Source organism: Paraburkholderia sp. RAU2J (assembly GCF_003634845.1).
Lineage (GTDB): Bacteria > Pseudomonadota > Gammaproteobacteria > Burkholderiales > Burkholderiaceae > Paraburkholderia > Paraburkholderia fynbosensis.
On the sequence record NZ_RBXG01000003.1, the window covers coordinates 633,882 to 691,552 of the forward strand.

Consider the following 57,671-nt stretch of genomic DNA (forward strand, 5'->3'; position numbering starts at 1 on the left):
AGCACGATCTTGTCGGCCAATGCCATGGCTTCGATCTGGTCATGCGTGACGTAAACCGCGCTCGCCCGGCGGAATTCGCGATGCAGACGCGCGATCTCGATACGGGTCTGCACGCGCAGCGCTGCGTCGAGATTCGACAGCGGCTCGTCGAACAGGAACACGCCCGGCTCGCGCACGATCGCGCGGCCGATCGCCACGCGCTGCCGCTGTCCACCGGACAATGCAGCAGGCTTGCGTTCCAGCAGCGCATCGAGCTGCAGCGTGGCAGCCGTGCTACGCACCTTGCTGTCGATCGTCGCCTTGTCGATCTTCGCCTGACGCAGCCCGAACGCCATGTTTTCGTAGACGTTCATGTGCGGATACAACGCGTAGTTCTGGAACACCATGGCGACACGGCGCTCCGCCGGCGACACGTTGTTCATCAGCTTGCCGTCGATGCGCAGCTCGCCGTCGGTGATCGATTCGAGACCGGCGATCATGCGCAGCAGCGTGGACTTGCCGCAGCCCGACGGTCCGAGGAACACGCAGAATTCGTTGTTGCCGACTTCGAGGTTGGCGTCGCGGATCACCGCGTTGCCGCTCGCGTAGGACTTCTGTACGTTGGTGAGGGAAATGCTTGCCATATCGTTTTATGCAAAGTTCGGTGTGCAGGCCACTTTAGCCCGCACGATTGGAGGCGGTATGCGATACGGATCAGCCCTTGAGCGAGCCGGCCATCATCCCCTTGATCACGCGCTCCTGACCGAACGCGTAAGCAACAATCAGCGGCAACGACGTGAGCACGAGGACAGCCAGCATCGAAGGAATATTCGACGCGTATTGCCCCATGAAGTCCCAGATCGCGAGCGGCAGCGTACGGTGCTCGGACGTCGACGTGAGCATGTACGCGAAGATGAACTCATTCCAGAGGCCAATGCCGTTGAAGATCGCCACAGTGGCGAGCCCCGGTCCCGAAAGCGGGAAGAAAATACGCCAGAAGATGGTGAACGGACCGCAGCCGTCGAGCTGTGCGGCTTCTTCGAGCTCGCGCGGAATCTGGCGCATGAACTCGGTCAGGATGAAGATCGACACCGGCAGACTGAGGGCCACATAAGGACCCAGTAGCGCGAACGCCGTATCGTAAAGACCGAGATTGCGCGTGAGCAGATAGATCGGCACGAGCGTTGCATGCAGCGGCACGATCATGCCGGCGATCACGAGACCGAAGAGCAGCTTGTTCAGCGCGAAGCGCATGCGCGCGAACACGTAGGCTGCCATCGCACTGATGATGACGATCAGCAGCACCGACACGCCCACCGTGAACACACTGTTACGGAAATACGTGAAGAACGGCCCCTTCAGCACAGCCGTGTAATTGCCCCAATACAGGTGGCTTGGCGGCGCCCACACGGACGTCGTGAAGGTCTCTTCCTGGCTCTTGAAGCTGGACACGACCATGAAGATAAACGGGATTGTCGTGACACCCAGCCAGATCAATGCCAGCAGGGGAATCCCGACGCGTGGGAAGCGTAGTTTGTTGTTCATGGTTCAGACCTCGGTTGCAAAACGGCGGGTGAAGTACATCGATACCGCCGCCACCGTGATGACGATAAGGAACATCGCCGAGCCGATGGTGCTGCCGTACCCGAGTTGGAACGAACTAAACACCGTGCGATACATGTAGGTGGCCATCACCTCGGACGAGCCTTCGGGGCCGCCACCGGTCATGACGAAGACGAGATCGAAGTAGCGCAGCGAGCCGAGCACGGACAGCAGCACGGCCGTGCGCAGCGTGCCTTGCAGGTGCGGCAGCTTGATGCGCCAGAAGATGGTCCACTCGGAAGCACCGTCGAGGAGGGCAGCCTCGTTGACCTCGGCCGGCATCGACGAGAGACCGGCGAGGAACAGAATCATGTAGAAAGGCGCGTTCTGCCAGATGATCACGGCGATGGTCGCACCCAGCGAAAAATGCGGGTCGCCCAGCCAGTCCTTCGCGAGGCCATCAAGCCCGAATGCCTGCAGCGCGACGTTGAGCGGACCGAAATTCGGATCGTAGATCTGCTTGAACAGCACGCCGATCGCCACGCTCGACATGAGCAGCGGCAGGAAATAGAGAACCTTGAGCACGCGGGAGCCACGGCCGGCCTTTTCCAGCAGCACGGCGAGCACGAGCGCGATCGGAAGCTGGATGACGATCGACGCGACCGCAAGAATCACGTTGTTCCTGAGCGATTGCCAGAACACCGCGTCGTGGGCGAGTCGCCCCCAGTTCGCGAGCCCGACGAAGCGGGCAGTGTTACCGAGGCCATTCCAGTCGACCAGCGACAGCCGCAGACTGGAGACGAGCGGATAGAGCAGGAATACGGCCAGCAGCAGCAGCGTCGGCGCAAGAAACACGGCCGTGACGAGCGTTTGCGATGAGATTCGCAGCCGGCGTTCGGGGGTAGCGGAAAGTGCGATATTCACGAGCTTGTATGCCGGTCGGCGCCTGACGGTGCCGACCGGACTTCCCTTGGGACTGAAGATTAACCGCCCTTCTTCGAAGCGGCTTCCATTTGCTGCGCAGCAGCCTCAGGCGTCAGCGACAGACCGAACAGCTGCTGCGTCGTGTCCTTGTGCAGTTCGCCGAGAGCCGGCGGGAGTGCCTGGTCGTACCAGAGCTGCACGCTCGGAGCGGCGGCAAGCAGTTTCTGCAGACGCTGCGTGAACGGATCGTCGATCTTGACGTTATTGACCGGCGGGAGCTTGTGGTCATCCGACGCACGAGCCTGCATCGCCTGGTCGTCGGTCATTGCCTGGATCAGCTTGAACGCTACGTCGGGCGTCTTGCACTCGGTCGAGATGCTCAGGAAGCCATCGCCCACCGTGCCGATCAGGTCGCGCGGATCACCCTTGCCGCCCGGCACGCTCGGGAACGGGAAGAAGTCGAGATCCTTCGAGAACGTCGGATTTTCGTTCGCGATCGTCGAAGCTTCCCACGCGCCCATCAGCTCCATAGCAGCCTTGCCCGAGTACAGCAGACGGCGCGAAGCACCCGAGTCGTAATCCAGACCGTTGATGCCCGGCGCGAACGCGCCAGCCTTCACGAGTTCCTGGATACGCTTGCCGGCTTCGACGAACGCCGGATCTTCGAAGCCCTTGCCCTTGCCTTCGATCGCGTCCTTCACGACTTGCGGACCACCGATACGGTCGACGAGGTACATGTAGTACATCGAGCCGGTCCACTTGTTCTTGTTCGCGAGCGAGAACGCTGCGACGTTGTGCGACTTCAGCACGGCAACGACGTGCATCAGTTCGTCCCACGTTTTCGGCGGTGTGATGCCGTACTTCGCGAAGACGTCCTTGTTATAGAAGATCACTGCGGCCGCTGCATTTTCGGCAGCGACACCATAGGTCTTGCCGTCGTACGTCGTGACGTTCCAGGACGATTGCATGAAGCGGTTACGATACGCCGGGTCCTTGTTCAGGTACGGCGTGAGGTCGACGATCTGGCCGGATTTCACGTATTCGTGCAGGCCGCCACCACCCCAGTTCTCGAACACGCACGGCGGCTGGTTCGCGCCGAACGCGACCTTCAGCTTCGTCTTGTATGCTTCGTTCAGGATGTGCGAATTCTCGACCTTGTAGCCTGGAGCCGCCTTTTCGAAACGATCCGACGCGTCGCGAATGATCTTGCTCGACGACGTATTGGTCTGCTGATCCCACGCGGTGATCGTCGATTGTGCGAATGCAGCTGTCGAAATGACTGCGGACAGCGAAAATGCGAGCGCCGTGGCGCCGACAATTGACCGTACTTTAGAAAAAGCCGGGTACGCCATGTTTTGTGTCCCCTCTATGGATATTAGAATGCCAACCGAAACGTGTAACGTTAGCCTTAACGTTAACGAATGTTAGGCCGACGCGTGAACTACCGCTATGCGGGATTTTACCTGGTCACCTCCCGCGCGGCTTGCATACTACAAGAAGACGGACTGCCGAAGGGTCGGCGCGCGCAACCTATTCTGGTAGAATAGTTAGAATATAAACGGTATCGCTAACGTTAAAAGCGAGTCCAATTCGACATGACCTCTCGTACGCCCTCATCACGCATGGCAAGGCAGACCCCGACGCTCGAGCATGTCGCCAAGCTCGCCGGCGTCTCGCAGATGACCGCTTCGCGCGCGCTCAACGGCCGCCCTGGCGTGTCGCGCGAAACTCGCGACGAAGTGCTGCGAATCGCGTCGGATATCGGTTACGTCGTCAACCGCACTGCGCAGAAACTCTCGGGTGGCCGCAACGGCATCATCGGCATCATCACGCCGACACTGGACACCCAGTTCTCCAGCGAGCTGATTCTCGGCGCGGGGCGCGCGGCGCGCGGCGCGGGTTGCGAGATGCTGGTCTACACGGTATTCGACGAAGACCGCGATACGCATCACGACCTGCTCGGCCTGATCCAGCAATTCTCGGATGGGATTCTCGCCATCCTGCCGCGCGAATCGCTCTGTCTCGAAGCGCTCGCTACCGCCAAGGTGCCGGTCGTCGTCGTCGATCAGCGCGGCACGCTGACCGGTTTTCCATCGGTGTCGGTCGATAACTATGGCGGCGCCTGTCTTGCGGTCGAGCATCTCGCGGAACTCGGTCACAAGCGGATCGCGTTCCTCGCCGGCGACGAAACGATCGAAGGGGTGCGCGACCGTCAGCGCGGCTATCACGACACGCTGGCCCGGCTCGGGCTGCCGCGTGAGGACGCCCTGGTCGCCGCCGGTGATCTGTCGCAAATGATGGCATTCGATGTCACGTTCGATCTGCTCAATCTCGCCGATCCGCCCACCGCCATCTTCACCGCGAACGATCAAAGCGCGTTTGGCGTGATCGCCGCGATCAGGGAAGCGGGCTTGCGCGTGCCGGACGACATTTCGGTGATCGGCTTCGACGACATCCCGATGTCGGAGCAATTTCATCCGGCACTCACGACGATCCGTCAACCTTTCCAGCAGATGGCGCGCTCGGCGGTCAATACGCTGCTCGCGCGGATTGCCGGTATCGATGCAGCCTCGCAGCGCATCACGCTGCCGGCGGAACTGGTCGTGCGCGACTCCACCGGACCAGTCCGCACGAAGCCGCGCCGCCGCGCACGTCACCAGATGGTTTCCACGTAAGTCGAGGCGCGCACCTTCGCGTCCGACGTGACGAGCGCGCCGCCGAACGTGCGGGCAGTGGCGACGATCAGGCGCTGATGGGACGTGAGCGCGGACGACAGCCGCGCCGCGCGCAAGGCGATTTCGGTGTCCACCGGAACCATCCGCACACCTTCCATCGAGACGAACGTCGACAGCCAGCAGCGCGCGTCCATCGACAACCCGAGCCGGCCGTCGTTGACGAATTCCGCGATTTCGAGCGCACTGATCGCCGAAATCAGGATTTCACCGCCGTCCAGTTCGCGATCGATCGCGTCGTGTGCTGCCTGACTCAATGCCTTCTGTCTGCTCAGCCAGCACACCAGTGCAAGCGTATCGAGCGTGATCATCGATCTTCCTGCTCCGCCGTGACAGGAAGGGGCAAGTGCTTCATGTTGAAATGCACGATCGAAGCACGCAACAGTTCGAGCGGGTTCTCCTGCTTGTTGCGATAGGGCCTGATTTCGATGGTGGGCTGCCCACGGTCCGTGACGACAACGGTCTCCCCCAGCATTTCCACCTGCCTGAACAGTTCACAGGCCCTCGACTTGAAAATGGCCTTCGATACTCTCTTTTCCATTGCGCTCTCCACCCAGATAATTCAACCAGCTATTTTTTGGATCGGGCCGCAACGATTGCGGGTGGCGGCCAGATATTCGTTATCGATTTTCAACCTGCTACAAGGAAGCTCTCTCCGGCCTCCCTATTTCCAACAACGCACGTGCAACGGTCTGGCAACATGTCGTCGCACGTGCGGAGCGGCGCTCCGATCAGGCCGATAGCCGCCTTTGTCGTGATAGTGGAACAGGTATAGATTTAACGTTATCCCTAACGTTAGATTATGTTAATAGCACCATGGTGCGACCGCCATGCGGAGTTTACCTGGTCTCGTGGGGCGGCTCCGGAGATTCGCCTACAACGCCGCGCGGCGCCTTTCGACAGGTGAAAGCATGTTGCAAGGTGGCGGTTAATGCACGGCGAACGGGCGACCGTTATCGCTAACGTTACAGATACCCAGCGCGCGCCCAAATAGCTGCTGGTTCCCGCGGCAGCATCGAGCCTATTCACTGCTCTTCCTCTATCGGGTCCGGCTGCGACGCCTGCGTAGCATGGAAATGAACGATCGATGCGCGCAACAGTTCAAGCGGATTGTCGAGCTTGCTGCGATAGGGGCGAATCTCGATGGTCGGTTGCCCACGATCCGTGACCACCACGGTTTCCCCTGCGACTCGACCTGCCGGAACAGTTCGCATGCCCTGGACTTGAATATGGCTTTCGATACTCTCTTTTCCATTGCGCTCTCGACCCGACCGGTTGTTGGTTATCGACGCGGTCAAATCATCGCGTGGACGTGCCCTTCGACTTCGCTACGCTCAAACGGCACCGCAACGCCGTCCGCATCGAACAGCGTGACCGCCGACGCCGCCACCTTGATGCCGACGCGCGCGCCGACCGCATGCTGCGCATCCTTCTTGTCGAGCTTCAGTGAAATCGCCTGCCCCGCGCCGTCGAGGTGCGCATGCAGCAGCGATACGTCGCCCAGATGCTCGACCAGTTCGACGCGCGCGCCGAGTCCTTCGCCCGCCGCGCCGATGCCGAGATGCTCGGCCCGCACCCCGAGTGTCAGCTTGCCGCCGAGCGGCCGGCCCGGACGGCCAGGCAACACGATCTGTTCAGTCGCGCCGGCAAGCGTGATGACGGTTTGAGTTTCGCCTTGCAAGACGAGCGTGGCGGGCAGCATGTTCATCTGCGGCGAGCCGAGAAAGCCGCCGACGAAACGGTTGGCCGGCCGGTCGTACAGATCGAGCGGCGCGCCGATCTGCTCGATATGTCCTTTGTTGAAGACGACGATTTTCTCGCCCAGCGTCATGGCTTCGACCTGGTCGTGCGTGACGTAGATCATCGTCGTGCCGAGTTCGCGATGCAGCTTCGCGAGCTCGATGCGCATCTGCACGCGCAGCGCCGCGTCGAGATTTGATAGCGGTTCATCGAACAGGAACACGCGCGGCTTGCGCACGATCGCCCGTCCTATCGCGACGCGTTGCCGCTGACCACCCGAGAGCGCCTTCGGCTTACGTTCGAGCAGATGGCTGATCTGCAGAATCTCTGCCGCCCGTCCGACCGCCTCACGGACTTCCTGCTTCGACTTGCCCGACAGTTTCAGCGAAAAGCCCATGTTTTCCGCGACCGTCATGTGCGGGTAGAGCGCGTAGCTCTGAAACACCATCGAGATGCCACGGTCTGCGGGCTGCAGGTCGTTGACCCGTACGCCGTCGATCAGAATGTCGCCGCCGCTCACCGATTCGAGCCCGGCGATCATGCGCAGCATGGTTGACTTCCCGCACCCGGACGGCCCGACGAAAACCGTGAACTGACCATCCGGAATGTGAAGATCAATGCCCTGAATGACCTGTGGCCCTTCACCATACGTCTTCGCGACGCTGCGCAATACGAGTTCGCCCATGTCTAGCTTCTCCTGAATCCGTAACCTTGCTCTCCCGCGCGACACCGCCCGTGGGGCGCGTCACGCGGGTTGTGATGCCGGTGCCTTCGCTTTAGCGGGGCAACGCCGCGCCGGCGTGCTGCGCGATCACGTCGCGATACCAGTGCGCGCTGTCCTTCGGCGTGCGCTGCTGGCTTGCGTAGTCGACGTACACCATGCCGAAGCGCTTGTCGTAGCCGGACGCCCATTCGAAGTTGTCCATCAGGCTCCACGCGAAATAGCCGGCCACGTCGACACCTTTTTGCGCGGCATCTGATAATGCGGCCAGATGCAGGTCGTAGAACTCGATGCGGTCGGTGTCGCGCACGCGCCCGTTGTCCAGCACGTCCCTGGCCGCGCAGCCGTTTTCGGTGATGTAGATGGGCGGCAGCTTGTAGTTCGCGTTCAGGCCGCTCAGCAATTCGGTCAGCCCTTGCGGATAGACTTCCCAGTCCATGTCCGTGAAGCCGAGTGCGCCCGGCGGCCGCTTTTCACCGGATGCGCTCGCGAAAATGCGCGTGTAGTAGTTGATGCCCAGAAAGTCCATAGGCGTGCCAATGATGTCGAAGTCGCCCTCGCGAATCACTTCTTGCGGGCCGTTCTCGCCGTACCATTGCAGCGCCTCGGCCGGATATTCGCCCTTGAACAGCGGGTCCATATACCAGCTGACGAACTTCGAATATTCGAGCGATGCGGCGGCCTGGTCCGCGGGCGAATCGGTCGCGCCGTGCGCCGGCGACTGATTCAGCACGATGCCCAGCGGCGCCTTCACGCCGTCGGCGCGCAGTGCCTGCAATGCGAGGCCGTGCGAGAGCAGCAGATGGTGCGAGACGTTCGCGGCTTTTTTCAGGTCTGCGTTGCCCGGCGCGAAATAGCCGGTCGCGTTGCCGAGCCACGCGGTACACCACGGCTCGTTGTGAGTCGCGATCGACGCCACCCGGTCGCCGAGTACGCTGCCGATCTTGCGGGCGTAGTCGGCGAAGCGATAGGCGGTGTCGCGGTTTTCCCAGCCGTTTTGCGTTTCCTGCAACGCGAGCGGCAAGTCCCAGTGATACAGCGTCGCGAACGGCTGAATGCCACGCTTGAGCAAGCCGTCGACGAGACGCTCATAGAAGCCGAGACCTTTCTCGTTGAACGCGCCACGGCCGTCCGGCTGCACGCGCGGCCATGCGATCGAGAAGCGATAAGCTTGCATGCCGAGTTCGGCCATCAGGTCGAGATCCTGCTCGAGACGATGGTAGTGATCGCACGCGACATCGCCGTTCTCGCCGTTCACGACCTTGCCCGGCACGCTGCAGAACGCGTCCCAGATCGACGGGCCGCGGCCGTCTTCATGCGCTGCGCCTTCAATCTGATAGGAACTGGTGGCGACGCCCCAAACGAAGTCTTCCTTGAACCGATATGTCGACATAAATAGTGTTGTCCTGGATAGTCATGCCCCGGTGAGGGCTCGAAGTAGTCGGATGAACCAGATCAGGCCTTGACCGCGCCGGTCGTCAGACCGTCGATCAACCGGCGCGAAGTGAACGCGAACAGCACGAGGAGCGGCAGCACCGCAACCGCCGAACCCGCCATTACCGCGCCCCAATCCGAATTGGTCGGGCTCTGCAGAATGCGCAGCGCGAGCGGCAGCGTGTACATCGACGGCGAGCGCAGCACGACGAGCGCCGACAGGAAGTTATTCCATGCCTGGATGAAGCTGATGAGCCCAAGCGTGCCCAATGCCGGTCCCAGCAGCGGCAGCACCACGCTCCAGTAAATGCGGAATTCGCCGCAACCGTCGATGCGCGCCGCCTCGATGAGTTCGGACGGAATCGCGGACGCAACGTACTGGCGCATCAGGAACACGCCGAGCGCGGCGGCCGCGCCGGGCACGTACAGCGCGCGAGGCTCGTTGATCCAGCCGAGCAGGTTCATCGTCATGAAGGTCGGAATCATGCCGAGGAACGGCGGCACCAGCATCGCCGTCAGCGCGAGCGCGAACAGCGCCTTCTTGAAGCGGAACTCATACATCGCGAACGCGTAGCCCGCCATCGACGTGACGAGCAGCGTCAGCAGGGTCTGCATGGTGGCTGTATAGAAGCTCCAGCCGAGGTTGCGCCAGAACGGGATGTGCCGCATCAGCGAGGCCATGTTGTCCAGAAAGGCGCTGCCGAACCACAACGGCGGCGGCATCGAAAAGATTTCGGAGCTGGTGTGCGTCGCGAATACGAACATGACATAGAACGGCGAGAACATCAGCAGCGCGCCCGCCAGCACGATTGCGTAGCCGGTATAGCGGGCCTTGTTATTCGACAGTTGCGACAGTTTCATCGCTGGTTCTCCTCGTTCATGCCGCTGCGGTGAAAGATGCGCGTGTTGAGCCACATCAGTGCGGCGATGGTGATGAACAGCAGCCACGCAATCGAGCTCGCGGTGCCGAAATCGCCGTCGTGGAAAGCCGTGCGGTACATGTAGACGGCCGTGGTCAAACCCGATTGACTCGTGCCCATACCTTCGTTCGGCAGCAGGATGAACGGCTCTTCGAACAGTTGCAGACCGCCGATGATGGACAGCGTCACCGCGAAGAAAATCATCGGCTTGATGAGCGGGATCGTGATGCGCGTGAATTGCTGCCAGCCGTTCGCGCCGTCGATCTTCGCGGCTTCGTACAGATCCTTTGGAATGGTTTGCAGCGCCGACAGATAAAGCACCGTATTCCAGCCGACATAACGCCAGAAAATCACCACCGACACTGCCGGCTTGACACTGGCCGGCTTATACAGCCATTCCATAGGATGAGCCGGCACGATCCAGTGCAGGCCCGGCAAATTGCCAATCTCGGCGATCGCGAGATTGATCATGCCGAAGTCCGTCGAGTACAGCGACGAGAAGATCAATGCGATCGCCACGCTCGACGTGATGAACGGCAGGAAGTACAGACCGACGACGAAATTGCGCCAGCGGCGAAACGCGGTCTGCAGGAAAAACGCGAGCGGCAGCGCAATCAGATGTTGCGGCAAGCCGGACATGATGGCCATCGATGCCGTGTTGTAGAGCGACTTCCAGTACCACGGGTCGGTCAGCGTGAACGTGAAGTTCGACAGGCCCACCCACTTCATGCTGGCGAGTCCCGCCGTCGCGTCCCAACTCTGGAACGACAGATACAGCGAGAACAGCAGCGGAAAAGCGATGAACAACGCGAACAGCGCGAAAAAGGGCGTGAGAAACAGGTAAGGCGCGATCTTCACCGGATCGATCAGCGACTTCTTGCGCGGCGCGCTCAGCGGCAGGCGCGCGTCGGCGATGCGCCTGTCAGGGGCGGCCGGTTCGGGTGTGGGCAGCGAAAGGCTCATCGGTAGTTCCGTCCATCCAGTCTGGCGCAGCGGGCGAGCGACGCCGGCCACGCTATTGCAAACTCGGCACGGCGCGCGCGAGCGCCGTGCCGCTTCCTCAACGCCGGACGCGATGTGCGATCTGGTCCTGCGCTTCCTTCAGTGCCGTGCCAATGTCTTCGTTGCTGTCGACGACCTTGTCGAGCGCCGAGTGCACCGCTTCTTCGGCCACCTGGTCATACTTGCTGCGCTGGATCGACGGAATATGTCCGGCCGCATCGCGCCAGATCAGGCGCGCCTTTTCGTTGCCCAGGAACGCGACCGGCTCGGCGAAGAAGCCGTCGTTCTGCGCGGCGAGCAGCGCCGGGAATGCGTCGATCGAACGGAACGATGCGAGTTGCGTGTCCTGGCGCGTCGTCAGGAACTTGATGAATTCCCACGACATCGGCTTCTGGGTCGCCTTCACCGGAATCGCGTAGAACGTGCCGCCAAACGACGCGTACGCGTTGTTCGGCAGATTGGCCGCGCGCCATAGACCCTTCGTGTCTGGCGCGATCCACGACGACAGGTGGCCGCCGAGCCACGCGCCCATCATCTGCGTGGCGACGGTGCCGCGCTTGAAGCTTTCGGCCCATTCGTTCGACCACGGCGTGATCTTGGCGTCGAGGCCGAGATCGCGCGCCTTCTTCGCGAGCTTGAATGCGTTGACGAAGCGCTCGGACGTGACGACAGGATTGCCGGCCTTGTCGAAGTACACGCCGTCGCCTTCCTTCAGGTCGGCGCGAATGTAGATATCCTCGATATCGCGCGACGACGCCATCAGGTACGCGCCGGTGGCCTTCTTGATCTTCTGCCCCGCAGCGAGATACGAGTCCCACGACTTGTTCAGATCGGCTTCGGTGACGCCCGCCTTGTCGAGAATGTCCTTGCGATAGAACAGCGTGCCCGGGCCGATGTCGGCCGGCATGCCGACGATCGCGCCATCCTGCGTGGTGGCCTGCGCGAACGTGTAGCGGATGAACTGGTTCCTGTACTGGCCCGCGTTGTAGGGCGCCTTCGACAGGTCTTCCAGGCCCCCGCCCGCCGCGAACCGGCCGATGAAGCCGACTTCGACCGCCATCACGTCGGGCAGATCGGAACTGGTCGCGAGCGCGGTGGTCATCGCGTTGTGGTGGTCAGCGATCGCCAGCGACGACACCTTGATATCGACGTCTGGATGGAGCTTCTTCCATGCGGGCAGCGCGTCCTTGATCTCCTGATCCAGCTTCGGAAAGACCGCGACCGTCAACGTGGTGTTGGCTTGCGCGCCGGCTGCCGCAAGGCTGAGCAGCACGGCGGCGGCAGGACCTGAAAAGCGAAATTTCATTACTCGTCTCCTTGTGAACCGTTTTGTTGATTGCATTCGGTTGCTCGTTGCTTCTTCTTTTGCTTCGTTTGCTTCTTTGTGCCTGCTTCCGGTTTGCCTATGAATTGTTAGCGGTAACTTAAAAACTCGGCATATTTGAAAGCGCTTTCACGGCGCCGCAAAAAAAACCCCTCGGGGTGCTGCAGCCTTATGGCTGCGGGATGGCTAACTTCGCGCCGCTTTTCGCCTAGATGGAGGCGCGATCCGGCAAGTGGTTTCCCGCGTCACGAGCGTGAGCGGAATCGGGTTCAGCGCAATGGGTTGCTTGCGGATCATCTGCACGATGCCCTGAGCCGCGAGGCGCCCGATTTCATAGGTGGGCTGGCGGACCGTCGTCAACGGTGGCGTCATGTACGACGAGGTAGGCAAATCGTCGAAGCCGACCAGCGAGATATCTTCCGGCACGCGCAGACCACGATGAAAAATCGTGAGACGCGCGCCGTAGGCAGTCTGGTCGTTCGCGCAGAAGACCGCGCTGAACACGGGGGCGCGCTCGAACAATCGCGCCATCGCCGCCACGCCGCCCGTCTCGAGATAGTCGCCCTGCTCGACGAGTTCGGCGTCAAAGCCGATGCCCGCTTCTTCGAGCGCCATCCGGTAACCGTCGAGGCGCTCGATCGCATCCTCGTGATTGGACGGCCCCGCGATGAACGCGATCCTGCGATGGCCCTGCTCGATCAGATGCCTGGTTGCGTCGCGCGCGCCCTGCACGTTGTCGAGCGGCAAGCTCGCGAGCGTCGCGCTGTTTCTCAGCGACCGCCCCAGTACAAGTAAGGGCGCATGCCTGGAATATTCGTTTAGCGAGGACTCGTCGAGTTGGGCGTGCAGCAGAATCATTCCGTCGACGCGGCGCGCGATGAATTGCTCGAGGCGCGCCATCTCGTCCTTGACGTTCCAGCGACTGCTGACGAAGAGCGCGGTGAAGCCCGTCTCCGACAAACCGTCTTCGATACCGCGCAGCCACTCCGCATAAAACGGACTGGACACGGTTTGCGTGAGCACGCCGATCGTGTCGGTCCTGCCGCTCGCGAGGCTGCGCGCCAGCACGTTGGGCCGGTAATTAAATCGCGCGATAGCCTGCTCCACCGCCTTCTGCTTGGCCGGCAATACGCGCGCCGTGCCGTTCAGGATGCGCGACACCGTGCTGGGGGAAACGCCGGCTGCCCGAGCGATTTCCTCAAGTGTCACATTGGGTGGATTAGGGCTGTCGTCGATCATGTCCGCAGCATACGGTTTTTTGAAAGCGCTTTCAAACGTGAGTAAACCCTACCCGATACCGCATAGACGCAGGAGGTGATCCCAAAAAAACAGCCAGCGCGACGAGGGTGGAGGATTACGTCGCACCGGCCTCTCTAGTGAAGAGATATAAGCAGTACTTTAAAACCCGGAGATCACTACACTACTTGCCCGTTAAGGCAGGTCCAGCTTAGAACGTCGTCATGATGCCCGCGAACACGCCGGTCTGGCTCTGACCGTAGTTCGGGTTGCTGTTGGACGAGGTGTTGGTCGCCGCATCGAAGTTGTTGTTGCCGTACGGCCCGTTGCCGAGGTTCAGGTTCGACGTCGAGCTGTTGTGGACGTAGCCGGCTTCCGTATAGAGGAAGGTGCGCTTGGACAGGGCGTACGTCGCGGCGAGCGTGAACAGCGTCGCGTTGCCGTTGCCGTTGTTCGCGTTCGCGTGGAACACCGCGCCGGTGATCGCCGTGGCCGTGGTCACCTGCCACGCTGCGCCGACCCATTCGTGGTTGACGCTGGTCGGTGCGCTCACGCCGATCGGCTGCGAAGCGTCGCTCACGCCCATGCTCGAATTGGTTGCGTCGGGTGCGCTCAGGTGCTGGTAGCCAGCGTACAGCTTCACCGGGCCGAAGACATACGTACCGCCCGCGAGGATGGAACGCGAAGCCGAGTAGACGTTGTTGAACGAACCGTTCGCGCCGCGGACTTCGTCGTAAATCACGCGGAAGTCGCCGCTGCCGAACGTGTAGATACCTTCGACGGCGTTGGTGCGGCCTTGACCGGTCGGAACACCTTGCGCGTTATTCGGCGCCGAGTTCCAGCTCGTGTTGTTGGTCAGCGAATACTGTCCTTTGAGGACGAGGCCGCCAAGCAGCACCGGCGAGTTGTATTCCGCGCCGTTGCTGGTGCTTGCCCAGTTACGGCCGCGCACCAAAGTCGAGATAGCGTAGCGCTGCATCAGCTGCGGGTCAGTGCCCCAGCTGTCCTGCGACAGTTCGCCGGCGCCGAGGTTACCCATCTTGAACAGACCGAAACGGTCATTCGTGAAGCCGACCGTAGCGTGGCGGCCGAACAGATTGCCCGCGGACGCGCCGGTCATCGTGTTGAGCTGACCTTCCAACTGGAAGACCGCCTTGGTGCCGCCGCCCAGATCTTCGGCGCCTTCCAGGCCGAACCACGAGCAGCCCCAGTTACCGCTCTGAGCGGCCCATGCGTGACCACCCGGCAGGCCGGTCTCGTATTGAATACCGTTGTCGATACGGCCATACAGCGTGACGCTGCTCTGCGCGTGGGCCACCGTCGCAGCTGCCATCATGGACAAAGCAAGAACTTCTTTTTTCATTAGATATCCTATATACATTTGGGCGTCTCCAAGCCGCTCAGGATGTGCTGATTCATCGCACTCCCCGCTTTGCTGAAATGTCCGATACACATTTCGAGGCGATTATAGGTAGCGCCAATGCGCGGCGTATCGATCTTCCGTGTCAGGGAAAACGCTGTTGCACATAGCTGTTGCGTGCAATTCAATGACGAAGTAGCACGCGCTTCGTGACCATGCGGCCGTGGTCATGTGCCTGGCAAATCCGTTTGAATCCGTGCAGTGAAAAGCCGCCCAAACGACGCGCGCTGCGTGCCCGGCGATTCGCGGGACGCGAGCAAGCGTTCGAACACGCACGTGCGCCGATCTTGATGTTGTGCAAATGCAACGACAAACTGCGCGCCGCTTGTCGAAATCGAGGTACCGGTAACAAGGAATGTGGCTCTCGCCCCTTCGCACGACCGGCAGTGATACGCGAATCACCTGGCCGAGGGACCTTCGGATCGCCGCTCTGGCCGTCGTCAGCAGGCGCCGGGATTCGGGGCTATGATCAACAGATACGACGCTGGGCCACGACTCGTGCTTCGCGTTGGCAGATCGCGAAGTGCGATCTCGTCGACGCATCAACGATGGTTCGCCGCTCCAGGCGGAAGTGGTTCAAGGGGCATTCACCACGGTGCCCCGGCGGCTTGACCTCGTGGCCGTCAATCCAACGCCGCGTTCCCCACGATGAACGCGCAAGTTATTCGCCGGGCGAGAACAAAACTCCCAACCGTCCCGACAGAGAAACCCCCTGATCGCGCCATCCATAGAGGCAGGCATGGTGCGCACAGGGACGTTTGTCATCCCCTTCCGCGGCCCCTCCCGTAGTGGACCGGAAGACTTGCTGCCGGAGTTCGCCGGCACAGTTGCCTCTCGTTAAGGAGCTATCGTGAAAATAGCCATTGCTTCCACTCTCGCATTGTTGATTTCCAGCGCCATCGCACCCGCAGTCCACGCCGAAGGCGATTCGTCGGCCACCGACCGGCAACTCGCCCATAACGTCCGCGTCAGCTTTGCGCATAGCGGCGTCAGCCTGTCTCACGTATTCGTCTTTGCGCGATCGGGACAGGTCACGCTGGTCGGATGGGTGCCCGAGGGCACGCAGGTCGCGCTAGCGGAGCAAAGCGCCCGCACGGTTGACGGTGTCACCTCGGTGAACAATCTGCTTTCGCGATCGGGGGGAAGATTGAATTGACGTTGAAGTCAAACGATATCGCTGCGCGGACGACAGCCAAACCGTCCGCGCGCTCAATATCGGTCTGCTTCGGCAGTTTTGATCGCCTGGGAAATGGACCTGCGCTGGAATACCTGAACAACAGCGAGGTCATGCCAGTGACTACATCAATCGGTCAACTTAAGCGGCAGCGCCCGCGGTGAGCACGGCGTCCGCAAGCGTTGCGGGGAACGTCACTTCCTGATGCGCAACGCCCGGCTCGACACGATAGAGCCATCAAACGCGTACCGTCACCTCGCCCTCGCCCATCGGCAAAGCGATGCTCACGCCCGGTTCCCCGCCTGCAACGGCAACGCTCCCGCATCCCGAACGCTATGCCTCTGACGCAGCACCAGAGCCAACGGAGCTTGCACGCCTTCATGCCGCACCCGCAGCATGTTGCCCTGACGGGTCACGCTCACATGCGTCACCGCCGTACCATCCAGATCGCGCAGCGTCACAGTGGCCGTTGCACCATCGCCCAGTTCGTACAGGTGTATTTCGCCACGTCTCGCATGATATTTCTCAGTTTGCATCTGCTGACCTCTGAAGGTCCTTCGCACCGCTTTCCACCAATAATCGCCTCGACTCGAGCGGCTCGACAACTAGCTACTGCCAAGGCGCCGAGTGTCGACTCCAGCCATCTTCAACGTTGCGTCAATCAACTTCAACTCGTGCCCAAAGTCAAGTGCCCATTCCTCGCCGTCGCACCTCACGGTCATACCGTTGTGCATCGAAATCAGGGAACGCGCCTTGTACAGCGCATCGACAAGCTTCGTTTCCCGTTCGGCCTCTCTGACCCATTCATCCGCTCTCATGATGGAATCTCCTCTCAATGAAGCAAGCACGTCGAGATGCCTGTGCTCATGCCAGGGCATCGCCTGTTGCTCAAGTCACGAATTCGACCAACACGGCGGCGCTGCGACCGACCGTGTGCGCCTGGCCGCGTAAGCGGTGACCGCACTCAGTACGCCACCGCTTCCTTGAACGTGTCAGCCTTGGCCAGCCTAGCTCTCGGGAACCGGCCCCCCGATGCGAAGCCGTGTAGCGAATGGCCTCAATTAAAAGTGACAGTTCACAGCCGCGAAATCGCATATACGATACTGTATAAATATACAGGTTTTTGATGGTGCATGGCCGGCGCTGCAGCCACCGTCGAAGAGATACATCTGCCACATCCCGCTTGTGGCACCGGGTCACGTCGGCATGCACGTGCGCTCCCGCAAGCCGCTGCGCGACGCCCGAATCCATGGCGCCTCGCTGGCGTCCGGGTTTCACCCTACACGGTCGTGTTGATGCGATATGTGTATCCTCCCAAGGTTGCCTTGTGGGGGAACCGCCTGTGAAATATCCACTTATTCTCGGATTCGGTATCGTCGCTATCGACGTCATCGTGTGGCGTTTCCGACTTCCTGCTCACGAATTCTCGCGACTCCTGCTACGGCTTGCGCTTTTTTCCGTGCTGAGTTGGGTACTCTTTCAGTCCGGCCTGAGTCCATTCACACAGGCACCCGACCTGAACGCGGTCGAACAGCACTGGTTGGGCCAGGTGCTGGAAATAATCTGGTGGTTGATGGCGGCGCGGCTGCTCACTCTCTCTCTTGATACGCTGTTACTGCCGAGTGCATGGCGACGGCAGCGGTTGTTCTCGGACGTTTTCGGTGCTGTCGTATTTCTTGCCGCGGTCGTGGCAGCTCTTGGTTTCGTGCTTGAGTTGCCGGTGCGTGGGCTCGTCGCCACATCGGGCGCCCTCGCTATCGTACTTGGCCTGGCAATCCAGAGCACACTCAGCGATGTCTTCGCAGGCATCGTGCTTAACACCACTGAACCTTACTCAGTTGGCGACTGGGTGATGATTGATGACGTTGAAGGCAAGGTGGTCGAGATGAACTGGCGCGCCACGCATTTGCTCACCGGTCAGGGAAACACCCTTATTGTTCCCAATGCCGTCGCCGCGAAGGCAAAGATTTCTAACAACAGCAGGCCGGCGAATGTTCATGGCCTGTCGTTGGTCCTGGAGATTGAGCCAGAGGCACGGCCTAAGACGGTGCTCGATGCGTTAGGCCAGGCGCTGACCGGTTGCAACGCCATCCTTGCCGCCCCTGCTCCCTCGGCCCGCATGAAGCGTACTACGCTGAACTCGGTGCAATACGAGGTGGTTGGTTTCGTCGACGATATGAACAAAAAGCTCAATGCATCCAACGAGCTTTTCGACCTCTGCTATCGGCATCTCGCCGCATCAGGCGTAGCACTGCGTGCCCTGGGGATGCCCGCGCCAACCCCTACCGCGCATGACGCCAGGGAAGCACTTCTAAAACGGGTGAGCCTGTTCGAAAGCCTGACAAGCGACGAAATCACACGGCTTGCAGCGCGGCTTTCGAGACACGAATACCAGGCCAATCAACAAATTCTGGCGTCTGAAGCAGTCCCAGATAGTCTTTCAATTGTCCACTCCGGCGTACTTGCCGTTACCTATGCCGAATCGTCCGGCAGCCGTGAGATTGCTCGTATCGGGCCGGACGAAACATTTGGCGAAACCGGGCTGCTCGCCGGACTTCCCATGCATGTTTCCATAGCGACTCTTACCCCTTGCCTGCTATATCAAGTAAGCAAGGACGATATGACCTCGTTCCTGAAAGAGCATCCCCAAGTGGCGAAGCAGATGTGCCAATTGCTGGCCTATCGTCAGGATGCGATTGGTAAACTAATGACCGCTATTCCTGCAGCGAAGGACACAGACCATTCGGTTTTCCAGTGGCTGTTCGACAAAGTTCGGCAGCTGCACTCCCTGCGCGATGATTCGTGAATTGCTGGCGGATGCGCACGCTTGTTGTGCTTCTCCGCAGGCAGCAACCCGCACGATGACCAGGTCATGATGGTGCGATGCCCGCCACCACGTCTTTATTATTGCGGTCCGATTTCATGAATCTTTGATGCTTCGGTACCCAAGAGGCAGAGCTGCAGAAACGTTTTGAATTCGCCGGACGCACATGCAGCTCGAACCGATGGCTTGCTGAGTGCGTCATGTTTCGGGCGCGGGTTGTCACTTTCAGTTTTGGGGAGAGAACCCATCGTTCATGGCGTAGTCTTACTTGTCAACGGTGGAGTGTTTCGCCGGAAACCAATCTAAATCAGGCCCCGATGCGCGCGACATTCACCAAATGGTTGTTCATCGTCTACCTTCTCGGTAGCGGGACGCTGTATTCGATGGTCATATTGCTCCTGTTTCCTTTCGTCGGCCGGGCTGGACGATACTGGCTGGCAAAACAATGGTGCCGGGCACTGGTGATTGTGATGCGTGTGCTGCCGGGAGTGTCCTGTTCGGTAGACGGGCTTGAACATATTCCCGAAGGACCAGCGATACTACTGTGCCGTCACGAATCGACGTGGGAGACCCTCGCGTTTCTCGCGCTTTTTCCACGGCGTATCAGTTTCGTTTTCAAGGAAGAGCTTCTTCGTATTCCTTTTTTTGGATGGGTGCTACGTGGCCTTGATATGGTTAGCCTGAACCGCGGCTCCGCTCGACAGGCACACCAGGCTGTAACGCAAGAAAGCGCTGATCGACTGGCGAAGGGAGACGTCGTTGTCATTTTTCCGGAGGGTACACGGGTGCCACATGACGCCCCGTTGAGGATGACATCGGGAGGCGTGCGATTGGCTTGCGCGACTGGCGCACCTGCTGTCCCGGTGGTTCTCAACGCGGGCAAAGTCTGGCCGGCGAAAGGCTGGCCCAGCGGCCGTGGACGAATTCGTGTGGTTGTCGGTCCGGCATTCTCCCCTCGGGACCTGTCACAGCAGGAACTGGGTAGAGCCGTCCACGAGTGGATGACAAAAGAACTGATGCGGCTTTGATACGTTTAAATCGGAATGGATTTCGACGGTGCGCACGGTCGATAGCACACGACTTCTGTCAACTTGAATGGCGTCGACACCTGCGTGCGGGAGGCGGTCGCCCCCTGCACAAGTAATTCGCCGGATCGTTCAGCCTCTATGCGTGGGACGTGGTCAATGAAGTCATCAGCGACGATCCGCATCAGGTCTATCGCGAAGACAGTCCGTGGTATTCTGCGCTCGGCAAGGACTACATTGCGATTGCGTTCCGTGCGGCGCGGGCGGCCGATCCGAACGTCAAGCTCTATATCAACGACTACAACACCGACGACACAGCCAAGCGCGCGAAACTGCTCTCGGTGATTCGCGAGTTGCGCGCCGAGGGAGCGCCGATCGACGGCGTCGGGCATCAGATGCACATCAGCGTCAACTGTCCGCCACTGCCGAACATCAAGCAGGCTATTGACGACGTCGCCGCGCTCGGACTCGAAAACCAGGTGACGGAGCTCGACGTGAGCCTCTATACCGACTCCGGCGAATGCTGGAGCAACCCGCATGCGTGTCTGCCCGACCTCGGCCGTCCGGTGCCGAACGACGTGATGCGCGCCCAAGCTCAGCGCTATCGCGCCGTGTTCGACCTGTTCGAACAGGAGGCGAGCATCAAGGCGGTGACACTGTGGGGTTATACCGACAAGCACACATGGCTGACATCGACGCCGGTGCCGCGCAACAATCTGCCGCTGCTGTTCGCGGCCAACCTGCAGCCGAAAGCGGCGTTCTGGACGATCGTCGATCCGTCCTATCAGCCGTAATTTTCGCTTGATTCGAGAGACTGCGATGCGCGGGCGCAGTCTCTCGTGGATGGTCGACTATCGCGGCATCGGCTTGTCACGGCTCATAAGACCCGACCTCGTTAAGCTCCGGTAGCTCGTCCGCCGTTTCGTCCGGTTGCCCCGCCGCGGTTTCGTGAGAACGTTCGGGCGACTTGACCACCTGATTCGGCAGCTTGCCGATGCCCTCGTCAATGCGCTCCAGCAGATAGGGGAAGAACGGATTCGATGCGATCCGGAACATGGAGTCGAGCGTCAGAATCAACGTACCGCGTTCGCCTCGCGGGGCGAGCGTGCCCAGATTCTCGTTGAAATTTTCCTCGTCGTTCGGAGCGATGCCATAGAGCGCGTCCGTCACCGGGAACGGAATCGCGACGTGCGACAACGAAAAAATATCCTGTGGATACTCGATGTCCAAAGGCGTGACATGCGTCTCCACTTGGCCCGCATCGACACTGCGCGCGACGGTATGGCTCGAATCCGGCGACGCGTTTGCGATGACCGTGGTGCGATAGTTTTGCGGCCCTGTGCGCAGCAATCGTGAGAGCGCGGTGTACGACGCCACGCGCAGAAAGGTCCTGAATCTCACGCTGCGATTCACGTCGAACAACACGACTTCACTGCCGTTCTCGGGAAGCTGATCGTAGAGCGACGACATCACCGCCGGCGTGCTGACGGTGAAATCGGTCACGGACTGGAACGTCAGCACCGGCGGCAAGGCAACCAGCCTGTTCTCACGATGCAGCCGGTTGATCTGATCCTGAATCGTACTCGTGAGCAGGTAGGATTGACGCGCGCCGTTGACCGGAAACGAGTTGTATTTGAACGGATTGAACTCCGGCACGATGCCGAGCCAGGCGGCCCGCGCGAATGCCGGGAACACCGCAGGCAAGCCGGCCAGTCCGGCAAAGCGGGCATAACGGGTCACGCCGATCATCGGTGAGATCAGCACGACGCGCGTCGGACGCGAGAGCGCAGGATTCTCGATGGAGTCCAGCGCATATTGCAGCGCCAGCGCGCCGCCGTTCGAGAAGCCGACCAATTCGAGCGGCTTGTCCGGACCGATACGCCGGCGCGCTTCGCGCACCGCGAGCCGCGTCGCGGCGGCCCATTCACGCCATTCGACGCGCGTCAGCCCGGCCGGCACCGTACCGTGTCCCGGCAGACGAATGCCGATTGCGACAAAGCCCCGGTCCCGGTAGCGGCGCGCGATATGGCGCAAGCTGAAAGGCGAATCCGTGAGGCCATGCAGCAATACCACCGCGCCCACGGGCGGCCCCGACGGTTCAAGTATGTACGAGCGGTTCCAGTTCTCCGCGAACTGCTCCGGATAGATCGGCGAGCCTTTGTAGTAGCGGTTCGACGGCACGCGCTCGGCCGGTCTCAGTTTCTCGACGACATTGACGCGCACGTCGTTAAAAATCCGCGCCTCTGCCTTCATATAGGCGTTCCAGTCGCCGGCGTCCATTTCCTCGATCGTCATTTCGCGCGGCACATAGGTATGCCAGACCGACAAGTCCGGAGCACGCTGCGCGTACCATGCACGCATCCCTAGCGCGGCGATGATCAGCAGAACCAGAATCAATGCACTTATCTTTATTACCTTCAGCGACGTGCGTAGCATTCGTGCTCTCTTAGTGAGGATTGCACACTCTCGCAGGCTTGGCGCCTGCGTCTTGTGCTTATGCCGCTACCTCGACGGCGTTCAAGGGCTCGAGCGCCAGGCCTCGGCTTACGGTGTCCGTGGTCCGTGGTCCGATCATACGCGCCGGTCGGGCCTTGCAGCGGCCTGCAAGGCGAACGTCGTTCATCGAGCGGACGGAACGACACTATGAAAGAGCGCCGCGATGGCTTTCCCGGTTTGGCTGCGATCACGGCGCGCGTTCGTCGCCTGTTCCCGCCTGGATATCCTAAGGTCTTTTATCCATCCGTTCAAACTCTTGTACCGACCGGTGAATCGCTTCGGCGCTCGCAATGAACTTTTGACATTTGCATAGGAGGCCATGAAGTGCGATGAACTGAGCTGCGAAGGGCGCAGGCGCCGCGATGGGCGGTGCTCGAATGATGAATGGGGTGACCGGTAGCACCGCGCCTTGAATGCAAAACGCGACGTGACGACAGGGGAACGCTTTCACATGGCGTCGCCTTGCGGCAAATCGCTCTCGACCCGCAGAATCGGATAGCTGTTTGTAATGCGGCAGCAGACACTCAAGCCCATGCCGTCAGATGGCCGGACGCCGGACGACTCGATAGCCAACCCGCCCGGCTTGATGCAAAGCGCGTCGGCACGCGCCGCGAACGCGGACGGGGCGTGATGCACAGACCACGGCGTGCCCCGTCCGGATGTCTTACTGTCGCCCCCCCCTGATATTGCCGGCCACCCCACCCGCCGCACCGCCGATGAGTGCGCCGGTCCATGCGTCACCGCCCGAGATCGCCGCAATGCCCGCGCCGCCGGCCGCGCCGATCGCCGCGCCGCTCATCGTTCCCTGTTGTCGCGCGCTCATGTCCGTACATCCGACGACGACCGCGAAAACGCCAATGCCCATGATCCATCCAAGTCGTTTCATGATCGTCTTCCTCATTGGTTTTTCTTCAGGCCGGGCACGACCATTTCAAACCACAGGGTCTCAATCACCGGGTGCTGGATTCTCGTCGGATTCGCGGCGTACCAGTTGTCGAGCCCCTGGCGCACGCTGTCGAGAGATTGACCTTGCATGCCTTTCGCGAAGCGCGGCGCGATATCGTTGCTATGGGCGGCCGCGTTGCCGGCGTAGGCGCGCTCGATTTCGAGCATATTGGCGACGCCGACGAGATACGCCTTCTTGGCCTCCGGCGACGACGCGACCCACTGCTCGCCTGTCACAATCGGAATGCTTTCTGCGCGGGCGACGTTGCCCATCAGGGCGAACGACAGACAACCGAGAGATAACAGCGTTCGCCATTGTGGTTTAGTTGCCATCACGTACTCCATGGAAGTTATGTTCTCCAGCAGCTTGCTGCCGACCGTCTCCGGCGGCGCCGATCGAGTTGTGTCGAGGAATGGTCTGGGGTCTGTTGGGGTCTCCTTTTTCAGACTCGACTCACGCAGTGAAGTCATTCGCTCCGGCGTTACCGGACTGCTATTCCCAACGACGCCAGAATGACAGATGTTCACATGGATAACTGGCATTGATGGCGGATACGACCGGTCGGCCGGCATAGTCAGTCAACCCGAACAACCGGCGCGATATAGAGTCTAGGGCCGTTTTCTATAATTTCCAAGGTCATTTCCACGCGGTCGAAACCACAGAGGACCGTGTTTGCCTCGTGTCACAATTAATACAATTTGGTCCGGAAGGAAAGCGGCGCCGGTCAATTGGGGAAACAAGAAACTGTCACTCGTCCATACCGCGTTGAATTCAGTTCCAGTAGTAGCGAAAGCCGCTGATGACAGAATATCTATAAAGCTGTAAGAACTCCGATTGCGGGTTGCCGACGTTCCATTGGCCGAATGCAAACAACTCGGCGAAGGGACCCAATTTGTAGGTAAGTGACAATGCCAGGTTTCCTCCAAACGGCATATCGAATGCCTGGATATAACGCAGTGTCAGATCGAGTCTATTGAACAGGTCCGTGCGGCCCAGTTGTACCAATGCATAGCGCTGTCCGAGCAAGCTCTGCTGCGGGTTCAACGCCTGGCCCAACAAACCGGCGGCCGCCGCGTCGCCCATAGCAAGCGCGGTGTTGCCAGAGCGGATCGCATTCTGATACGCACGTCTCTCGCCGCTCGTGTAGCCGTCGCCGTTATAGAGCAGTTCCAGCGTCTGGGTCCATCCGGACAGCAGCGTGTAGCTTGCGCCCAGCAGCGCACTGACGCGCCATGCGCTGTCGCGTGTCTGATTCTGCGAGAGCGTCCAGCCCGCTGGCGCCGTTGCCTGTTGCTCGGCGAATAGCGCATTGCGCCCCTGCCCCACCGACGCATCTCCGTACAGCAACAGCGCATCCGACACCGTCCACGTGCCGTATGCGCCGAGCCGGTCCACGTCATTGTCGCGATGCGACACGAGCGCGCTTGCCGACACCGAGTCGCCGGTCCAGTTGACCTTGATCGCCGTGACCGGGGAGAAGTAGGCCTTCGTTGCATCGCGCGTATCGACGTGAAAGTTGCTGATGCCTTCGACACTCCACGACGGGGTGATCTGCGCGCTCGCACGCACCATATCACGGCCGAGTTGCTCCCTGACAGGGTCGGTCCTGCCCGTTTCCGCAAAGAACGGATTGCTCGGCGACAGTAGTATCGCGCTGCCCCATAGCAGCACGCCGCGGCCCACTTCCAGGTTCACGTTGCCGGGCATCTGGCATGACAGCCGCCCTTCGTTCAGGTAAGCATCGGTCGACGCGCGGGCGCCCGTGCCCGGCGTGCTGCCTTGCCAGACGAAGAACCCGCGCGGCTTGAGTTGCAGATAGCACGGATCGACCTTGAGCGTCAGATCCACACGAGGATCGATTTCACCTTGGGTTTCCGGCAGCTTCGCTATCTGGTTATCCGGATTGGCCAGCGAGCGCCGGTTTAACACGGCGCCCGTCCCAAAGCCGACAATCTGCGTGTGATGCTGAAAAGCAATGCCGCCGAACGCGCCGTCGTCCTGCCCATCGGCCGCCGATGCCGGCCCCGAGATGCCGGTGCAAGCCAATGCGAATGCACGAAACAGGCCGAGCAGGATCCGCCGCCTCCTGCGCGGCTCGCAACGTAGCCGCCCCCCGGCGCGTTTCAGCTTCATCACTTCGACAACCTGCGATCAGGGACGATTCAGTGAACCGAGATTGAACGTGTCGGCACCGAATTGCTTCGTCCGCACTTCGCTGTACTGCAATAGCGAGAAGTTCGACTTTTCAATCGTGTCCTGAATGCTCATCTTGCTAACGAACGGCTGTGCTTTGCCGTCGATGTCCAACCGGTTGTTCATTTCGAACACGGCCGTCTTGAAGAGCTTTCCCGAAACGGTATAAAACTCGGCCTTCAACGGCACGAGATGCGACACGGAAACGTAGTAGACGATCCGGTCGTAGGTGACGAATTTGTTCTTTGCGAGCAGGTTGAGGACGTAGGCGTCTTCGCCGTTCACCTGCTCGGTACGCAGCACGGTTGCGTCGTAATCCTTCGCGTAGTTGGTCGAAGCGATATCGCCGTTCGACGCGGGACCGACCATCTTCTGGCGCGTCGAAATGGACACGGGCTTGGTCAGCGTCGGCTTGCCGAACCACATGCTGCGGCCATTCTGCAACAGGCGGCTACCCGCTTCCCGCGGAGGATACGTGGCCTGCGCAAGGCTGTCTTCGCCGCTCGCGCGGACCATGTAAGTCCTTCTGTCGATCGGGCCGCCGGAATCCTGGCCCGTGATATCGATGGTCCATTGCACACCGCTCAGCCCACCGCCGCGCGCGCGGTCACTTGCCGCGACGATCTGCGCGGCGTCCAGGGTTTCCGTTGCCGATGCGCCGACTGCAAAGGGCGCGCTCGCCACAAGCAATGAAGCCAGCAGAAGAATGGTTTTTTTATAACACTGCATATTCGCGATGGTTCATTAATCAACAATAAAGCGGGCCGCGCCGTCACACGAAGCTCAGTGCGTCGACGACTTCGATACGGGTTGCGCGATAGGCCGGATAAGCCGCGCACAGCACGGCGAAAAAACTCACCGCGAGGGCGATCGCGCCCATGCGCAGCCAGTCGAGATCGATCTGCAGCAACACGCGATCGGACGAATTGGGCGGGGTATAGCCGATCCCGGATGCGTTAATCGCACACGCGGTGGCTAGCGTGACGACGAGACCGAGCAGACAGCCCAGCAGCGCAATCCAGAGTCCCTCGAACGCGAATAGCCGAATCACACCCGCATTGGTCAACCCCAGTGCGCGCAAGGTGCCGATTTCGCGTGTGCGCTCCACCACCGCCATCGACATCGTGTTCGCCACGCTCATTGCAGAGATGACCAGCACGATGCTCGCAATGAACGAGAAGATCATGTCGAACAGCCCCTTCACCTGCGTATAGAAGCTCGACATTTCCTGCCATGTTCTGATCTCGATGTCGAAACCTCTGGCGCGCAGTCGATGGAGAAGGTCCAGCTTCGCCCTCTGCGTCAATGCCGCGTTGTCGAGCAGCACGATGAAGCGTTCCACAGAGTCGGTATTCATGAGCGACTGCGCGAGTCCGAGACTGGTCAGCACATACTTGTCATTGGTGCCCGCGCTACCCGTGTTGAAGATATCGACGACGTCCGCATCCACTGCATTCGCCTGGCCGTCGATGGTCGATGCGAGCAGGCTGAACGTCTCGCCTTTGCGAAGATTGAGCAGCCTGGCGAGATCCGACGACACCGCCACGCCTTCTTGACGGTGCCGGTCGAGCCGGCCGCCGGCGTCGCCCTCGTCGGCCGCGCCGAGCATGTCGTTATGTTCGGCGACGATGCCTTCGCCGATGAACACGGTCGACGCCTCACCGTTCGAAATCAGGCCGTTCAGACTCAGGCGCGGCGACACCAGCCTCGCACCGGGTTCGCGCATGACGATCGCCTCCAGTTTGCGGGCTTCTTCCGGCGTGAATAGATAGCGCTTCGGCTGCAGCTTGCCTTCCAGCAGGAAGCCACGTTTGAAGATAGTCAGATGCCCGAGCCGCTCGCCCATCACGGCCTGTTGCTCGAGGCCCGCGTACACATTCGCGATGTAGCCGCTAAACAGATTGATCGCGGCGAGGCCGAGCGCGATCGCCGCGAGCGTGACAACACTCCGGCGACGGTGGCGGAAAGCGTTCTTCAGCGCAAGAACCAGCGAATGCATCAACGTTTGTCTCCATCACGCGCGCGCCCGTCGCACAGGCGTATCGAGCGGGTCATATAGCTCAGCGCGCGCTCATCGTGGGTCGAGAACACAAAGGTCACGCCATGTGTGCGGTTCAGCCGCTGGAACAATTGCATCGCAGCGTGCACGTTGCGGCCGTCGAGACTGGCCGTCGGCTCGTCGGCAATCACGAGCGACGGCTTCGCGATCAGCGCGCGTGCAATCGCCACGCGCTGCCGTTGTCCGCCGCTCATGCGGTCCGGGCGCTTGTGGTGGTGCCCGTCGAGTCCCACCTCATCGAGCAGTTCGCGCGCTTGTGCGGTCTGCGCGGCACTCGTGCGTCCGCCAAGCCGCAGCGGCAAGAGCACGTTGTCGAGCGCATCAAGCACGGGGATCAGGTTGTAGCTCTGGAACACGAAGCCGATCGACGACTGACGACGTCGCGCGTACCCGGCTGCACTCAGGCAGGCGGTCGGCTCGCCCAGCACTTCGATCGCTCCGGTCGACGGCTTGTCGAGCAGGCCGATCAGATTGAGCAAGGTGGTCTTGCCGCTGCCGGACGGGCCGACGATCGCCAGCATCTCGCCGGCCTGAACATCCAGATGGATATCGGCAAGCGCGTGGATCTGGCCATACGTCTTGCCGACGCCCTTCAGACGTACGACCGGCGCCGCACAGCTCGCGGCCGACGCGATGTCCGCGCCGGGCAGCCCGGCTTCATGCGGTTCGAGTTTCACGAGTGTCCCGAATGTTTTTGCAAAGTCGAACCGGAAGCGTTGAGGGCCGCCACCGCGCGCGGGCTTGCGGCGGCGCTGCCGATCGAATCGACGGAGCCGCCTGGGACAAACGACCCGATAGGCCCATTCGGCAGCAGATAAACCTTGCCGCGGCGCCCAGGCTCGTCGACGTGACGCAGCGCTTTGCCAACGGCTTCGAGCGGATAGGTCGCGGCCACTTCCGCATGCAGCACGCCCGCGCGCAGCAGCAGGACAGCTTCCGCCATCAGTGCGTCGCGCTGCACGAGCGTCATGCGCGACAGACGCTGCGTCAGCCAGAAGCCCTTGAGGACGATGTCCCTGAAGATCAGCGCGTCGCTATCGAGTTGAATCGGCTTACCGGACAACATCCCGTAGTTCACGATCGTGCCGCCGCGTTGGAGCAGCGGTGCGAGCCGCGCGACACCATCGCCGCCGACCGCGTCGAGCGCGAGCACCATCGGCGCACCGCCTGTCACGGCCTTGGCCGCCTGCACCAGCTCGGGACCGTCCACGATGGCGGCATCGCCACCGGCCGCGCGAACCTGCGCGATCGCATCGGCGCGTCGCACGATGTTCACCGTGCGCAAGCCATCGTGACGCGCGATCTGCATTACCGCGCGCCCGACGCCCGACAGCGGCGCCGTCTGTACGATCCACGCGCCGCGCTCCAATGCCGCGTGACGGCGCACCAGTTCGAGTGCCGTGCACGCGTTTACTTTGAGCGCGGCGAGTTGCAGCGGATCGAGATCCGCCGCGACCTTGAACACTTGCGACGCGGCGAGCCGTTTCTGCTGACACCAGTTGTCGTTGCCGACCAGGATGACCCGGTCCCCGATCGCCAACTCGTGCACCGATGCCCCGCAATCGACGACCCGCCCCACGGCTTCCAGGCCAACGCTGGCGGGTAACCTCGGTAATTCGCCGTAGCGGCCGGCGAGCCGTGCGAGGTCGGCGGAATTCACCGCGCAAACCTCGACGTCGACCAGTACCTCCCACGCCGACGGCGCGCCGGGAGCCGCGATTTCACAGCAGCGCGCCACCTGCGACGGCACGCCGAACCTGTCGAAACGAATCTGTTTCAAAAGAGCCCCTTGCTGATCGGCGCGACGGACTTCAGTTCGACCAGCAGGCGAACCGTGCGGTCGATCTGTTCGCGCGTGTGAGCGGTGTTGACGAAGAAGCGCAGGCGCGCGGCGTTGCGCGGCACGACCGGAAAGATCATCGGGAACGTGAAGATGTTGTTCTCGAACATGCGCGCGGCCATCCATAGCGCCAGCTCGGCGTCGGGCAGCATCACCGGGATCACAGCCGAGCCTTCGCTGCGCCCGACATTCAAGCCCGCGAGCCGCGCCTGCGCGCGGAAATAGCCGGCGTTCTCCACCACGCGCCGCGCGCGTTGCGGTTCGTCGCGCATGATTCGCAGCGCCGCCAGTCCGGCCGCGGCGTTGGCCGGCATCGGCGACGCAATGTAGAGCCCGAGGCCCGGTGCGTAGTACTTGAGCATCGTGATCAGCTCGCGGCGCCCGGCGACATAGCCGCCGATCGTCGCGAAGGCCTTGCTCATCGACGCGTAGTGAATGTCGATGTCCGCGCCGTTCAGCCCGAAGTGATCGACGACGCCGAACCCGCGCGCACCGATCACGCCCATCGAATGCGCTTCGTCGACCATCAGCAGCGCACGGTGGCGCTTCTTGATTTCGATCAGCCGCGGGATATCGGGGATATCGCCATCCATGCTGAACACGCCTTCGGTCAGGATCAGCACCCGCTCGAAGTTGCTGCGATGCTCGACCAGCAGCCGCTCGAGCGCGTCACAATCGTTGTGCGCGAACGCGAAGCGGCGCGCGCCGCTCAATTTCGCACCGACCAGCATGCTGTTATGGACCAGTTCGTCGTACAGCACCAGGTCCTGCTTGCGCGCGAGGTAGCCGATCGTCGCGACGTTGGTGCCGTAGCCGCTGACGCCAAGCACCGCGTCTTCGACGCCGAGTGCGTCGGCCAGCTCCCTCTCGAACTCGGCGAAAAGAGGAATCTCGCCCATGATGATGCGGCCGGACCCGGTCGAAGTTCCGTAGTCGTCGATTGCCTGTTTCGCGGCAGCCTGCACACGCGGGTCCCCTGACAGGTCCAGATAGTTGTACGACGAAAAATTGATCATCCGCCGACCGGCCACGTCGACCTCGGCACTGGTCACGCCGGCGTGCTCGCGGAACATGTTCCACTCGTAGCCCTGCTTGTCGTAGTACCAGCGCGTGTTCGCGTACTCGCGCAACTCCGGGAACTGCGCGAAGTCGTAGTGCTCCGGACCGGTTGCGACCTTCGGCGCCACCGCGCGCGCGGCCTGCGCCTCACGGTCCACCAGCGCGCCCCCCTGTTTGCCGAGCAATCTGGCGCGCAGGCGCTCGACGTGAATGTCAGAACTCATCTTCAACTCTCTTTGATATTGCCCGGGCAAGCCCCGATCGCTGCAACGTCATGCGGCCTGGGCTGCCGGCGCGACGGCGTCGCCCGTGTCGCCCCAGCCGAAAGCGTTGAGCGCCTTGTCGACGATCGCGCGAATCGTCAGGTCGTCCAGAATCTCGAGCACCGACACGCTGATGCCGAGATCACGGCTGAGCAACAACTGGATTTCGGTGGCCATCAGCGAATCGACGCCGAGATCGAGGATCGGACGGTCGACCGGAATCGCCTCCGGAGCGGTTTCCAGCTCGTCGGCGATCAGCGACGCGATGAGACTCGCCAGTACCGTGAAGCGGTCGGCAGCCGGCAGCTCCGCCAGTTCGGCGCACAACACGGCGGCGGGATCGGCGTCCGGGCTCGCGTCGGCGGCAATCAGTTCGGCGTAGCGGGGCGACTGCGCGCCGAGCGTTTCGTAGCGTCCCCACTCGCTCCAGTTCGTGATCAGCGTGACGCCGAGCTGCGTGAGCTCACGCGACATCGCCCTTTCGAGCCAGTGCAAAGCCTCGGCCGACTCCATGCCGCGCAGCCCCATATAGCGCATGAACTGTTCAAGCTTTTCGTCACGCGTTACTACGCCGACATCGGCAATCGCCCCCCAGTTGATGCTGGTCGCGGGCAGCCCGAGCGCGCGGCGGTGCCATGCGAGGCCGTCGAGAAAGCCGTTCGCGCTGACATAGCTGGCTTGCCGGCTATTGCCGACAAGATTGGCGATCGACGAATAGAGAACGAAGTGATCGAGCGTCATCTCGCGGGTCAGCTCGTGCAGCAACCGCGCGCTCTCGGCCTTCGCGTTCATTACCGCAACAAGGTCCTGCGCGACCAGCTCTCCGATCGGCTGGTCGATGATCACTGCCGCCGCATGGAACACGCCGCGCAGCGCAGGCGCCTCGGACCCGATCGTGGCGAACAGGTCGCGAACCTGACCTTCGTGCGCGAGATCGCACTTCACGCAGACGACGTTCGCACCACGCTCACGCAGTTCGTCGAGGAAAGCGCTCCGCTCGGGCGTGTTCGCGCCACTGCGCCCGGCCAGCACGAGGTGGCGCGCGCCACGCTCCACCATCCAGCGCGCGGTCTTCTGACCGAAGCCGCCGAGGCCGCCCGTGACGAGGTAAGTCGCATCGGGCCTGAAAGTCATCGCTTCGAGCACGTGCACCGGCAACGCGGTGAACGCATCGTCGAAACTCACGATCAGTGGCATGTCGGAATCGGGCAGCGCGAACTTCCTCGTGGCGAGATCGACAATCGACACCGACAGGCTTTCGGCCAGTGCGAATTCGCCACTACGCGCGCGCTCGACGGCCTTGTGCAGCGCCGAGGCAAAACGCCCGGCACGCTGCGTCAGCACGGACAGATCGGCACGCACGATCGATGATGCCGAATTGGGCACCGTGAATGCATTTGCACGCGGTGCGGTGTCGATCAGCACGCCGCCGGGGGCAAGTGCGCGCCAGCCGAAGGTATCGGCCCACGCGGCGAGTGGACCGACAATCGCGTCGAAGCCCTTGCCGTTCGTGCTGCCGGCGACCGCCGCTTCGAGCCCGGCATGAGTGCCGGCGATCGGCGTGCAGCCGGCCACCTGCTGCACGTTCGCGGTGTCCGGGCGCGCGAGCAGCGTCGTATGGATGCCGCGCCGGCGCAGCGCAGCGTGCACCGACACGCCCAGTTCGTCCGCTTCGACGAGCACGCGAGCGTGCTCGTCGAGATCGGCCTGTTCGACCACGCGTTCGGACACGGCCTCACGCACCGTTGCCCGCAACAACGACGCCGCGGCGACGTCGTCGGGCACCTCGACCAGATGGAAGGCTGAGCGCGCGCCGCGAATGTGACTGGCGAATTCGGCAGGCGCGAGACCGTAGACCCGTTGCCCGGCGTGCAGGTCGGCCACTTGCGCGCCGATGCTCTGGACCGTTGCCACGACTTCCACGAAATCCAGATCGAGCGAGTCGCCGTTCGAGTCGCGCAACGCGCGCATCGTCAACGCGACGCAATCGACCTTCAGTTCGATTTCGTCGTCGCGCAGCGGCAGGCGAGCGATCTCGATCAGTTTGACGCTGCCTGCGCTTTCTTCATGCTCGCCGACATGACGAACCTGGACTGCGCGCTCGGCGCCCAGCGACATCGGCTCGATGCGCGGCTGCGCGAGCACCGGACTTACCGCGAGTCGGCTGAAATAGCGGCGACCGCGGCGGATCGCAACTTCGTCTTCCGGCGCGTCGCACAGCAATTCGAGGATCGCCGCATCGAGATCGTCGTCAGTGGCGGACGCCGGAATGTCGACAGTGCTGAAGCGCATGCCTTCCAGTTCGTTGAAGGCGACGCGAGCGAAACCATTCAGCGCGCACTGCGCGGGTTGCACCGGCGCATCATGCTCGGTGACGCTGAACGCATCACGCGTGAGCACATAGGCGCGCGGCCGTTGCGCCACCGGCAAGCCTGCCAGCTGCCGCGTGACCGCGTGCATGAAAAGCAGCGCCTGCGTGCCGGTTGGATCAGCACCGTCGAGCTTCGCATTCGCGCCGTGGACGAACACCACGCCATGCAGCGTGTCGGCGGCTTCCAGTGCGCGGGCGATGTCGTCGGCCGAGTCGGAGCGCGCGGTCATTCGCACACCCTCGATGTCGAACGATGAACCCGCGCTGAGCCGCGCGCAGATGCGCGCGCCGAACGCTTCCAGGCCGCCCGCCAGGCGCTCGGCCAGCGCTGCCGTATCACGCGCTTGCACGATCAGCCAGTGACCGAGACGCCTTGGCTCGGACAGGCGCCCGGCATCGGTCCATTCATAGCGCGGCATCTGCAGCTTCACCGGATCGCCGTGCGCGTCGGTACGCTCCACCTTCGCCGACGACGCGCTCACGCGCAGCCCGCGAATCACCGCCAGCACGCGGCCCGTGTCGTCGACGATCGTCAGGTCGGCGTCGACGTGATGCGGCGTGGCGTTGACCTGCACCGCATCGCACCAGTAACGATCCGGCAATGCAGGCGCGAGCAGGCGCAATTCCTTGAAGCCGGTTGGCAGGAAAGTCGATTCGTTGTCGTTGAGCATGCTGACGAGCACCTGGAAGCACGCGTCGAGTATCGCCGGCTGCGCGCAATAGCCGGTGCTGACCAGATCGGGGCCGCGCTCGATCAGCGCGAGCACGCGTCCGCCTTGCGGGGCGATACGCAGTGACCGCACCGACTGGAAGTGCGGTCCATATTGCAAACCGATGCGTGAGAGCTCGCGGTAGAACACCGCCGGGTCCTGTTCGACACATAGCGCTGCCTTCAGCGATGCCAGATCGACGTCACGGACTTCCGCCGACTGCAATGCTCCGACGCTGCCAGTGAGATGCAATTGCCCATCGCCGATCTTGCCGCTTTCAATGCTGCGAATCGCCACGCGGCGCGTGTTGCGCTCGTAGCTGGATACGTAGTCGATCGCACGGTCCCCGGAGATCACCAGCGGCGCGCGGATTTCCACATCGTTGACGCGCCAACCCGGCGCGTCTGGATGCAGCAACGCGGCGATTTCGAGCAACGTTTCGACATAACCCGCGGCCGGCATGATCGACGTACCCATGACGATGTGGTCTTTCAGATAGGCGAGGCCCTGATGCTCGAGATCGTTGACCCACACGTCGGGCGCGGGGTATTGCTCGCAGCCGAGCAGCGGGCGCTCGGTCGAGCCGACGCGCTGATGGACCGCGCGCTCGGTTTCGACCCACGCGCGTTCGCGTTGCCACGGATAGTTCGGCAGGGCGACGGCTTGGCCCAACCCATTGAGCGGCGTCCAGTCGATCTCGCAGCCACTCGCGAACACGTGCGCCACGGCGCGATGCAGGCGCACGCGCTCCGCTTCGTTGCGGCGCAGTGTCTCCACAAGATGGATCTGTTTCGCGCACGCTTTTGCACAATCACGCAGCGCGCCCGACAGCACCGGGTGCGGTCCGATTTCGACAAAGGTGGTGAAGCCATCGTCGAGCAGAGACTGGACCGCGCCGGCAAAGGCAACCGGCCGGCGCACGTTTTGCGGCCAGTAGGTTGCGCCGAAGGACGGGCCTTCCACACGGCCGCCGGTGACCGTCGAATACAGCGGAACCGCCGGCTCGCAGGCGACGATCGCGTGCAACGACGACGCGAGTTCGTCGAGGATCGGGTCCATCAAGTGGCTGTGGTAGGGCACCTCGACATTCAGCACGCGATGGAATACCTCGCGCGTGGCAAGCTCGGCGGCGAGCGCTTCGATCGCCGTCGTCTCGCCCGACAACGTGAGCGTGCCAGGACCGTTGACCGCCGCGATTTCGACGCGCCCTTCGAACGGCTCCAGCAACGCCACGACACCCTCATGGTCCATGCCCACCGCGAGCATGCTGCCGCAGCCCGCCGTGCGCGCCTGCAGGCGGCTGCGCTCGTAGCTCACGCGCAGTGCGTCTTCGAGGCTCAGTGCGCCGCTCACGCAAGCAGCCGTGACTTCGCCGACGCTGTGGCCCACGACCGCGCCCGGCGTGACGCCCGCGGCGCGCAGCACGGTGGCGATGCCCCACTGGATCATGAAGTTCGCCGACTGCGCGTAAATGGTCCGCGTGATTTGCGATTGCGCTTCGCTTTTCTGCATTTCCGCGAGAATGGAGAAGCCGGCGATTTGCTGAAAAAGACCGTCCGCGTGGTCGACGGCTGCGCGATACACCGGCTCGTCGCGATACAGTTGCTGGCCCATCGCCCACCATTGCGGGCCCATACCGGTGAACACCCACACCGGCAGCGGGCGGCCTGCGACCGGCTGCTGGCCGGTGACCACATGGTCGGATTTCTCACCTTGCAGCAACGCAGCGAGCGCGTCGCGCAATTCGTCCTTGCCGGCGCCCAGCACGACCGCGCGATGATTCAGCGAAGCGCGACGCAGCGCGGCGCAATGCAGCAGGTCCTCGAGCGGCGCGTCGACCTTCGACAGCCGGTCGAGATACTGTCGCGCGAGTGCCTTGAGCGCCGGTGCGCTGCGCGTGGACAGCGGCAGGTACAGCGGAAAGCCTTCAGGACGCGCGGCCGCCACTGTTTCGGCCGCGCCAGCGGGCGCAGCTTCCGGCGCAGAGCGCAGCACCACATGCGCGTTGGTGCCGCCGTAGCCGAATGAATTGATTGCGACAAGGAACGGCTCGTGCGAAGCGGCAAGCGAGATCGCCTTGTCGGCCAGACGCACCCCCAGGTCTTCGAACGCAATGCCCGAATGCGGCGTTTGCAGATTGCCGAGCGGGAACGCCTCGCGATGCATTAGCGTGAGCACCGCCTTGATCACGCCGACAATGCCGGCGCCTGCTTCCAGATGCCCGATGTTGCTCTTGATCGAGCCCAGCACGACGCGCTGGTCGCCAGTGCGGCCCACCCCGTACACGGAGCCGATCGACGCCGCTTCGAGCGGATCGCCCACGGCAGTGCCGGTGCCGTGACATTCGACGTAGCGCACCTGCGCCGGATCGATGTCGAAGCGTTCGCATACCTCGCGGATCAGCAGGCTTTGTGCATCGGCACTGGGCATCGAGATGCCGGGCGTGCGGCCGTCCGAATTGACGCCTGCGCCCGCGACCGTCGCGAGAATCGTGTCGCCGTCGGCCAGCGCTTTTTCCAGCGTCTTCAGCAGCACGATGCCGCCGCCCTCGCCTCTGCCGTAGCCATCGGCGCGGGCGTCGAAAGATTTGCACTGCCCGTCGCGCGACAGGAATTGCCCCTTGCTCATACCGATCGAGTACTCGGGCCGCGTCATGATGTTCGCGCCGCCGACCACGGCGACGTCACAGTCGCCGGCCCAGATGTCGCGGCACGCATAGCTGAATGCGACCAGCGACGACGAGCAGGCCGTGTCGATCGACAGGCTCGGCCCGCGCAGATCGAAGGCATGCGACAGGCGGTTCGCCAACATCGTCATCATCATGCCGGCCGCCGTGCTGGCGTTGTGCCGCGTGCGATTCTCGACCTGCATCAGCGTGATCATGTGATCGAGCATGAAGCCGCCGACATACACGCCGACCTTGCGACCGGCATGGGCAGGCAGATCGAGGCCGGCGTTTTCGAAGGCTTCCCAGATCAGTTCGAGCAGCAGCCGCTGCTGCGGATCGAGGTTTTCGGCGACGCGCGCGGGCAGATCGAAAAACTCCGCGTCGATCGAACGGACATCCTGCTTCAGGAAGTTGGCCTTGTCGACATACGCCTTGCCCTTCACGCTCTCGTTGGCGCAATAGTAGCGGGCGGCGTCCCAGCGATCCGCCGGTATGGGGCCGGCAGTGACGACACGTTCACGAAGGGCGGCCAGCAGCGAATCAAGATCGTCCAGCCCGCCCGGAAGGCGGCACGCCATTCCGACCACAGCAATTTCACGCATTTTTTGTTATTTAAATATAAAAAGTTATCTTTTTAAAATTCCAATCATAAAAATGGACCGCAGTTTCCCCGTGCCGTCGCACTTCTATCTCAATTGAGTCTTTGTTCAATACACGTTGAAGGGATGCTCAGTTTGCGGCACGTTATTCGCTGGGCGGCAGGCATAGCTGTTCCTCCCGAACAGCATGACGAACATGATCGAATCGTGCGTCATGCACCTCGCTTTGCAATTTGAAGCGCCATTTGGCAATTTCTGCCTCGAGAAATTTTTTGCATTGGCTCGCGGGATAGATTGCAGCAGCGCGGTGCGCAAAATTCTGAACGGCCCTGGAGGTGGGTCGGACCCGCAAAAGGCGATTTCTCGTTGACCATTTGATGCAACGAACTCAGCCTTTTATTCATTCACTCTCATGTCCGTCGCCCGTCCGCTCAGCCGACGTCAGAATAATTCCCTGCTTATCTAATAAACATTGAAAATTCCGAAAAAAGATGCGGAATTGGGAGATGTGTCTTTACCGTCCGGTGCCATCATTGATCGCGGCCGGTTCCTCGGATAGCGGTACTGCAGCAGCGGCGCCGCTTGGCGGTCGGAAAACCGGCTTGACCGTTAGTTGCGTACAAAACCCGGACCGCGAGCCACACACGGCATCGACGCCGAGTCCGTCTTGCCGTGCATCTACTATTAACAGTCTTTAGCTTGTATTTGCAAAATACAGCGTATAGACTGTAGCGACAATTTACAGGTTTTAACCTGTCATGGTGCCAACGCACCTGCCGGAGAATCGCCGTGGACTACTCCATCAAAACACTGAGCCAGTTGAGGCCAATTCTGCAGGGCTTCAGAAAAACCGCCGGTCTCACCCAGGCCGCGATGGCGAGTCATCTCGGCGTGACGCAGCAGACCTACGCGCAACTGGAGGCCAATCCAGCCGCGGTCAGCGTGGAGCGGCTCGTCAAGGTCCTGCGAGTGCTCCAGGTCGATCTGAAGCTCACCCAATCCGCTGGCGAGTCAGCCGAAAGCGCCGCCGCGGAAAATGCAGCGTCTGTCCGCGCCGCCACGCCTGTAGCAGCTCGCACCACGTCCGCACGCCCCGCAAAGAAAGCACCGCCCGCAGCAACGGGCGACGTCAAACGCAAAACGCCATCGACACGCAAGCAGACAACTTCCGCCGAAACGCCGGCGCGCATCAAAAGCCCGGCGAAACCTGGCGCGAGAACAAACAGACGGGAAGTCGGCGGCAATACCGCCTCTGAGGCCCAACGCACCCCCGCGAAGGCGAGGCGCGTCAGCAAGAAACGGGAGAACTGGTAAGCATGGCGCGAAGCACGCAACCCAGCCGGCTAAACCTCTGGATGAACGGCCTGCAGGTCGGACATTGGGAAACGGCGCGTAACGGCGAACGTCTGGCATACCGCGACGACTGGCTCGACGATCCGCAAGGACGCCCGCTGTCGCTATCGCTGCCTTTCACGCCGGGCAACCAGCCGTATCGCGGCCAGGTCGTCGCAAACTATTTCGACAACCTGCTCCCCGACAGCGAACCGATCCGCCGCCGGATCGCCACACGCTACCGGACCGGCAGCACCGCGCCTTTCGCACTGCTCGCCACGCTCGGCCGCGACTGCGTCGGCGCGCTGCAGATGCTGCCGCCGGACGAATCCCCCACCGACCTCACGAGCATCCACGGCCGCGAACTCAGCGACGGCGAGATCGCCCAGCTGCTGCGCGGCACGACCTCGACGTCACCGCTGGGACAACACGATCCCCTGGAAGATCTGCGTCTGTCGATCGCGGGCGCGCAGGAAAAGACCGCCCTGCTCCGGCATCGTGACCGCTGGCTGCTGCCCGAAGGCAGCACGCCGACCACGCATATCTTCAAGTTGCCACTGGGACTGGTTGGCAACATGCGAGCGGACATGCGCACCTCCGTCGAAAACGAGTGGCTCTGTTCGCAAATCGTCGCGGCTTATGGACTGCCCGTCGCCCGTTGCGAGATCGCCGGATTCGAGGATCAGAAGGTGCTGATCGTCGAGCGATTCGATCGCCGTCCGTCCAGTGACGCAACATGGATCGTGCGGCTGCCGCAGGAGGACATGTGCCAGGCGACGGCCACCTCGGCGCTCCACAAGTACGAGTCCGATGGCGGCCCGGGGATCGAGGCCATCATGGAAGTACTCTCCGGCTCCGCGCGCGCGGCGCTCGATCGGCGCAACTTCTTCATCACGCAGATGGTCTTCTGGCTACTCGCCGCGACCGACGGTCATGCAAAGAACTTCAGCATCGCGCACCTGCCGGGCAACCAGTACGAATCCACGCCGCTCTACGACGTGCTGTCCGCTCATCCGATCATCGGTGCGGGCGCCGGCCGATTGCCGGCGCAGAAGGTCAAGCTGGCGATGGCCGTGCATGGCAGGAACGTTCACTATCTGCTCAATCAGATTCAGCGGCGGCATTGGATTGCCGAAGGGCAACGCGTCGGCTTTTCCGCGGCGACCGTAGAGGGCATGATTGGCGAACTGACGGCACGCACCGACGCGGTGATCGACGAAGTGTCGTCGCGCTTGCCCACGGCCTTCCCGATGGACGTGGCCGATGCGGTCTTCGATGGAATGCGCCGGTTGAACAGGAAGCTTGCGCAATCGACTTAGCCGTCTAGCGACGCAATTCCCCCGGCCCTTTGCCTGTCCAGCGCTTCAGCGCGCGCCGCAAGTTCGCCGGGTCGCTGAATCCCAGCAGCATCGCGATGTCGTCGGTGTACATCCTCGTGGTCTTCAGGTATTCGGTCGCGAGCGAGCAGCGTACGTCATCGACAATCGCCACGAACGACGTGCCCTCGCTATGACGCAAATGCACTGCTCGCGGCGCAGGCGATTGAACAGGCGGTTCCACAACTAGCCCGCCATGCACACTGAAACCCGTGTGAACGATCGGGCCGAACATAGCCGCCAAACTGTGTAGGCAATGAGCGGCGGACATCCAGGAATCCGCAGTGGCAACCAACGCACGCGAGCGTCTCCTTCGGCCCGATCCGGGGCAGCACGCGTGCGTACGCGGCACGTGTGTTGCATCCGCTTCCTGTATGCCGCGTCAGGGCGTTCCGGAAACGATATTGGAGATAGTCCAGTTGCTGGTCGAGACCAGCACGTAGTCTCCGTTGACGCCTAGCCACTTCTGTCCACGCGGCGGCGCATTGAGCCCATGACCACGCCAGTCGTCCATGATGAAGTTGTAGGTACGGTACTCGGCGGGAATGCGTTGCCCCTTCTTCCAGTCTCGATGGGGAATCGTCGGCATGACCTGCTGGCGGCCCATTGACGAATCGGCCATCGGCGCGCCCCCTCCCGGCGGCGGACCGGCCGCGAACGCAACGAGCGAAATGCCGGAGAGAGAAAGGGCGACGAGTTGCACAATGATCCGCTTGTTCATGATCAAACCTCCCTGCTGTGGAAGAAAGGTTAGGGTGTCACAGCGTCCAGTGCCTTTTCGACGTCACCATGCCCATTCTCTCCACAGACTGCTCGACTCATGTGAAGGTAATCGTGCATCGTTGCGACACCCGCATTCATGCCATGGACAGACTGCCTGGTTATGCAATGCAAGGTTCGAAGAGTATCTGGGGCCGATACCGTAACCAATCGAATGACTCGATGTTCATCGTATTCGGCGACCGAAATTCCGAATGCAATTACCCGACATGCTCAGGAAAGAAGTGTTAATTCGGGTTTTACTCGTAGTCGATCTGAGTATAGTAAAAGGACGTTCGACTTCAAGCCGGGATGCCCGTTGATAGCCAATAGCCCGCGAGGTCAAGTCGGCAATAGCCGGCGCTTTCAAAATGGCCGGCAAAATTTCGGCCCATCTAAATCGTTCGCCAGCGGCCCTCATTTATCGCCAGGTGGCGCAGCGGCTCCAGTTGCAGTTTCGGTCTGCGCGGCGGGAAGACGCCACGTCCGGATGCCCCGCATACGCAATCGCTATGGTCAACAGCGGCCTCGCCGAGAGAGGCCAGCGAATGCCCGCGACGCCAGCCGATAAACACCGCGATCATCGTCGCGGCGACGAGGCCCACCTGGTTCGGGCCGCTGGCATCGGCATCGCCAAACAGATAGTACGACAGGCCCACCGGCACAATCAGGCTGGCGACGGGCATGATGGCCTCGATCACCGTCACCGGTTCAGGTGATTCGGACCTCTTCATTTAAGCTTGTCCCCATGTCGGCAACAACTGTGGCCCATCTGATATTGCTTCGATGAAGTCCCGTAGCGGCGCGAGCGCGCCGCCTGCTCGCCGCGACATCGGCAGGCGGGCGACGCAGCGCCAGCGCGGTTCGCCCGGTTAGTAGTCCACCGGATCGCGCTGGATCGGACAGGTCATGCAGTGGCCACCGCCACGGCCCCGACCGAGTTCCGCGCCGACGATCGTGATCACCTCGATGCCCTGCTTGCGCAGCAGCGTGTTGGTGTAAGTGTTGCGGTCGTAGGCATAGACCACACCCGGCGACGCGCACACGAGGTTCGCACCGCTGTCCCATTGCGTGCGTTCGCGCTGATAGTCGCTGCCGCCCGCTTCCACCACCCGCAGTTTCTTGAGCCCCAGTGCTTCAGCCACCACGTCGACGAACGGCTTGTCCTCACGATGCAGTTCCACGCCACTCGGATGGCTGCTCGGGCGGTACGAGAACGTACGCGTCTTGTTCATGAAGTCCGGTGCGAGCAATACGCAGTCGCGGTCGGCGAACGTGAACACCGTATCGAGGTGCATGGCCGCGCGGATCTTCGGCATGGCCGCCACGATGACGCGCTCGGCCGCGCCCTTCTGGAACAGCGTCGCCGCCAACTGGCTGATTGCCTGGCGCGAGGTGCGCTCGCTCATGCCGATCAGCACGACGCCTTTGCCAATCGGCATCACGTCGCCGCCTTCGAGCGTCGCGAGACCATGGTCCTGAGTCGGGTCGCCCCACCACACGTTGACCTTGCCCGCGAAGTCGGGGTGGAACTTGTAGATCGACGTCGTGAGGATCGTTTCCTCATGACGCGCCGGCCAGTACAACGGATTCAGCGTCACCCCGCCGTAAATCCAGCAGGTCGTGTCGCGCGTGTAAAGTGTGTTCGGCAGAGGCGGCAGCAGGTACTCGGTGGTCCCTGCCGCTTCGCGCGCGATCTCCAGCGCCTTGCCGCCATGCGCTTCCGGGAAATCGTGAGTCGACAGCCCGCCGATCAGCGTCTCGGCGAGTTTGCGATTCTCGAGGCCTTCAAGATAGCTGCGCAACTCGTCGATGAAACCGAGTCCTACCTGATTGGGGACGACCTGGTTATCGAGAATCCATTTCTTGCCCTCGGGCACCGCCACGGTTTCCGCCAGCAGGTTGTGCATCTCCAGCACTTCCACACCGCGGTCCCGCATCTTGGTGACGAAGTCGAAGTGATCGCGCTTGGCGTTCTCGACCCATAGCACGTCATCGAATAGCAGTTCATCGCAGTTGCTCGGGGTGAGCCGCTGATGGGCCACCCCTGGCGCGCACACCATCACCTTGCGCAGTTGTCCGACTTCCGAGTGGACACCAAATCCAGCATCTTTCACATCTGTAGTCGCCATGACGAACTCCATTCGTTAAATGGTGATGTAACCTGTCGCGATCCAGTAGATACCGACGACTGCGCCAATAACCGCGAGAACGAAAATGATCCAGTCGGACGCTTTGGTGAATACGGGCACGTTCTGCTCGCGTCGACACCAGAAGTAGAGCGCCGTTCCCGGCGCATAGAGAACCGCTGACAGGACAATAAATTTCATGCCCCCGGCGTAGAGCAGGAAAGCCGTATAAACCGTGGCGATGGTGGCGATGATGAAATCGCGATTGCGTTCCTCTGGCCGGACGTCATAGGTTTCCCTGCGTTTGGTCAATTGCAGGCCATACCCTGCCACCAACAGGAACGGAATCAAAGCCATCGCACTGGTCAGATTCAACATCAGCGAAAACGCGTCCCGCGACCAGTACGTGGTGATGACAATCAACTGCACGACGATGTTGGTCGCCCACAGCGCGACCACGGGAACCTTGTTCTTGTTTTCCTTCGCGAAGGCAGACGGCATGTCCTTCGTCTTGGCGGCAGTAAACAGCACCTCGGCGCAAATCAGCGACCACGCGAGGTATGCACCCAACACCGAGACGAGCAGCCCGATACTGACGAAGACCGCACCCCACGGCCCCACTACCGCCTCGAGAACGGTCGCCATCGACGGCTGACGCATGACTGCAACGTCGGGGCGCATCAGCACGGCATAGGGAAGCAAAGTCACAAGCACCATCAGCGTGGTGACGATGATGAAGCCCGTGATTGTCGCCGCACCCACGTCGGAGCGCTTTTTCGCGTACCGGGAATACACGCTCGCGCCCTCGATGCCCAGGAAGACGAACACCGTAACCAGCATGGTCGCCCGCACCTGCTCGAAGATGCCGCCTTCCAGCCCTGCGCCATAGAAATTGACCCGGAACAGCCCCATCCTGAACCCGAAGATCAGGATCAGGATGAAAACCAGGATCGGGATGACCTTCGCGACCGTGACCACGGTGTTGATAAAGGCGGCCTGCTGCACGCCCTTCAGGATCATGAAGTGGAAGAGCCATATCCCTATCGAGGCGACGACAATCGCCACGACCGTATTGCCCTCGCCAAAGACCGGGAAGAAGGCCCCCAGTGTCGACTTGATCAGCACCCAGTAGGAAACGTTGCCGATACAGCTACCAATCCAGTAGCCGAAGGCGGAAAGAAAGCCGGGGTAGTCGCCGAAGCCCTCTTTGGCGTAGGCGAACACACCGGCATCGAGTTCAGGTTTTCGTTCAGCGAGAGACTGGAACACCCTCGCCAGCATATACATCCCGGTGCCGGCAATCAGCCACGCAATGACGGCGCCCAGAGGGCCGGTGGCGTTTGCAAAAGTTCGAGGTAAGGAGAAAATCCCCGCTCCGACCATACCGCCCACCACCATAGCGGTGAGTTGCATCTTTGACATTTTCTGCGCTGTGGACGCCATTCGGATTCCTTTTTAATTACCTTGTTAACAGGGCGGTAGTTTCGAACGTAACGTATCTTTCACAGCTTCATCATGCGCAGCGCGGCCGCATTACTCTGCAACCGTCACCTGAAAAAGAATGGTACGTCGACACGATTTTGTCAATTGATTGGGAGTCGATATTACAGCCGCCTCTGCGCACTGCATGACATTTACCCGGTGTCGACTCTGGCATAGACCCACGCATATCGACATGCATGATGCTTATATGTCGCCAGTTCAATCCTGGTTAATACGACAATCCGGGTCGGGCCGATTATTTGCTGGCTCGATTCGTTCGCACAGGGAAAATTAGAAAGAGAGTCGCTGAAGGGCCGATCGCTCGACATCAACATGTTGACCATCGACAATCGACATGAGGTTTCGATAGGGAGAGGAGTTGTAGCGTACCGTCGCTTTGCTGCAGTGCGAGCGCAGTGCTCCGATTGCAAACCGTTAGCGCACGTCGAATAAGATCGCGCTCACCGGCACATAGTCATAAGGGATTTGTCCACGCGTACTCGAATGATCATCTCGAGGTCGAACGGTGAACTGAAGTTGGCGTCTTGAGGCGTGGCGACCGCATCATTGCGATACTTGCTCCATTCCACCCGGAAGTCGTGATCGTGTAATGGCACGAACGTCAGCACAGCGTCTTTTTTCGCTGACACGCGGCGGGCCGTGGGGATACCGGCCACGATCTGTACATTGCCTTTCTGCCGTGCGAATTACCGGCGCCTTTCTGTTTTTATCAGCGGCGATGACTGGGAAGACGTGAATCGGGGCAATACTGGGTCAAAACCAATCACCCAACGTTCTTGCACGGACAAATCGCCTGCGCTTAATCGGCGAATTTTTCTAAACGCGGGCATTCGATGAAATGATGCGATTCACATTTGAATCGCGGCCGGCATCTCGCGCTTCATCGCGTCGCACCATTTCACTGAACGGCCCGCGCCTAAAGCAGCTTCCTCAGCGTCAGACGCGCCTCCAGACCACCCCCCTCGCGGTTCTGCAATGTCAACGTCGCATCCATCGCCAGCGCGAGTTGCCGCGCGATGGCGAGACCGAGCCCCGTGCCGCCCGTATGGCGATTGCGCGATGTCTCCACCCGGTAGAACGGCTCGAACACCGCTTCCAGCGATTCGGCCGGTATGCCGGGGCCATTGTCGAGCACGCTGACCGTCGTCTGCCCATCGTGCACCGCCGTGATCCTGATCTCGGCTGCGCCGCCAAACTTCAATGCATTGTCGACGAGGTTGCCCACGATGCGGCGCAATGCCTGCGGCCGAGTCGTCACCGACATGCCGAAGCGGCCTTCCAGAGACACGTCCTGACCAGCATCGACGTAATCGAAGACGAGGCTGTCGAATAGCGCATCCGGATCGATGCGGCACGGCAGCTCGGTCGTGCCGTGCATCGTCCGGGCGTACGTCACGCCTTCTTTGACCAGCGTCTCCATCTCCTGCAAATCCTGCCTGAGCTTTGCGCCCTGTGCGTCGTCGTCCATCACGTCGACGCGCAAGCGCATGCGCGTGATCGGCGTTTGCAGATCGTGCGAGATCGCCGCGAGAATCTGCATGCGCTCGGTCATGTACGTCGCGATCCGGTCCTGCATCGCGTTGAATGCACGCGCGGCACGTGCCACTTCCGAAGGTCCGTTTTCCGGCAGGCGGTCCGCTTTCAGATCGGGGCCAAGCGTGTCGGCCGCCAGCGCCAGTTGATGCAGCGGGCGCGTCGCGAGCCGCACGGCGAGCCAGCAGCACGCGGCCAGCACCACCAGTTGCAATAGCAGCACCAGCAGCAGCCAGCGCGACAATGGCGCGCCCGACATCGGACGCATATCGATCGTCAGCGGCGTTCCGTCGCTCAACTTCAGATGCACCTGCAGGCGTTCGCGGTCGCCGGGGACCGCGTTCACCGTCAGCGGATAACGGTTGCCGATGCCGAGATCGATCGAGCGCGCGACACGCTCCGAGAGACTCGCATCGACAGGCTCGCCGCTCACGCCGGGCCCGAGAACGAACTCGTAGCTGCGCCGTGCGAGACGCGGCAGCCACTGGGCCCGCTCATCAGGCGGCAAATGGTCGAGCAGCGCCACCGAACTGGCGACCTCGCGTTCGATGTAGCCCATCATCACATGGGTCATCGTCTGGTCGCGTTCGGTCATCGTGAGCCAGAACGACAGCGTCTGCGCGAGCGCCAGTCCGACGAACAGGATCACGGCGAGTCGCGCGAACAGCGTGCGGGGCCAGCGCGGCCATGACGCTGCCATCATTCCGGATCCCCGATGGTGGTCACGGCGGCGGAGAATACGTAGCCTTCGCTACGCAGTGTCTTGATGTAACGCGGCTCGCGGGCAACATCCCTCAGGCGTTGACGCAGACGGCTCACCATCAGATCGATCGAACGGTCGAACTGATCGGCCTGGCGGCCCTGAGTCAGATTGAGCAGTTGATCGCGCGTCAACACCCGCTGCGCATGATCGAGGAATACGCGCAGCAAGCGATATTCGGCGCCGCTCAAAGCGACCATCGTGCCTTCCGCATCGAGCAGATGACGCGCGGTGGTATCGAGCCGCCAGTCGCCGAAGCACAGCATTTGCGCCGATTCAGTCACCTCCATGCCAGGCGGTAGCATCCGCGCGCGGCGCAGCACCGAGCGAATCCGCGCGAGCAGTTCACGCACGGCAAACGGCTTGGGCAGATAGTCGTCGGCGCCCATTTCCAGACCGACGATCCGATCGGCTTCCTCGTTGCGGGCGGTGAGCATCAGCACGGGCACGGCGCGGAATTTGCCCGCGCGCAGTTCGCGGCACAGCACGAGACCGTCCTCGCCCGGCAGCATCAGGTCGAGCACGATCAGATCGGGCGCGCCGTGCTCGAGCACGGCGCGCATCTGATGACCGTTGGCTGCGAGCGACACACGCATGCCGTTCTTCTCGAGGTAAGTCGCCAGCAATTCGCGGATACCGCGGTCGTCGTCGACGATCAATACATGGTCGGTCGTTTCCATCGAGGCACTATCTCTTACGGCGGTTGAACTGCACCCCGCTCGCCTGGACCAGCGTGCATTGCAGCGGATGCGCCAGCTCGGTCGCGAAACCGCCGGCGATGAACAGGACGATTGCCAGTAACCGCTTCATGCGTCCTCCAGCACGGAGAGGCTGGCGCCGTCGGCAACGCCCGCTTCCAGCGTATATGGGTCGACACCTTCGAGGCAACCGATATTGACGCGCCATTGCTGCGGGTCTTTGCGCGTTTGATGAAATGGATAAATGCCGCAGTGCTTGCAGAAGTAGTGCTTCGCCACCTTCGTGTTGAACTGGTAAAGCGTCAGCGCATCCTCGCCACTCAAGATTTTCAGTTGGCTCGCGGGGAACATCGGCGTCATCAGCGCGCCCTTGCGTCGGCACAGGCTGCAGTTGCATCGTCCGGCGGGAACGATCGCAGTGCGAACTTCGAATTGGACGGCCCCGCAATGGCAGGAACCTTTCAGCGAATCGGCGCTCATGGTGGTCTCGGTGATTGGCAACGATTGCTTTATAGCCTGGTTCACCGCACCAATTGTGTCGCAGTGTATCTACCGGTCTGGCCGATACATAACATTGCAATAGGCGCTGTTTCTGGCCGCGAAACCGCCCTCTTAAGCGGCATCAAGCGGGATCAAGCGGCATCGATCGACCGATGAAGCGAGCACTGGGGACCCAAAAAACTGGGACGCGGCGCTAGCTATCCTGCGCCGTGCTCGACACGCCAGAGACGTCGGTCGCGCCCACCCAACGACCGGGTCGATCCGAGTTCGAGCGGGCGCTCGCTGTTGTCGAGCACGAACGTGCCGATCCCTTGGCGCGTTTCGACCAGCCCCGAGGCTTGCAATCGCAGGATCGCCTCGCGCACCACCGTCCGGCTCACGCCCTAGGTACGGGTCAGTTCGAATTCACCCGGAAGTTTGACGCCCGGTGGGAGGACGCCGGAACGGATCTCTTCCGTCAGGGAATCCAGCACGTCCTGCGCGAGGCTACGTGGCCGACGCCTAGCGGTTCCAGTTGGTGTCGACGTTGGCATTGCGAAATCCCCGAATGTTTGGCGTCGAAACGGCTCGATGACTATAAGGTCAGGCGCTGCCGCCCCCGATTGGGTGGACAGTCATGGTTGACATGTCCCAGATACCTTAACTGATTCGCCACATGTTGTACGATGACTCACAACAATTGCTCCAAAATATGAGCGCGCATCGCTGATCCCCATCCTCGTGCGTCCTATCTGGCCGTTGTGCCTGTCATCGTGCTATCGGGCGAAATTGTCGAGACGCGAGGCGCGAGCAATCTGGCGACGGCAGAACTCGCGCATCCCTATTCGAAGGTGCTGGTCGATTCGTCGCGCCGTATCTCGCATGCCTGAGCGCACGGCGCACTGTGGGCGCCGTCAGACACCGCCCACCGTCTTCACGCTCTTCCACTGTCCCTGCTGCACCTGGAACAGCGTGTAAGGCGGCTTGATCAGATCGCCATACGGATCGAAGGTAATCTTGCCGGTCACGCCATTGACGGAGACTTTCCCCAGGCTGTCGACGATCTTCGCGCGATCCAGCGAATCGGCATCGTGAATCGCCTTGATCATCGCAAGCGCGGCGTCATACGCGAACGGCGCGTACAGCTCGACATCCTGATTGAAGCGCGCCTTGTAACGCTTGCTGAAGTCCTGCGCGGCGGGAAGTTTGTCGAGGGCCGGCCCGGGCTCGAGGTCCTGCGTGCCGTTACCGGCCGTGCCGGCGATCTGCAGAAACGCATTGCTCTTCAACGCACCTGCACCGAACAGTTGCGCGGGCATGCCGAGCGAGCGCATCTGCTTGATCAGCATCGCGCCCTGCTCGTCCAGTCCGCCGAAGAAAATCAGATCGACGTTCTTGCTCTTGAGCGTCGTAAGAATGGCGCGGAAATCGACGGCCTTGTCGTTGGTGAATTCACGATCGACGATATTGCCGTTCGCTTCTTTCACACCCTTTTCGAAGGCATCGGCGAGACCCTGTCCGAATGCCGTGCGGTCGTCGATAATGCCGATCCGCCTGGCCTTCATCTGATCGACCACGAAGTGCCCGGCCACCACCCCGCCGACGCCGTCGTGCCCCATCGTGCGAAACACGTTCTTGTAGCCCTGTTTGGTCAGTTGCGGATTGGTCGAGCCGGGCGTGATCATCGCGACATTCGCCTGGTGGTAGACGGTCGACGCGGGAATGCTGCAGCCGGAGTTGTAGTGGCCGATCACGCCGACCACCCCGCTATCGACCAGCTTCTGTGCAACCTGAATCGCCACGCGCGGGTCGGCCTGATCGTCCTGCACGTCGAGCACGAACTTGACTGGCTTGCCGCCCACTGTCGGATGCCGGGCGTTTTCCTCGTCGAGCGCCAGTTGCGCGCCGTACTGCAGGTCTTTGCCGACCCGCGCCACAGGACCGGTCAGCGGTCCGACAAAACCAATCTTGACGATTTGCGGATCGGCGGCCCAGGACAGCGGCACATGCGCGCCCAAGGCGCAAACGGCCAGACTCAAAAGCCAATAGCGGCGATTCATGATGCACTCCTTGCGAGATGTCGCGTCGCGCGTTGCGGTTCGACCGATCCGGTGCGCGACGCGGCGAGATTGTCCTGAGATGCCTGCTGCAAAAAACGTCTACTATCGCGGCCGTCGCACGATGCTAGAAACGCGTGGCCGCGTAAGGCGCGAGATCGAGCGGCGGGGTGCGCCGCGCAATCAGATCGGCGACGATGCGTCCGCTCACGCCGGCCAGCGTCAAGCCGAGATGCTGATGGCCGAATGCGTAGATCACGCGCTCGCTCGCGCGTGAGCGGCCGAGCACCGGTACGCCATCCGGCAAGGTCGGCCGGAATCCTAACCAGTTGTTGTCGGGTGTATCGAGCGCGGGCAGCGCGCGCTTCGACGAAAACGTCAGCAGGTCGATCAGCGAGCGATTGCGAGTCGTGCTGAAGCCGCCCAGTTCGACGGTGCCCGCGACGCGAATTCCGTCGCTCATCGGCGTCATGTAAAAGCCGCGCTCGGCCCAGCCGATCGGCCGCGAAATCAGTTGCTGCGCGCCCGGATAGCGCACGTGGTAGCCGCGCTCGGTATCGAGCGGCACGCTGTCTCCGCATTGTCTGGCGAATTGCGCGGAGCGCGCGCCGGTAGCGACCACCACGTGACTGAAGCGCCGCTCGCGGCCGTCGGCCGTCACGCTCACGCCGTCCGCGTGAGGCTGCAGCGTGCCGACGGTCGCGCGTTCGAACTTCAGCCCTTGCGCGGCAAGCTGATCGTACAAGGTCTGCAGAAAGCCCTGCGGGTCGGAGAAATGCCAACTGTCGCTGAACAGCACACCTCGCTCGAAAATCGGCGCGAGCGACGGTTCCAGCGCGCGGATATCGGCGGCGGCAAGCACGTCGAACGCGACGCCGAGTTGCCGGCGCAGATCGAGCGCGGCACGCGCGCCGTCGAACGACGCGCCGCTCGAATACAGATACAGGCACTCGCGCGGCCGGACGAACCGCGCCAGTTCCCCGTTCGCGAGCAACGGCGCGTAGCCGCCCTGCGCGTGGCCGAGCAACGCAGCGAGCGCGCCCGCACTCGCCTCATACCGACGCGGCAGCGAGCTCATCATGAAGCGCGCGAGCCACGGCGCGAGCTGCGGCAGATAAGCCCAACGCAGTCTGAACGGACTGTCGCTCGACAACAGGAAACGCGGCAGGTCGCGGAACACCGACGGGTTGTTCACGGGGATGCACGCATAGTGCGCGAACGTTCCGGCGTTGCCGAACGACGCGCCCTGGCCGACGCCTGACGGATCGAACAGCGTGACGCGATGACCGTCGCGCATGAGCGCCGCGGCGCTCGCGAGGCCGATGAATCCCGCTCCGATGATGGCGATGTCCGGCATCACTTGCGTCCTTCAATGGCCTGTTGGCCGATCGGCGACAGATAGCCGGTGGCGCAACCGTCGTGCGATGACGGCTGGCGTTTGGCCGTCAGCAGATACGCCGCCGAGGCCACCGCGAGGCTCGCCGCGCTCGCCATCAACTGCGGGCGCAGCGCGGGGTCGGCGCCCATGGCGGCGAGGACACCGGCAATCGCCGCGACGACCGCATACGACAGCCAGGGGAACAGCCACATTCTGAGCGTCAGCCGTTGCGGATCGGTGGCCTCGATGCGCCGGCGGATGCGGATTTGCGCCAGCGCGGTCACCAGATAAACGAACAGCATCACCGCGCCGGACGCGTTCACGAGAAACAGAAACACGCCCTGTGGCGACACGATGGCCGCGACGATCGCCACATAGCCCACCACGCTGCTTAGCAACACGGCGAGCCGCGGCACTTTGTTCGACGTCAGTTTCAGCAGCGACTTCGGCGCATCGCCGCGCTCGGCGAGTCGAAAGAGAATCCGCGACGACACGTACAGGCCGGAGTTCAGCGCGGAGAGCACGGCGACGAGCACGATCGCGTTCATGATGTCGGCGGCGCCGGGGATCCGCATCGTTTCCAGTGCGGCGACGAACGGGGAGTGCCCGGTCACGATGCTGCTCCACGGCACGATGCACGCGATCAGGAACATCGAACCGACGTAGAACGTGATGACGCGCAGGATCACCGAGCGCGTCATCGCTGCGACGCTTTTCGCCGGATCATCGGATTCCGCTGCGGCAATCGTGGCGATTTCGGCACCGCCGACCGCGAAGATCACCGTCGGCACCGCCGCGAAGATCGACATTGCGCCGAACGGCATGAAGCCGTGATGGCCGATCAGATTCGCCACCGCGCTGCCGGCCGGGCTAAAGCCGAGCAGATACCCAGCGCCGATTGCGATGAAGACGATGATCGCCGCGACCTTGATCGATGCGAACCAGAACTCGAACTCGCCATACGATTTGACCGACAGCAGGTTGATCACCGTCATGATCGACAGCAGGACGAGGCCGATCATCCAGACCGGCGCGGGAATCCAGCGTTGCAGGATCGCCGCGCCGGCCACCGCCTCGACCGCGACGACGATCACCCAAAAATACCAGTACAGCCAGCCATTCGTAAAACCGGCCCAATTGCCGAGACCGACGCGCGCATATTCGGTGAACGAGCCGACGCCCGGCACGGCGAGCGCCATCTCACCGAGCATGCGCATCACCATCAATACGACGATGCCGGCCACCAGATACGACACGCACGCGGCCGGACCGACGCTCGCCAACGTCGCGCTGCTGCCGACGAAAAGCCCCGCGCCGATGATGCCGCCTAGCGCAATCATCGTGACGTGCCGCTGACGCAACGCGGCGCCGAGTGTCGGCGTGGGATCGGAAGAGGAGGACTGCGGGACGCTCATCAAACAACTCCTGCTGAGGGATGGCTGAACATGCGCCGGACAGTGCCGGCGCCGCCATGGCGAAGCACGTCGCCAGACAAACTCTGATGCCTAGAATCACACAATATTTTTTTGTGTGCAATTAAAACGCTCATTGTGTGGCCCTGGCGTTTTCCCTGGCCTGCGTGGACTGGGCTTCCTGCGGGCCGCCGTGTTGGCGTTTGAGCGATGCGAGGCTTGCAGTCGGACAACCGTGGTATAGAATCGGCAAACCTTCGCACAATTTACGGACAAAGCTGGTTTTGTATGGAGACACGCAAACTCATGGTTTCTGGCAAAGACGCCGCCCGCATCGCCAAAGGCGCGCCGGAGCAGGCAAAGCGCTCCACCTATATCGAGGTGTCCAGTTCGATCGAGAGCGAGATCCGCAGCGGCATTTATCCGCCCGGCAGCCGGCTTCCGCCGCAGCGGCAACTGGCGACCGAGCTCGGTATCAACGTGTCGACGGTGTCGCGGGCGTATAAGGAATTGCAGTTGCGCGGCCTCGTGATCGGCAGTAAGCGGCGCGGCTCGCTGGTCACGGGCGGAGCGATGCCGAGCGTCGAACCCGTGCAGGCAGCGAGCAATGCGGCGATCGACCTGACCGTGAACCGGCCGGCGACCGGCGAATTTCTCGACTGTCTCGCGCGCACGCTTGCGGACCTGCCGCGCGACCCTCGCTATGCGCAATTGCAGGAATATCAGCCGCCACAAGGACCGCTGTGGGCGCGCGCCGCCGGTGCGCGCTGGATGAGCGCGCCGGGTTTCACGCCATCGCCCGATCACGTGGTCGTGACGAGCGGCGCGCAGCACGGTCTGTATGCGGTGCTCAACAGTCTGATCGGCACCGACGGCGTCATCCTCGCCGATCAACTCACCTACTACGGCCTCAAAGCGTTGGCACCGGTTTTCCAGTTCGAGATCGTTGGCATTCCTAGTGATCGCGACGGTCTGTTGACCGACGAAGTCGAGGCCGTGTGCCGACGCCGTTGCGTGAAGGCGATCTTCACGGTGCCCAATCTGCAGAATCCGACCGTCACCACGATGAGCCTCGAACGCCGCATGGCCCTCGCCGACATTGCGCGGCGGCACGGCGTGCCGATCATCGAAGACGACGTCTATGGGCCGCTCGTTTCGCAACGCCTGCCAACGATCGCAAGCCTGTGTCCCGAGCTGACGTTCCATATCGCGGCAACCTCGAAGATCCTCGCGCCCGGGTTACGGCTCGGCTATCTGCTCAGTCCGCCGGACAGTTCGGCGTTGTGCGCAGAAGCCGTGCGAACCACCGCGTGGATGCCCGCGCCGATGTCGATGCTGATTGCGTCGATCTGGATCGAGAACGGCACTGCGCGGCGCATCATGGACGCGCAACTCACCGAGATCCGCGCGCGCCAGGATCTCGCGCGAGAATTGCTACCCTCTGATCTGCTGCAAACTGACCCGGCCTGCATGTTCGTGTGGCTCAAGTTGCCGCCGCCCTGGCGTGCCGACGATTTCGCGGCAAACGCGAAAGCGCGGGGCGTGGTGGTGATGCCGTCTTCGGCATTCGCGGTGGATCGGTCGGAGATCGAGCACGGTGTGCGGATCAATCTTGCGTGCGCGACGAGCCGTGATCAGCTGGTGAGCGCGTTAAGGTTGTTGACGGGAACGCTCAAAGACCGTCCGCGTGCGCTGTTCGGGACGATCTGAAGCAAGGACGGTGCTCGACTCCCATACGTCATTGGCCGCCACTCGATGCCAGGCACGCATGAGTCGGATGCTGGATTTCATGCGGCAGATCAGGCCTCATGCCGTGGCGCTTTTAAGTCGTGATCTGTCAATGAAGATGTACGCTCCCGCGTCATTCCTCACGGGTTTGCTACACCCTTTTTTTGACCGCGTCGTGACTGCGCTCGCGCACACCCTCCCCCTCTCCCCGTCACTGAGCACAATCAATATCGGCTCGCAAGCGAACAAAATATCGCCTCGATCCGGGCAACCGCCACGCGCGCGCATCCTGGCGAATACCCTTGACTTTTGAGCAGCAGGCCCTTTCAATACGAAACGTCTGCCAGTTCGTTTTGCCCCGTATTGCTCTTTAGCGTAATACGCACATCCATTCAAAATTCAGACGTTCCCAGCAGCGCGATCTCTTTACAACGCGGTTTATTCGTTCACCGTTTGCATTGAATAGCCGCCCGCCACTCTCGGTTTTTGCTGTCGTTTCTGCCCCGCCAGTTTTCTTTGTCCGCCGTGTATTCGGCTTCAGCTCGCGACATGGAGCACTCCTTACAACGGAGTTGTCTTGGCTGCCTCGAAAGATCAACCAGTGCGTCACGCGCCCGCCCGTATCGACCTCGCCTTGCAAGGCGGCGGTTCACATGGCGCCTTCACATGGGGTGTCCTCGACCGTCTGCTCGAAGAACCCTGGATACAGATTGAAGGGATCTCCGGCACATCGGCAGGCGCAATGAACGCGGCCGTGCTCGTGAGCGGCTATCAATTGGACGGTGCGACCGGCGCGCGCGCCGCGCTCGAAGCTTTCTGGCGACGCGTGTCCGACGCCGCGGTCTTCAGTCCGTTCCGGCGCAGCCCGTTCGACGCACTGATGGGTCGCTGGACGCTCGACCATTCACCGCTGTTCATCGCGATGGATCTCGCGGCGCGGGTGTTCTCGCCTTACGACATGAATCCGCGGGGCGTCAATCCGCTGCAAAAGATCCTCGATGAGTCGATCGACTTCGCCCATTTGCGCGACGCGCCGATCAAGCTCTTCATCACCGCGACCCGGGTGCGCACCGGCCAGGCGCGCGTGTTTCGCAACGCCAATCTGTCGGCCGAGGTGCTGCTCGCGTCGAGCTGTCTGCCGACGCTGTTCCAGGCGGTCAACATCGACGGTGACGACTACTGGGACGGCGGCTACGCCGGTAATCCGACCATCACGCCGCTGGTTCGCGAATGCACGTCGAGCGATACGCTGCTGATTCAGGTCAATCCGGTCGAACGGGATGAAACGCCCCGCACCGCGCGCGACATCATCAGCCGTCTCAATGAAGTCGCGTTCAACGCGCCGCTGCTCAAGGAACTGCGGATGATCGCGCTGCTGCGCCGCGCGGCGGACGCGGGTAGTGACGAAGGGCGTCACTGGGCCGAAATGCGCATCCACCGGATCGCCAGCGAAGCAATGACGAAGCTCGGCTACTCGTCGAAGCTCAATGCCGAGTGGGCGTTTCTGACGATGCTGCGCGACGAAGGCCGGCGGGCCGCCGACGCCTTTCTCACCGAACACGCCGATTCGATCGGCGTGCGCTCTTCGCTCGATCTCGACGCATTGCTCGACGGAGTTTGATCATGGACGTCATCACCCTGTCACCGCTCGCGGTGGGCCTCGGCCTGTTCGGCATGCTCGCGAGTCTCGCACTGTTGATCGGCTTCGCGTATCGCGGCTGGAGCGTGCTGCTGCTCGCGCCGTTTGCCGCCATGCTCGCCGCGGCGATTTCCGGTGAGCCCGTGCTCGCGCACTGGACCCAGACCTTCATGAACAGCGCCGCGCGTTTTCTCGCGCAGTTCTTTCCGTTGTTCCTGCTCGGCGCGCTGTTCGGCAAGCTGATGGAGGACAGCGGTTCCGTCAAGGCGATTGCGAGCTTCATGACGGAAAAGCTCGGCGCGCACCGGGCGATTCTCGCGGTCGTGATCGGCGGTGCGCTCGTCACCTACGGCGGCGTCAGTCTGTTCGTGGCATTTTTCGTGATCGCGCCGATGGCGACCGCGTTGTTCCAGGCGGCCAATATTCCGCGCCGCCTGATGCCTGCGGCGATTGCGCTCGGCACGTCGACCTTCACGATGTCCGCGCTGCCCGGCACGCCTGCGATCCAGAACGCGATTCCGATGCCGTTCTTCGGCACGACACCGTTCGCCGCGCCCGGATTGGGCGTGATCGCGAGCATCGTGATGGTGGGCTTCGGGTTGTGGTGGCTGTCGCTGCAACAGTCCCGCGCGCGCGCGGCGAACGAGAGTTTCGACGGCTTCGGCGGCACCGCCTCGGTGCCGGTGGCGAAGCCCGCGCCCAATGCAAAGCTCGTGCGTGAGCGCGCCACCGTGTCGCAGAGCTTCGACCCTGAAGAGATCGAGCACGGACACATCAGCAGCGATCTGCCTTCGTTCGGCGTCGCGATGACACCGCTCGTGCTGGTGGTGTGCGTGAACTTCGTGATGAACGTGATCGTGCTGCCGCGCATCGACGCCGACTATCTCGCGGATGTCCGTTGGGGCGAGACGTCGCTAGCGGCGGTCGGTGGCGTGTGGGGCGTGTGCGTGGCGCTCGCGGCGGCGATCGTCGCGCTGATCGTGCTCAACCGGCGTCGCCTGCCCGCGTTGCGCGATACCGTCGATGCCGGTGCGAATGCGTCGGTGTTGCCGGTGCTGAGCGTCGGCAGCCTGGTCGGCTATGGCGCTGTCATCGCGGCGTTGCCCGCGTTTGCGCTGGTGCGCGAATGGGTGCTCGGCGTGGGCGGTGGTCCGCTCGTGTCGCTGGCGGTCGCGACGAATCTGCTCGCGGCGCTGACGGGCTCCGCATCCGGCGGGCTGACTATTGCACTCGATGCGCTTGGCAGCACCTATCTGCAACTGGCCGCGCAACACGGTATCGACCCGTCCCTGCTGCATCGGGTCGCGGTGATTTCGTCGGGTACGCTCGATAGCCTGCCGCATAACGGCGCGGTAGTAACGTTGCTGGCGGTGTGCGGGTCGACGCATCGGGAGAGCTATCGGGACATTGTGATCGTCGGCATTCTCGGCGCGTTGCTGGCGCTGGTTGTTGTGATTGTGCTCGGGTCGATTGTTGGGTCGTTTTAGGGCGGTGCGCGCGGTGTTGGGCGTCGGTCGTGGGGTGAGGTTGGTTGTGCGATTGGAAGACCCACGCGCTTCTTCCGCACCTCGCGACAAAACGAACAAACGACATCCAACCGCGACGACGGCCGGTGAAGCCTGGCGACGCCTCAGGCCGCTGCGCGCGCCGAATTCATCCGCCCGAAAACAAACTGCCCGAGGTACC

Annotated in this window: 49 protein-coding genes and 4 pseudogenes (2 of these 53 cut by a window edge); 12 read left to right on the top strand and 41 right to left on the bottom strand. The window is 61.9% G+C overall.

All coding sequences use genetic code 11. The features are described from left to right. From ugpC (B0G69_RS34370) to B0G69_RS34385, 4 genes are all read right to left on the bottom strand, one after another. Positions 1-623: the 5' portion of a sn-glycerol-3-phosphate ABC transporter ATP-binding protein UgpC gene (gene ugpC / locus B0G69_RS34370; protein ID WP_121324565.1), read on the bottom strand. The gene continues 508 nt to the left of window position 1, outside the view; the window shows 623 of its 1,131 coding nt (coding positions 1-623); the start codon lies at positions 621-623; its stop codon lies off the left edge, out of view. Between the two features lie 70 nt (positions 624-693). Then, complete coding sequence (locus tag B0G69_RS34375) at positions 694-1,524, bottom strand: carbohydrate ABC transporter permease (protein ID WP_121324566.1); 831 nt, start codon at positions 1,522-1,524, stop codon at positions 694-696. 3 nt (positions 1,525-1,527) lie between these two features. Then, positions 1,528-2,445, bottom strand: a complete 918-nt coding sequence (locus B0G69_RS34380; protein WP_241991618.1) for a sugar ABC transporter permease — start codon at positions 2,443-2,445, stop codon at positions 1,528-1,530. 59 nt (positions 2,446-2,504) lie between these two features. Next, positions 2,505-3,797 carry an extracellular solute-binding protein gene (locus B0G69_RS34385; protein ID WP_121324567.1) on the bottom strand — a complete coding sequence of 431 codons (1,293 nt, stop codon included), beginning with the start codon at positions 3,795-3,797 and terminating at the stop codon, positions 2,505-2,507. 270 nt (positions 3,798-4,067) lie between these two features. On the opposite strand from B0G69_RS34385, the gene B0G69_RS34390 reads away from it, so the two are divergent. Beyond that, positions 4,068-5,120: a LacI family DNA-binding transcriptional regulator gene (locus B0G69_RS34390; RefSeq protein WP_121324568.1), complete on the top strand. Its 1,053-nt coding sequence runs from the start codon at positions 4,068-4,070 to the stop codon at positions 5,118-5,120. Here the strand turns inward: B0G69_RS34390 and B0G69_RS34395 are convergent. The 10 genes and pseudogenes from B0G69_RS34395 to B0G69_RS34440 all read right to left on the bottom strand — a co-directional run bounded on the left by B0G69_RS34395 (position 5,099) and on the right by B0G69_RS34440 (position 14,917). After that, a complete protein-coding gene (locus B0G69_RS34395) occupies positions 5,099-5,488 on the bottom strand; it encodes a type II toxin-antitoxin system VapC family toxin (RefSeq protein ID WP_121324569.1) in 390 nt (129 codons plus the stop codon). The two genes, B0G69_RS34390 and B0G69_RS34395, sit on opposite strands and share 22 nt — an antisense overlap. Beyond that, positions 5,485-5,718, bottom strand: coding sequence for a type II toxin-antitoxin system Phd/YefM family antitoxin (locus B0G69_RS34400; RefSeq protein WP_121324570.1), 234 nt, complete (start codon positions 5,716-5,718; stop codon positions 5,485-5,487). The genes B0G69_RS34395 and B0G69_RS34400 overlap by 4 nt, the downstream gene beginning before the upstream one ends. 484 nt (positions 5,719-6,202) lie before the next feature. After that, a pseudogene (locus tag B0G69_RS34405) lies at positions 6,203-6,432 on the bottom strand (type II toxin-antitoxin system Phd/YefM family antitoxin). Positions 6,433-6,471: 39 nt separating this feature from the next. After that, the gene (ugpC, locus tag B0G69_RS34410; protein ID WP_121324571.1) at positions 6,472-7,602 is read right to left on the bottom strand and encodes a sn-glycerol-3-phosphate ABC transporter ATP-binding protein UgpC; all 1,131 of its coding nucleotides are present in this window, start codon (positions 7,600-7,602) and stop codon (positions 6,472-6,474) included. Between the two features lie 91 nt (positions 7,603-7,693). Then, a complete protein-coding gene (locus tag B0G69_RS34415; RefSeq protein WP_121324572.1) occupies positions 7,694-9,031 on the bottom strand; it encodes a GH1 family beta-glucosidase in 1,338 nt (445 codons plus the stop codon). Between the two features lie 62 nt (positions 9,032-9,093). Beyond that, positions 9,094-9,933 (bottom strand): carbohydrate ABC transporter permease, encoded by an 840-nt coding sequence (locus B0G69_RS34420; protein ID WP_121324573.1) that lies wholly within the window; start codon positions 9,931-9,933, stop codon positions 9,094-9,096. Next, on the bottom strand, positions 9,930-10,955 hold the full coding sequence (locus tag B0G69_RS34425; protein ID WP_121324574.1) for a sugar ABC transporter permease: 1,026 nt from the start codon (positions 10,953-10,955) through the stop codon (positions 9,930-9,932). The genes B0G69_RS34420 and B0G69_RS34425 overlap by 4 nt, the downstream gene beginning before the upstream one ends. A gap of 97 nt (positions 10,956-11,052) precedes the next feature. After that, the gene (locus B0G69_RS34430; RefSeq protein WP_121324575.1) at positions 11,053-12,300 is read right to left on the bottom strand and encodes an extracellular solute-binding protein; all 1,248 of its coding nucleotides are present in this window, start codon (positions 12,298-12,300) and stop codon (positions 11,053-11,055) included. Positions 12,301-12,504: 204 nt separating this feature from the next. Then, positions 12,505-13,557: a LacI family DNA-binding transcriptional regulator gene (locus tag B0G69_RS34435; protein ID WP_121324576.1), complete on the bottom strand. Its 1,053-nt coding sequence runs from the start codon at positions 13,555-13,557 to the stop codon at positions 12,505-12,507. A 208-nt stretch (positions 13,558-13,765) separates the two neighbouring features. Further along, the gene (locus tag B0G69_RS34440; protein ID WP_121324577.1) at positions 13,766-14,917 is read right to left on the bottom strand and encodes a porin; all 1,152 of its coding nucleotides are present in this window, start codon (positions 14,915-14,917) and stop codon (positions 13,766-13,768) included. A gap of 907 nt (positions 14,918-15,824) precedes the next feature. On the opposite strand from B0G69_RS34440, the gene B0G69_RS34445 reads away from it, so the two are divergent. Next, complete coding sequence (locus B0G69_RS34445; protein ID WP_121324578.1) at positions 15,825-16,130, top strand: BON domain-containing protein; 306 nt, start codon at positions 15,825-15,827, stop codon at positions 16,128-16,130. 302 nt (positions 16,131-16,432) lie between these two features. On the opposite strand, the gene B0G69_RS34450 is transcribed toward B0G69_RS34445, so the two are convergent. Both B0G69_RS34450 and B0G69_RS34455 read right to left on the bottom strand, forming a co-directional pair. Beyond that, on the bottom strand, positions 16,433-16,684 hold the full coding sequence (locus B0G69_RS34450) for a hypothetical protein (RefSeq protein WP_121324579.1): 252 nt from the start codon (positions 16,682-16,684) through the stop codon (positions 16,433-16,435). Positions 16,685-16,753: 69 nt separating this feature from the next. Then, positions 16,754-16,966 carry a hypothetical protein gene (locus tag B0G69_RS34455; protein ID WP_121324580.1) on the bottom strand — a complete coding sequence of 71 codons (213 nt, stop codon included), beginning with the start codon at positions 16,964-16,966 and terminating at the stop codon, positions 16,754-16,756. A 524-nt stretch (positions 16,967-17,490) separates the two neighbouring features. On the opposite strand from B0G69_RS34455, the gene B0G69_RS34460 reads away from it, so the two are divergent. From B0G69_RS34460 to B0G69_RS34470, 3 genes and pseudogenes are all read left to right on the top strand, one after another. Next, complete coding sequence (locus B0G69_RS34460) at positions 17,491-18,954, top strand: mechanosensitive ion channel family protein (RefSeq protein ID WP_121324581.1); 1,464 nt, start codon at positions 17,491-17,493, stop codon at positions 18,952-18,954. A gap of 335 nt (positions 18,955-19,289) precedes the next feature. Then, entirely contained in the window at positions 19,290-20,000 is a 711-nt protein-coding gene (locus B0G69_RS34465) for a lysophospholipid acyltransferase family protein (RefSeq protein WP_121324582.1), read from the top strand. A 146-nt stretch (positions 20,001-20,146) separates the two neighbouring features. Next, positions 20,147-20,791: pseudogene (locus tag B0G69_RS34470) on the top strand (endo-1,4-beta-xylanase); the annotation flags it as partial. A 76-nt stretch (positions 20,792-20,867) separates the two neighbouring features. Here the strand turns inward: B0G69_RS34470 and B0G69_RS34475 are convergent. The 10 genes from B0G69_RS34475 to B0G69_RS34520 all read right to left on the bottom strand — a co-directional run bounded on the left by B0G69_RS34475 (position 20,868) and on the right by B0G69_RS34520 (position 37,204). Next, the gene (locus tag B0G69_RS34475) at positions 20,868-22,433 is read right to left on the bottom strand and encodes an alpha/beta hydrolase (protein ID WP_121324583.1); all 1,566 of its coding nucleotides are present in this window, start codon (positions 22,431-22,433) and stop codon (positions 20,868-20,870) included. Between the two features lie 724 nt (positions 22,434-23,157). Further along, entirely contained in the window at positions 23,158-23,379 is a 222-nt protein-coding gene (locus tag B0G69_RS34480; RefSeq protein WP_121325094.1) for a YMGG-like glycine zipper-containing protein, read from the bottom strand. Between the two features lie 11 nt (positions 23,380-23,390). Then, complete coding sequence (locus B0G69_RS34485) at positions 23,391-23,909, bottom strand: hypothetical protein (protein ID WP_347232535.1); 519 nt, start codon at positions 23,907-23,909, stop codon at positions 23,391-23,393. A gap of 301 nt (positions 23,910-24,210) precedes the next feature. Then, entirely contained in the window at positions 24,211-25,572 is a 1,362-nt protein-coding gene (locus B0G69_RS34490) for a hypothetical protein (RefSeq protein WP_121324585.1), read from the bottom strand. Positions 25,573-25,590: 18 nt separating this feature from the next. Then, positions 25,591-26,361, bottom strand: a complete 771-nt coding sequence (locus B0G69_RS34495) for an outer membrane lipoprotein-sorting protein (protein ID WP_121324586.1) — start codon at positions 26,359-26,361, stop codon at positions 25,591-25,593. A gap of 43 nt (positions 26,362-26,404) precedes the next feature. Then, positions 26,405-27,631 (bottom strand): FtsX-like permease family protein, encoded by a 1,227-nt coding sequence (locus B0G69_RS34500; protein WP_121324587.1) that lies wholly within the window; start codon positions 27,629-27,631, stop codon positions 26,405-26,407. Then, positions 27,631-28,368, bottom strand: a complete 738-nt coding sequence (locus B0G69_RS34505) for an ABC transporter ATP-binding protein (RefSeq protein WP_241991620.1) — start codon at positions 28,366-28,368, stop codon at positions 27,631-27,633. The genes B0G69_RS34500 and B0G69_RS34505 overlap by 1 nt, the downstream gene beginning before the upstream one ends. Continuing rightward, positions 28,365-29,471 carry a zinc-dependent alcohol dehydrogenase family protein gene (locus B0G69_RS34510; RefSeq protein ID WP_121324588.1) on the bottom strand — a complete coding sequence of 369 codons (1,107 nt, stop codon included), beginning with the start codon at positions 29,469-29,471 and terminating at the stop codon, positions 28,365-28,367. The genes B0G69_RS34505 and B0G69_RS34510 overlap by 4 nt, the downstream gene beginning before the upstream one ends. Further along, positions 29,468-30,814: an aminotransferase class I/II-fold pyridoxal phosphate-dependent enzyme gene (locus tag B0G69_RS34515; RefSeq protein WP_121324589.1), complete on the bottom strand. Its 1,347-nt coding sequence runs from the start codon at positions 30,812-30,814 to the stop codon at positions 29,468-29,470. Before B0G69_RS34515 ends, B0G69_RS34510 begins: the two co-directional genes overlap by 4 nt. Positions 30,815-30,862: 48 nt before the next feature. Then, positions 30,863-37,204 (bottom strand): type I polyketide synthase, encoded by a 6,342-nt coding sequence (locus B0G69_RS34520; RefSeq protein ID WP_121324590.1) that lies wholly within the window; start codon positions 37,202-37,204, stop codon positions 30,863-30,865. Between the two features lie 184 nt (positions 37,205-37,388). Here B0G69_RS34520 and B0G69_RS40840 point away from each other — a divergent pair, with 184 nt between their 5' ends. From B0G69_RS40840 to B0G69_RS34530, 3 genes are all read left to right on the top strand, one after another. Next, entirely contained in the window at positions 37,389-37,571 is a 183-nt protein-coding gene (locus tag B0G69_RS40840) for a hypothetical protein (protein ID WP_147440815.1), read from the top strand. A gap of 419 nt (positions 37,572-37,990) precedes the next feature. After that, positions 37,991-38,515, top strand: a complete 525-nt coding sequence (locus B0G69_RS34525) for a helix-turn-helix transcriptional regulator (RefSeq protein ID WP_121324591.1) — start codon at positions 37,991-37,993, stop codon at positions 38,513-38,515. A 2-nt stretch (positions 38,516-38,517) separates the two neighbouring features. After that, positions 38,518-39,852, top strand: a complete 1,335-nt coding sequence (locus B0G69_RS34530; RefSeq protein WP_121324592.1) for a type II toxin-antitoxin system HipA family toxin — start codon at positions 38,518-38,520, stop codon at positions 39,850-39,852. Between the two features lie 4 nt (positions 39,853-39,856). On the opposite strand, the pseudogene B0G69_RS34535 reads toward B0G69_RS34530, so the two are convergent. The 11 genes and pseudogenes from B0G69_RS34535 to B0G69_RS34580 all read right to left on the bottom strand — a co-directional run. Continuing rightward, a pseudogene (locus B0G69_RS34535) lies at positions 39,857-40,042 on the bottom strand (AraC family transcriptional regulator); the annotation flags it as partial. 249 nt (positions 40,043-40,291) lie between these two features. After that, positions 40,292-40,630: an RcnB family protein gene (locus tag B0G69_RS34540; RefSeq protein WP_121324593.1), complete on the bottom strand. Its 339-nt coding sequence runs from the start codon at positions 40,628-40,630 to the stop codon at positions 40,292-40,294. Positions 40,631-41,063: 433 nt separating this feature from the next. Then, positions 41,064-41,402 carry a hypothetical protein gene (locus tag B0G69_RS41545; RefSeq protein WP_199731461.1) on the bottom strand — a complete coding sequence of 113 codons (339 nt, stop codon included), beginning with the start codon at positions 41,400-41,402 and terminating at the stop codon, positions 41,064-41,066. A 138-nt stretch (positions 41,403-41,540) separates the two neighbouring features. Then, positions 41,541-42,800, bottom strand: a complete 1,260-nt coding sequence (gene arcA, locus B0G69_RS34550) for an arginine deiminase (RefSeq protein ID WP_121324594.1) — start codon at positions 42,798-42,800, stop codon at positions 41,541-41,543. Positions 42,801-42,815: 15 nt separating this feature from the next. Beyond that, positions 42,816-44,240 (bottom strand): basic amino acid/polyamine antiporter, encoded by a 1,425-nt coding sequence (locus tag B0G69_RS34555; RefSeq protein WP_121324595.1) that lies wholly within the window; start codon positions 44,238-44,240, stop codon positions 42,816-42,818. 500 nt (positions 44,241-44,740) lie between these two features. Next, entirely contained in the window at positions 44,741-44,956 is a 216-nt protein-coding gene (locus B0G69_RS34560; RefSeq protein WP_121324596.1) for a hypothetical protein, read from the bottom strand. Positions 44,957-45,216: 260 nt separating this feature from the next. After that, complete coding sequence (locus B0G69_RS34565) at positions 45,217-46,536, bottom strand: HAMP domain-containing sensor histidine kinase (RefSeq protein ID WP_121324597.1); 1,320 nt, start codon at positions 46,534-46,536, stop codon at positions 45,217-45,219. After that, on the bottom strand, positions 46,533-47,273 hold the full coding sequence (locus B0G69_RS34570) for a response regulator (RefSeq protein ID WP_121324598.1): 741 nt from the start codon (positions 47,271-47,273) through the stop codon (positions 46,533-46,535). The genes B0G69_RS34565 and B0G69_RS34570 overlap by 4 nt, the downstream gene beginning before the upstream one ends. 7 nt (positions 47,274-47,280) lie before the next feature. Beyond that, positions 47,281-47,403: a hypothetical protein gene (locus tag B0G69_RS42875; protein ID WP_277873602.1), complete on the bottom strand. Its 123-nt coding sequence runs from the start codon at positions 47,401-47,403 to the stop codon at positions 47,281-47,283. Beyond that, positions 47,400-47,771 carry a GFA family protein gene (locus tag B0G69_RS34575; protein WP_121324599.1) on the bottom strand — a complete coding sequence of 124 codons (372 nt, stop codon included), beginning with the start codon at positions 47,769-47,771 and terminating at the stop codon, positions 47,400-47,402. Before B0G69_RS34575 ends, B0G69_RS42875 begins: the two co-directional genes overlap by 4 nt. Before the next feature lie 296 nt (positions 47,772-48,067). Continuing rightward, positions 48,068-48,325: pseudogene (locus tag B0G69_RS34580) on the bottom strand (GntR family transcriptional regulator); the annotation flags it as partial. A 207-nt stretch (positions 48,326-48,532) separates the two neighbouring features. On the opposite strand from B0G69_RS34580, the gene B0G69_RS42880 reads away from it, so the two are divergent. Beyond that, entirely contained in the window at positions 48,533-48,661 is a 129-nt protein-coding gene (locus B0G69_RS42880; RefSeq protein ID WP_277873603.1) for a hypothetical protein, read from the top strand. 24 nt (positions 48,662-48,685) lie between these two features. Here B0G69_RS42880 and B0G69_RS34585 read toward each other — a convergent pair whose 3' ends face one another. From B0G69_RS34585 to B0G69_RS34595, 3 genes are all read right to left on the bottom strand, one after another. Continuing rightward, positions 48,686-49,831, bottom strand: a complete 1,146-nt coding sequence (locus B0G69_RS34585; protein ID WP_121324600.1) for a branched-chain amino acid ABC transporter substrate-binding protein — start codon at positions 49,829-49,831, stop codon at positions 48,686-48,688. A gap of 124 nt (positions 49,832-49,955) precedes the next feature. Continuing rightward, the gene (locus B0G69_RS34590; protein WP_121324601.1) at positions 49,956-51,185 is read right to left on the bottom strand and encodes an FAD-binding oxidoreductase; all 1,230 of its coding nucleotides are present in this window, start codon (positions 51,183-51,185) and stop codon (positions 49,956-49,958) included. After that, a complete protein-coding gene (locus tag B0G69_RS34595; RefSeq protein ID WP_121324602.1) occupies positions 51,185-52,621 on the bottom strand; it encodes an amino acid permease in 1,437 nt (478 codons plus the stop codon). The genes B0G69_RS34590 and B0G69_RS34595 overlap by 1 nt, the downstream gene beginning before the upstream one ends. A 303-nt stretch (positions 52,622-52,924) precedes the next feature. On the opposite strand from B0G69_RS34595, the gene B0G69_RS34600 reads away from it, so the two are divergent. The 3 genes from B0G69_RS34600 to B0G69_RS34615 all read left to right on the top strand — a co-directional run bounded on the left by B0G69_RS34600 (position 52,925) and on the right by B0G69_RS34615 (position 57,472). Next, on the top strand, positions 52,925-54,328 hold the full coding sequence (locus tag B0G69_RS34600) for a PLP-dependent aminotransferase family protein (RefSeq protein ID WP_121324603.1): 1,404 nt from the start codon (positions 52,925-52,927) through the stop codon (positions 54,326-54,328). A 595-nt stretch (positions 54,329-54,923) separates the two neighbouring features. Then, positions 54,924-55,967 (top strand): patatin-like phospholipase family protein, encoded by a 1,044-nt coding sequence (locus tag B0G69_RS34610; protein ID WP_199731463.1) that lies wholly within the window; start codon positions 54,924-54,926, stop codon positions 55,965-55,967. 2 nt (positions 55,968-55,969) lie between these two features. Next, the gene (locus B0G69_RS34615; protein WP_121324605.1) at positions 55,970-57,472 is read left to right on the top strand and encodes a GntP family permease; all 1,503 of its coding nucleotides are present in this window, start codon (positions 55,970-55,972) and stop codon (positions 57,470-57,472) included. 143 nt (positions 57,473-57,615) lie between these two features. On the opposite strand, the gene B0G69_RS34620 is transcribed toward B0G69_RS34615, so the two are convergent. Then, a protein-coding gene (locus B0G69_RS34620; protein ID WP_175159624.1) for a replication initiation protein crosses the window boundary here: on the bottom strand, positions 57,616-57,671 show its final stretch. 1,348 nt of this gene lie beyond the right edge of the window; the window shows 56 of its 1,404 coding nt (coding positions 1,349-1,404); its start codon lies beyond the right edge, outside the window; it ends in the stop codon at positions 57,616-57,618.

Excerpts from the sequence above, each read along its gene's own strand:
- B0G69_RS34375 (WP_121324566.1), bottom strand. The coding sequence starts at position 1,524 with ATGAACAACAAACTACGCTTCCCACGCGTCGGGATTCCCCTGCTGGCA.
- B0G69_RS34385 (WP_121324567.1), bottom strand. The coding sequence starts at position 3,797 with ATGGCGTACCCGGCTTTTTCTAAAGTACGGTCAATTGTCGGCGCCACG.
- B0G69_RS34390 (WP_121324568.1), top strand. The coding sequence starts at position 4,068 with ATGGCAAGGCAGACCCCGACGCTCGAGCATGTCGCCAAGCTCGCCGGC.
- B0G69_RS34395 (WP_121324569.1), bottom strand. The coding sequence starts at position 5,488 with ATGATCACGCTCGATACGCTTGCACTGGTGTGCTGGCTGAGCAGACAG.
- B0G69_RS34400 (WP_121324570.1), bottom strand. The coding sequence starts at position 5,718 with ATGGAAAAGAGAGTATCGAAGGCCATTTTCAAGTCGAGGGCCTGTGAA.
- ugpC (WP_121324571.1), bottom strand. The coding sequence starts at position 7,602 with ATGGGCGAACTCGTATTGCGCAGCGTCGCGAAGACGTATGGTGAAGGG.
- B0G69_RS34415 (WP_121324572.1), bottom strand. The coding sequence starts at position 9,031 with ATGTCGACATATCGGTTCAAGGAAGACTTCGTTTGGGGCGTCGCCACC.
- B0G69_RS34420 (WP_121324573.1), bottom strand. The coding sequence starts at position 9,933 with ATGAAACTGTCGCAACTGTCGAATAACAAGGCCCGCTATACCGGCTAC.
- B0G69_RS34425 (WP_121324574.1), bottom strand. The coding sequence starts at position 10,955 with ATGAGCCTTTCGCTGCCCACACCCGAACCGGCCGCCCCTGACAGGCGC.
- B0G69_RS34430 (WP_121324575.1), bottom strand. The coding sequence starts at position 12,300 with ATGAAATTTCGCTTTTCAGGTCCTGCCGCCGCCGTGCTGCTCAGCCTT.
- B0G69_RS34435 (WP_121324576.1), bottom strand. The coding sequence starts at position 13,557 with ATGATCGACGACAGCCCTAATCCACCCAATGTGACACTTGAGGAAATC.
- B0G69_RS34440 (WP_121324577.1), bottom strand. The coding sequence starts at position 14,917 with ATGAAAAAAGAAGTTCTTGCTTTGTCCATGATGGCAGCTGCGACGGTG.
- B0G69_RS34450 (WP_121324579.1), bottom strand. The coding sequence starts at position 16,684 with ATGCAAACTGAGAAATATCATGCGAGACGTGGCGAAATACACCTGTAC.
- B0G69_RS34455 (WP_121324580.1), bottom strand. The coding sequence starts at position 16,966 with ATGAGAGCGGATGAATGGGTCAGAGAGGCCGAACGGGAAACGAAGCTT.
- B0G69_RS34465 (WP_121324582.1), top strand. The coding sequence starts at position 19,290 with ATGCGCGCGACATTCACCAAATGGTTGTTCATCGTCTACCTTCTCGGT.
- B0G69_RS34475 (WP_121324583.1), bottom strand. The coding sequence starts at position 22,433 with ATGCTACGCACGTCGCTGAAGGTAATAAAGATAAGTGCATTGATTCTG.
- B0G69_RS34480 (WP_121325094.1), bottom strand. The coding sequence starts at position 23,379 with ATGAAACGACTTGGATGGATCATGGGCATTGGCGTTTTCGCGGTCGTC.
- B0G69_RS34485 (WP_347232535.1), bottom strand. The coding sequence starts at position 23,909 with ATGACTTCACTGCGTGAGTCGAGTCTGAAAAAGGAGACCCCAACAGAC.
- B0G69_RS34490 (WP_121324585.1), bottom strand. The coding sequence starts at position 25,572 with ATGAAGCTGAAACGCGCCGGGGGGCGGCTACGTTGCGAGCCGCGCAGG.
- B0G69_RS34495 (WP_121324586.1), bottom strand. The coding sequence starts at position 26,361 with ATGCAGTGTTATAAAAAAACCATTCTTCTGCTGGCTTCATTGCTTGTG.
- B0G69_RS34500 (WP_121324587.1), bottom strand. The coding sequence starts at position 27,631 with ATGCATTCGCTGGTTCTTGCGCTGAAGAACGCTTTCCGCCACCGTCGC.
- B0G69_RS34515 (WP_121324589.1), bottom strand. The coding sequence starts at position 30,814 with ATGAGTTCTGACATTCACGTCGAGCGCCTGCGCGCCAGATTGCTCGGC.
- B0G69_RS34520 (WP_121324590.1), bottom strand. The coding sequence starts at position 37,204 with ATGCGTGAAATTGCTGTGGTCGGAATGGCGTGCCGCCTTCCGGGCGGG.
- B0G69_RS40840 (WP_147440815.1), top strand. The coding sequence starts at position 37,389 with ATGACGAACATGATCGAATCGTGCGTCATGCACCTCGCTTTGCAATTT.
- B0G69_RS34530 (WP_121324592.1), top strand. The coding sequence starts at position 38,518 with ATGGCGCGAAGCACGCAACCCAGCCGGCTAAACCTCTGGATGAACGGC.
- B0G69_RS34540 (WP_121324593.1), bottom strand. The coding sequence starts at position 40,630 with ATGAACAAGCGGATCATTGTGCAACTCGTCGCCCTTTCTCTCTCCGGC.
- B0G69_RS41545 (WP_199731461.1), bottom strand. The coding sequence starts at position 41,402 with ATGAAGAGGTCCGAATCACCTGAACCGGTGACGGTGATCGAGGCCATC.
- arcA (WP_121324594.1), bottom strand. The coding sequence starts at position 42,800 with ATGGCGACTACAGATGTGAAAGATGCTGGATTTGGTGTCCACTCGGAA.
- B0G69_RS34555 (WP_121324595.1), bottom strand. The coding sequence starts at position 44,240 with ATGGCGTCCACAGCGCAGAAAATGTCAAAGATGCAACTCACCGCTATG.
- B0G69_RS34565 (WP_121324597.1), bottom strand. The coding sequence starts at position 46,536 with ATGATGGCAGCGTCATGGCCGCGCTGGCCCCGCACGCTGTTCGCGCGA.
- B0G69_RS34570 (WP_121324598.1), bottom strand. The coding sequence starts at position 47,273 with ATGGAAACGACCGACCATGTATTGATCGTCGACGACGACCGCGGTATC.
- B0G69_RS42875 (WP_277873602.1), bottom strand. The coding sequence starts at position 47,403 with ATGAAGCGGTTACTGGCAATCGTCCTGTTCATCGCCGGCGGTTTCGCG.
- B0G69_RS34575 (WP_121324599.1), bottom strand. The coding sequence starts at position 47,771 with ATGAGCGCCGATTCGCTGAAAGGTTCCTGCCATTGCGGGGCCGTCCAA.
- B0G69_RS34585 (WP_121324600.1), bottom strand. The coding sequence starts at position 49,831 with ATGAATCGCCGCTATTGGCTTTTGAGTCTGGCCGTTTGCGCCTTGGGC.
- B0G69_RS34590 (WP_121324601.1), bottom strand. The coding sequence starts at position 51,185 with ATGCCGGACATCGCCATCATCGGAGCGGGATTCATCGGCCTCGCGAGC.
- B0G69_RS34595 (WP_121324602.1), bottom strand. The coding sequence starts at position 52,621 with ATGAGCGTCCCGCAGTCCTCCTCTTCCGATCCCACGCCGACACTCGGC.
- B0G69_RS34600 (WP_121324603.1), top strand. The coding sequence starts at position 52,925 with ATGGTTTCTGGCAAAGACGCCGCCCGCATCGCCAAAGGCGCGCCGGAG.
- B0G69_RS34615 (WP_121324605.1), top strand. The coding sequence starts at position 55,970 with ATGGACGTCATCACCCTGTCACCGCTCGCGGTGGGCCTCGGCCTGTTC.